This is a genomic window from Vibrio sp. 10N.222.55.C6, assembly GCF_041473395.1.
GTDB classification, from domain to species: domain Bacteria; phylum Pseudomonadota; class Gammaproteobacteria; order Enterobacterales; family Vibrionaceae; genus Vibrio; species Vibrio crassostreae_C.
Window position 1 is genome coordinate 57672 of sequence record NZ_JBFRSD010000003.1, and the last position, 57241, is coordinate 114912.

Genomic DNA, 57241 nt, shown 5'->3' on the forward strand with positions numbered 1-57241 from the left:
GGGTGACCCAAACGCTTCAATCCCAACACCTCAGCCAGTCCATTACCGTTCAATGTTTGGTAGCTACGGCAAGGCGTGTCAGAACACATCAATGCTGTTTGTCTCTAAAGAAGCCAAGGCGCAGAACATCGACAAGCAATTGGGTCTACAGAGCTTGATTGGTGTTGTGAGCAACTGCCGAAACATCAGCAAAGCCGACATGAAGCTCAATGATTGGATGCCGAAGATTGAAGTCGACTCTCAGACGTACCAAGTGCGCGCCGATGGTGAACTACTCACGTGTGAGCCTGCTGAAGAGCTGCCAATGGCTCAGCGGTACTTTCTATTCTAAGCCTTTGACTAAAGAATCTTATTTTAGTGACCCTATTTTGAACGTTATAAATCTCACAAGGAGATTGAGGTAATAGCATGATTGAACTGACTCAACTGAATACTCAAATACAAAATGCACCGGACGGCTATTTGAGCCTGCCGATCGATAGCCGCATTAAGAGCCGTCTTAAGGTGATGCTCGATGACGGGCGCAATGCCGGACTGTTTCTACCACGAGGTCATATCTTGCGTGGTGGCGAACAACTCTCAAGTAAATGCGGTTTAGTCGTAGAAGTGAAAGCGGCACCAGAAACCGTTTCGACTGTTTACTGTGAAGACTTGCTCCTGTTAACGCGAGTGGCGTATCACCTTGGTAACCGTCATGTTCCGCTGCAAGTGGAAGCGGGTTGGGTTCGTTATCAACACGACCATGTTTTAGATGAAATGGTTGAAGGCTTAGGCGCGAAAGTGACCACTGAGAAACAACCGTTTGAACCAGAAGGCGGTGCTTATGGCGGTCGCTCTGGTGGACATCATCACCATCATTAATCGAGTCATTGATGACTCACTAAACGATTTATATAACAACGATATTAATAACAATAATACCAATCACAGTAAGTAAGTGATCAACAATAGCGCAGAAAAAAGGCTTGAGAACAAGGCATAATTTTTCGATAAGTAGTTATTCTACAATCAAAAATTATAACGCAGTTATCGAGCATTTTAGCAAGCTAGGGTGAGCAATTATTTACTACGATTGGTATAAAGCAAGGAACTCGCGATGAACTTTAAAACAGCTGCAGGCTTATGTACTTTCACAATAGCTTCTCTAACAACATCGACATTGGCATTGGCTCACCCGGGGCACGGTTCGCATTCGGTTCATGAGTCTCACTCGTTTATGTCTGGCTTAACTCACCCTGTGACTGGCATGGATCATCTGATCATGCTGATCGCTTTCGGTTTATTAATTGGCGCACTGTCATTTTCCACCAAGACAAAAGCAGCTCTGATTGGCGGTGGATTGGTGTCTTTAGTGGTAGGGCTTATCGCAGGCCAAGCCCTAGGTTTCTCTGTGATTGTTGAGCCTGCCATTATCGCTTCTCTGTTTGTCGTCAGCTTATGTTTATGGCATGTATTCTCACCATCAACCAAGCGTGTAAACAGCGTATTAGTTGCTTCGATTGCTATGTTGTTTTTCCATGGTTACGCACACGGCGTTGAAGCCGCGAGCAACCTGACTCAGTTCGCAACAGGCATGAGTATCAGTGCTTTGGCTCTGATGGTTATCGGTACTTTTGTTGGTCGCGCGGTTTACTCTAAATGGTTGTCAGTCGGCGTGGCTTCAGCAAGCGCACTATTGCTGTTAGGCGCGTAGGCTCTCGAACTTATTTGATTCTGGAAGACTGAGGGCACGATTATGACCACAACAGAAAATGTAGCCGTCTATCGTCTGTTTCAATTGATCAGTCCATCGTTGCCGATTGGTGGGTTCACTTATTCGCAAGGCTTAGAGTTAGCGGTTGAAGCGGGGTGGGTGACCGATCGCAACAGCATGGAACAGTGGCTTAATACCATCGTCAGTTCCAGTGTCGCAACTTTGGAATTACCTATCTTAGAGCGTCTTTATCACGCGCTAGAAAAGGGTGAAATCGATGAGATTGAGCATTGGTGTAACTACTTATACTCAAGCCGTGAAACCAGTGAATTGCGAGCGGAAGAAAAGCAGCGTGGGCATGCATTGAACACCTTGTTGAAGCGCTTGGATATCGATATTTCGCTGGTGGATTCTGTTGATAGTCATCCAAACCAATTGTTGGGCATGTGTATGGCGGCTCAGCATTGGGGTATTGATTTAGAGAGCCTCAAGCAGGGTTATTTATGGAGTTGGCTTGAAAACATCGTTACCGCAGGGGTCAAGTTAGTGCCTTTAGGTCAAACCGATGGTCAGTTGGCATTGATTAATATCACCAACACCTTTCCTGAGGTGATCGAAAAGGCCCGCACGATAGAAGATTGGATGATAGGCAGCTTTTCGCCTTCGATGGCATTAGCGAGTTCATTGCACGAAACACAATACACACGACTATTTCGTTCGTAGCGGTTAGCGCGAACGATGTAGCAAAAAGAATATAAGGAAGTAGACAATGGAAAGTTATAAGCAACCACTTCGAATTGGTATTGGCGGCCCGGTAGGGTCTGGTAAAACAGCGCTATTAGAAGTGCTTTGTAAAGCGATTCGCGACAAGCTCAATATCGCAGTGGTAACCAACGACATCTACACTCAAGAAGATGCCAAGATACTTACGCGAGCAGAGGCTCTAGAACCAGATCGTATTATTGGTGTTGAAACGGGTGGCTGTCCGCACACGGCGATCCGTGAAGATGCGTCGATGAACTTAGCTGCGGTAGAAGAGCTTGCCAAGCTGCATAAGAACCTCGATGTGGTATTCGTCGAAAGTGGCGGTGATAACTTGAGTGCGACGTTCAGCCCTGAATTAGCCGACCTTACTATCTACGTGATTGATGTAGCGGAGGGGGAGAAGATCCCACGTAAAGGTGGCCCGGGTATTACACGATCCGATCTGTTAGTCATCAACAAGATCGATTTAGCACCGTATGTTGGTGCGTCACTTGAGGTGATGGAGCAAGACACTCAACGCATGCGACCAACTAAGCCATACGTGTTCACCAACCTAAAAGAGAGCCAAGGTTTAGATTTCATCATCAACTTTATTGTGACGGAAGGGATGCTGACCATGAAGGAGCCTTCTGCTACTGAGTAGAGTTTGAATTTCAAAACCAGTAGATACGAAAAAAGCCCTGTCGATTATCGAAAGGGCTTTCTGGTTTTAAATGATTTTCAACGTTCTAGTCGAAGCTAAAGCTCGCTCTTAGCGACTCTTGTGGTCACTTGTGATTCAATCACACCGTCTTCAACTTGGGTGGTGATCACTTCACCGACTTCGACATCGTTAATTGATGATACTGTCTTGCTCGATGCGGAATGAGTAATGCTGTAGCCACGCTTTAGGGTTGCCAGTGGACTAACGGTTTCTAGCTTCTCTGCAGCCATGGCTAGCTGATGGCGAGTGGTTAGCAGTGTTTTATCCATCGCATCTAATAGCTTTTGCTCTGAACGTTGCAGATGCAGTTTTTGTTCACCAAGGCGCTTCACTGGTGAGTTCAACTGAAGTTGGTGCTGTTTACGTTCAACACGCTGTGCATGTTGTTTTAGGTATTGAGTCATACCACGACGCAAACGCATGTCTAGGTCATCAAGCTGCTGACTCTGCTTTTGCAGTTGGTAGCTCGGGTGCTGTTTCTCCAAGCGGTATTTTAACGTTTGAGTGGATTGTGCTTGTTTGATTAACACATGACGAATCGCACTCACCAAGCGAGCACGTTTAGAGGCATAAGCTTGCTCTTTATGACTGTTGTCACGGCTAACCAATTCTGCAGCAGCTGACGGCGTTGGAGCACGCATATCTGCCACGAAATCGGCGATAGTGACGTCAACTTCGTGGCCAACTGCGCTGATAATCGGGATCTGGCTTGCTGCAATTGTGCGAGCAACGATCTCGTTATTGAAGCACCATAAGTCTTCTAATGAACCGCCGCCACGACCCACGATCAACACATCACACTCATTGCGTTCGTTAGCTCGTCCAATCGCTTGAGCAATCTGAATTGCCGCCTCTTCGCCTTGAACCATGGTCGGGTAAACCACAACAGGCAATGAAGGATCGCGTCTTTTCAGTACATCAAGAATATCAAACAGCGCAGCGCCCGTTTTTGAGGTGATAACGCCAACGCGCTTTGGGTGTTCAGGAAGTGGTTGCTTACTCGATTGAGCAAACAGGCCTTCTGCGGCAAGGTTCATCTTCAGTTTTTCAAACTCTTGCTGAAGTTTACCGTCACCCTCTGGCTGCATGCTTTCGATGATCAGTTGGTAGTCACCGCGTGGCTCGTAAAGAGATAGGCGAGCTTTGACTAAAACTTGATTGCCGTTCTGAGGCTTAAAGGTCACACGGCGGTTATTGCCACGAAACATGGCGCATTTAACTTGAGCGCGAGAGTCTTTTAGCGTGAGGTACCAGTGACCAGAGACAGGTGCAGAGAAGTTTGAGATTTCACCAACGAGCCAGACTATTCCCATTTCGTTTTCTAATAGGAGACGAACCTCTGAGTTGAGGCGAGAAACAGTAAAGATGTTTGGATTAGTCATAGAAGCACTATCTTTCCTTGAAGGAAGGTCTTTCTTGGAATCTCACAGGGCGTGAGTATGGAAGATAGCGGCAATATAATACATAGCAAGGGGGTAAATGCAAATTAAAAATACAAAAATGTGTAGCCAAGCGATTTCGCCGTGCGTATAATCCGTCTGCAATATCAAATCCAAATCACTTTATTATGCGAAACGATAAAGTTGGGTTTACTCCTTTTAACACCTTTGTTGTGAGATATTGCAAATGCTACGAATCGCAAAAGAAGCTTTAACTTTTGATGACGTTTTACTCGTCCCAGCACACTCAACCGTTCTTCCGAACACAGCTGATCTTCGCACTCAGTTAACGAAAAACATTTCTTTAAACATCCCAATGATCTCTGCATCGATGGATACTGTTACGGAAGCACGCCTAGCAATTGCCCTTGCGCAAGAAGGTGGTATTGGCTTTATTCATAAGAATATGTCAATCGAGCAGCAAGCTGAAATGGTTCGCCAGGTTAAAATTTACGAAGCTGGTGTGGTTTCTCACCCAGTAACTGTAAGCCCTGACGCGACAATCGCTGATGTTGTAGCCCTTACTCAAAAACACGGCTTCGCCGGTTTCCCTGTTGTTACTGAAACAAACGAATTGGTTGGTATCATTACTGGCCGTGACGTTCGCTTTGTTACTGACCTTTCTAAGAAAGTTGATGTAGTAATGACGCCTAAAGCTCGCCTTGCTTCTGTTAAAGAAGGTGCAACTCGTGAAGAAGTTCAAGAGAAAATGCACGAAGCGCGTGTTGAAAAAGTTCTTGTTGTAAATGATGACTTCCAACTTACTGGAATGATCACTGCAAAAGATTTCCACAAAGCAGAACGTAAACCAAACGCATGTAAAGATGAGCGCGGCAGCCTACGTGTAGGTGCAGCTGTTGGTGCTGGCGCTGGTAACGAAGAGCGCGTTGCTGCTCTAGTTGAAGCTGGCGTAGACGTTCTACTTATCGACTCTTCACACGGTCACTCTGAAGGCGTACTTAACCGTATCCGCGAAACTCGCGCTGCATACCCTGATCTACAAATCATCGGTGGTAACGTAGCAACTGGCGCTGGCGCTCGTGCTCTTATCGAAGCGGGTGTTAGTGCGGTTAAAGTAGGTATCGGCCCGGGTTCAATCTGTACGACTCGTATCGTTACTGGTGTTGGTGTTCCTCAAGTAACAGCCATCGCAGACGCAGCGGAAGTTGCAAACGAATACGGTATTCCAGTAATCGCAGATGGCGGTATCCGCTTCTCTGGCGATATCTGTAAAGCTATCGTTGCTGGCGCATCTTGTGTGATGGTTGGTTCAATGTTCGCTGGTACTGAAGAAGCACCGGGTGAAGTTATCCTTTACAACGGTCGTTCTTACAAGTCTTACCGTGGTATGGGTTCTCTTGGCGCTATGTCTCAAGGCTCTTCTGACCGTTACTTCCAATCTGACAACGCTGCAGACAAGCTTGTTCCAGAAGGTATTGAAGGTCGTATCGCATACAAAGGTCGTCTAAAAGAGATCGTTCACCAACAGATGGGCGGTCTACGCTCAAGCATGGGCCTAACGGGTTCTGCAACTGTTGAAGACATGCGTACTAAAGCTGAGTTTGTTCGTATCTCTGGTGCGGGCATGAAAGAATCTCACGTACACGATGTTCAAATCACGAAAGAAGCACCTAACTACCGTTTAGGTTAATAATACGTCCAAACGTTTGAATAATGTGCTGATTTAGTCGGCACATTAATATACCAATCGTAGTAAATAACTGGTCATCCTAGCTTGTTAAAAACCTCGATAACTTCGTTAGAATTTTTGATTGTAGAATAACTACTTATCAGAAAATCCTGCCTCGTTCTCAGGCTTTTTTCCTACGCTATTCCTGAACACTTACTTACTGTGATTGGTATTATATCTACCGCCTGTTTTGTTAAAAGTCCGATTGTCTCAAAACACGTGGTTAAAGATATCTAACGAAAACGTTTGCTTTATTTCTTGAAGAGTTAATCAGAGGTGAGTAAACTCGCCTCCGTTTTATCACATAGCCAATAAGACTGCTTACAATGACTAAAAATATTCATGACCAACGTATTCTAATTCTTGACTTCGGTTCTCAATACACACAGCTAGTAGCTCGTCGTATTCGTGAGATCGGTGTTTACTGTGAACTTTGGAGCTGGGACGTAGAAGAAGCGGATATTCGTGAATTCAATCCAGACGGCATCATCCTATCTGGTGGTCCTGAAAGTGTAACGGAGGAGAACTCTCCACGTGCACCTCAGTACGTATTTGATTCAGGTGTTCCTGTATTCGGTATCTGCTACGGCATGCAAACTATGGCTGAGCAACTTGGCGGTAAAGTAGCAACGTCTACTGAGCGCGAGTTCGGCTACGCAGCGGTACAAGTGACTGGCGAATCTGCACTTTTCGCTGACCTTGAGTCTACTCAAGATGTTTGGATGAGCCACGGCGACAAAGTAGTTGAGATTCCAGCTGATTTCACAAAGATCGCTGAAACAGACACTTGCCCATACGCTGCAATGGCAAACGAAGAGAAGAAGTACTTCGGTGTTCAATTCCACCCAGAAGTAACACACACTAAAAACGGCCTGAAAATGCTTGAGAACTTCGTTCTTAACGTATGTGGTTGTGAAGGTCTGTGGACTTCAGCTTCAATCATTGAAGATGCAGTTGCACGTATTAAAGAACAAGTAGGTGACGACGAAGTTATCCTTGGTCTTTCTGGTGGTGTTGATTCATCTGTAGTTGCGATGCTTGCTCACCGCGCTATCGGCGACAAACTAACATGTGTATTTGTTGATAACGGCCTTCTTCGTTTAAACGAAGGTGAGCAGGTTATGGAGATGTTCGGCAACAAGTTTGGCCTAAACATCATCAAAGTAGATGCTGAGCAACGTTTCCTTGATGCTCTTGAAGGCGAAGCTGAACCAGAAGCTAAGCGTAAGATCATTGGTCACGTATTCGTAGATATCTTCGATGAAGAGTCTAAGAAACTGAAGAATGCTAAATGGCTTGCTCAGGGTACTATCTACCCAGACGTAATCGAGTCTGCTGCATCTAAGACAGGTAAAGCACACGTAATCAAATCTCACCACAACGTTGGTGGTCTTCCTGATGATATGGAAATGGGCCTTGTTGAGCCTCTACGTGAGCTGTTTAAAGATGAAGTACGTAAGATCGGTCTAGAGCTTGGTCTTCCATACAACATGCTTTACCGCCACCCATTCCCGGGTCCAGGTCTAGGTGTTCGTGTACTTGGCGAAGTGAAGAAAGAGTACTGTGATCTACTGCGTCGCGCAGATGCGATCTTCATTGAAGAGCTTCACGCTGCTGACCTTTACCACAAAGTATCTCAAGCATTCACGGTATTCCTACCAGTACGTTCAGTTGGCGTAATGGGCGATGGCCGTAAGTACGATTGGGTTGTATCTCTACGTGCCGTAGAAACTATCGACTTCATGACTGCTCACTGGGCACACCTACCATACGACTTCCTAGGTAAGGTTTCTAACCGTATTATCAACGAAGTTAACGGCATTTCACGTGTTGTTTACGATATTTCTGGTAAGCCACCAGCAACTATCGAGTGGGAATAATCTCTTAGAGATTTAACCAGCTTTGATTAAGATCTTAAGCCTCGAACTCAGTTCGGGGCTTTTTTCTTTTCGATTGATTATATTGATTCATTACATTAAAGGCTTATGAGCAATACCTCGAAATCAAATGAACAATAACTAGAAACCAAATGAGTTGGAAACTAGATATCAGCTCAAGAAACCATGAGACGCTTTGTTGTGCTGAGCCATGTATCAAAAAGATCACTCGCACTTTTTATAAATTCACACAGCTACAGCTAGGCCATTCCACATGTGAAGCATACTCTTTGATGGACTTATTAAGGACAGATAAGAGAATCCATCATGTTAAAAATCAAATATTTGGCGACAGTACTGGGCTGCACATTAGCAGCGCAAAGTCATGCGTCTTTGAACATTCAACCTGATCCGCAAAACCCGAATGGTTACCTTGTTGAAAAGTCGGCTCTACAAGCTGCTGAACAAGCGAAAACATCCGATCCTATGTATGCGATCTGGTCACAGGCCCTTCAAACTCGCCCGAATACAATCGTTGAAGCGATTGAACCCGGTTCCCCCTCGAATCCTGAAAACATAAAGCGTGTAGAGCGCGTGTTCCCTCAATCTGAATGGGACTTCCTCACTCAGATGGCAGCGCCAGAATACACCTACACTCGCTTCTTACGTGCGATCGGTAAATTCCCAGCGTTCTGTGGAGAGTACACCGATGGCCGTGACTCCGATGCCATCTGTAAGAAATCCATCATCACGGCCTTTGCTCACTTTTCACAAGAGACGGGTGGGCACATCGCGATAGGCAACACCTCTGATAATCCATTAGCTCTAGAAGAGTGGCAGCAAGCGCTGGTGCATGTTCGCGAAATGGGTTGGTCTGAAGGCCAAGAAGGTTACACCACAGGTTGTGGTCAGAATGATTGGCAGAATGCCCGTTGGCCATGTGCTGCGGGGCAGGGTTACTTCGGACGTGGTGCTAAACAGCTTTCTTACCATTTTAATTACGGCGCGTTCTCTGAAGTGATGTTCGATGGCGATGCGACGGTGCTTCTCAACAATCCGGGCTTAGTGGCGGATTCTTGGTTGAACTTAGCGTCTGCTATCTGGTTCTTTTTAACACCACAAGCGCCTAAACCGGCAATGCTGCATGTAATTGACCGAACATGGACACCATCTCAACGTGAATTGGATGCGGGTATTGGCTATGGCTTTGGTACCACAATCAACGTGATCAATGGTGGTATTGAATGTGGCGAGCAGAACAAAGACAAAGGCCAACCCGTTAACCGTATTCGTTACTGGGAAGGGTTAGCCGCGCACTATGAAATTCCTGTAGAAGCCGATGAAGCCAATACATGTTGGCAGCAAACGCCTTACGGAAGCTTGAATCTCAACGGAGCAACGGATGTGTTGTACACCAACTGGGATGGTAACTGGAAATACTACGCAGACCGCCCAGAAGGGTATTCATTTGAGTGTGAGCTAGTGGGCTTTCAAACTGCTTATTCCGCACTGGTGGCTGGCGATTACGAGAAGTGTGTGACCAACTTTTATGGTTCTCATGCGAGTTGGCCTGAAGTGAAAGTGGTCGATAAGCTGGATCCGGTAGATCCTGGTACTGATCCGGGTGGTAATGGTTGGAGTGCGACCAAGGTTTACAACGCGGGTGACCAAGTGACTCACAACGGTGCAACCTATGAAGCGAAATGGTGGACACAAGGGGATGACCCTACCAATGGCGGCCCTTGGAAATTGATTGCTGGAGAGCCAACACCACCGGTAGTGACAGATCCATCGCCTGTTGATCCTACACCTGTTGATCCTGCTCCGGTAGACCCAACACCAGTTGAACCGCCAGTTACTGAGCCGCCGGTCGTCGTTGACCCATCGGTATTTATCACATGGCAAGCGGGTGTTAGCCAAGTGAGTAATGGCGACAAGGTGACGCATAACGGTAAGTGCTTCGTGGCTAAAAACGGCCCAGGTGTTTGGGAAAGCCCAGTTCAATCGAATTGGTTCTGGGATGAAATTAGCTGTAAATAATTAATTATATAATTCAGTGTTTTAACTGATAAATCAAAGCCGAAAGTGATTGCTTTCGGCTTTTGCGTTTTTGCTCTGCATTCCTCGATGATCTAACGCGAAACTTCTTAGCTGAATGCTAATTTTCCATTTAGAGAATAAAGTCCTGTACAAATGCTTTTTGTGAATTTATATTCACTTTTAAATTATACTTATTCTTTATTTTAGGGTTAAGGTGTACCTATGGAACAGACAGATATCACGTCACTCATCCCCATTGTGATTACTTTGGTGTTGTCATTGGCGACAAGGAATGTGGTGATAGGCCTTTTTGCTGGTGTGCTGAGTGGTGTTGCAATGCTGACTGGCATGTTTAGCGAACTTAACCCACTTGATACGTTTGGTACCATGGTGAAAGGTTACCTAGTCCCTCAACTTACCGACAGCTATAACGCTGGTGTGATCATGCTGTTGGTATTCATCGGTGGCTTTGTCGCATTGATGGAAAAGTCCGGTGGTGGCGTCGCGTTTGCAAAGCGAGTGACTCAGTGGGTAAGCAATAAATGCCAAGCTCAATTGTCAGCATGGTTGGGTGGAATCGTTATATTTTTCTCAGACTTAGGCACCCCTTTAATTGTTGGCCCTGTTTTTCGTCCCCTTTTCGATAAACTGAAACTTTCTAGACAGAAACTAGCATTCATCATTGATTCAACCTCGTCGCCCGTTGCTATTCTTATCCCTTTCATTGGATGGGGTGTTTACATCATGAGCCTTATTCAGAAAGAGTTCACGGCGTTGAATGTCAACATGTCCGATTGGGATGCCTTCATCGGTGCGATTCCTTTTCAGTTCTACGCATTTCTTGCGATTTTCATCGTTCCGCTTGTGTCCGTTAAAGGTTTAGACTTTGGGCCAATGGCAAAAGCCGAGCGTGATTGCCAGGCGGGAATTAACTCTGGCGTGAATAACGAATCACTAAATCCGTTCTCGCATAAAAATGCAAAGGCATCTTTTGTCTGGGCACCATTGTTAGTGATGCTGGTGGTGTTGTGTGCCATGTTGGTTCCACAAGGCTTCCCGTTCCAAAAGGTCGCAGGTTCATCATTTAGAGCGGCGTTATCATCGGCTTATTTCTTTGCGGCGATTACCTTAATCTCGCTAATGGCTTACTACGGTGTAAGAAAGCTTTCAGATGGTGTTTCTGTGTACTTAAAAGGTATGGGAAACATGATGCCAGTCGCGATCATCTTGGTACTGGCTTGGGCATTAAGCACCGTTGGTAAAGAGTTGGGTGCAGCGGCTTATATTGCTGAGCAAGCACAGAGCGGTTTCCCTTACTGGTTAGTACCTGCGGTCGCGTTCTTGCTGTCTGCCATTATCTCATTCGCAACGGGCTCATCGTGGGGAACCTTCGCGATAATGATGCCTTTAGTTATTCCAACCGCGATTGCGATAGATGCTCCGCTTCTCGTCGCGATTGGTGCCGTGTTATCGGGTGGCTTGTTTGGTGATCACTGCTCACCGATCTCTGAAACCACGATTCTTTCTTCAACCGGGGCTGGGTGTGATCAGTTTGAACACTTTAAGACGCAGCTACCTTACGCATTGATGAACGGCTCTATTGCTCTGATTAGTTTTGTAGTCGCAGGCTTTACGGGAAGTGCATTGGTTGTATTAGGTGCTCTTGTTGCTCAGTTGATTGTCGTGACGTTGTTAGCCAAGCGCGATGCGAGTAAAAACGCTTCTTCAGACGTTCAATCTCAAGTGTCTGAATCTAAACCACAACAAGCGTAATTTAATCTGTCCAAGTAGATACGAGATTTAATGGAGTAAACAAGTAACGAAAAGCTCGCCACCTGTTGCCTACGTTTGCTATTAAGGGGGCGCTTACTCAAATCTAAAGACTCTTTTCGCATCCCCATCTCTTTTATCGTACCTAAAAAAACCTCGTCATTCCCCACAGTAAGTAACGAACGTGACAGAGGGCTCTTGTGTGCCGCAAGTGCTCATATCGAAGAGTAGATTCCAGATATCCCGTCCCTCGATTCTAGAGTGACGTAGCACCAGGCTTTGTCTCATTGCCTCAACACTTACCTCACTCGTCATTCCTTACAGTGAGGAACGAACGTGATAGGGAATCTGTTTATTGATAGTTTCGGTGAATTGAATAGGTTCATTATGAAACCTATTTTCCATAAGATCATTTGTACAATCTTAGTTTTCGATAACTGGATTACCTAGTTGTACGGTTTATAGATTAAAATTTTCTGATAGTTTTTATCGCTTTTTTTTAATCAACCACTTTAATAAGGTAAATTCGTAATGTCGACCAAACTAGCTAACCCAGCGCCACTAGGCTTAATGGGTTTCGGTATGACCACCATTCTTCTTAATATCCACAACGCAGGTTTCTTCCCAATCGATTCTATGATTCTTGCAATGGGTATTTTTTACGGTGGTTTGAGCCAAGTTATCGTGGGCACTATGTGTTTCAAACGTGGTGACACGTTCGGTACAACTGCGTTTACTTCTTACGGCCTATTCTGGTTGTCTTTGGTTGGTTTGATTGTAATGCCTTACATGGGCCTTCCAGCAAGCCCTGCTGCATTCATGGGTTGGTACCTATTACTATGGGGTATCTTCACAGGCTTCATGTTCATCGGTTCTCTATGTTACCCAGTTGCGAAGCAAGTAGTATTCGGTTCACTAACTATTTTGTTCTTCTTGCTAGCCGCTCGTGATTTCACTGGCAGCGAACTAATCGGCACTATCGCTGGTTTTGAAGGTATCTTCTGTGGCGCTTCAGCTATCTACTTTGCAATGGCACAAGTAATCAACAACGAATACGGCCGCACAGTACTGCCTATCGGTGAGAAGAAAGCGCCTCAAATGGCAACACAAGAAATCGCTGCTTAATACTCTAACTCGGGAACAGTTAGTTTGTTATAAGCCATTTATTGGTTATGAATAAAACAAAAGGGGTTAGCCGAAATAGCTAACCCCTTTTTTATGCGTTATTAATAGCACTATTTGTTAAAGCGATCTATTTGCTAAGGAAAGCTTAAGCTGAAGGTTGCTCTACAGGTTTAGTGTCTGCAGCTTCTGCTTCTGGAGACTTGCCTGTTTTACGCTTGTACTTCTCTTCCCAGTAAGTTGCACCTTTAATGCCTAGTTTTACAGGGTTGAATGTGTACTCAGTTACGCCTTGTTTCTGCTGTTCTTCGTAGTCAGCTAGAGCTTTAAGCGCAGGCTTAGACATGAAGAAGATGATCAGAATACCAACGATGTTTAACCATGCCATCAAGCCAACACCAACATCACCCATTGCCCATGCAAGGTTCGCTGTTTTAACTGTGCCATAGAAAACGGCAGTGATAAGAACAAGCTTAAGTACGAACATCATGCCAGGGATCTTGATGGTACGACGTAGGTAAGCAATATTCGTTTCTGCGATGTAGTAGTAAGCAAGAATCGTTGTAAATGCGAAGAAGAACAGAGCAAATGCGATGAATGGCTTACCAATGCCTGGTAGTGCACTTTCAATAGCAAGCTGTGTAAATACAGGACCATTCGCACCGATGTTTGCTGCTAGGTTCTGAACAAGGAACACACCCTCAGCGCCGCCGTGAACGTTGTAAGCACCAGTGATGATGATCATGAACGCTGTAGCAGAACATACTAGAAGAGTATCGATGTAGATAGAGAAAGCTTGTACCAAACCTTGCTGAGCTGGGTGATCAACACTTGCAGCCGCAGCCGCGTGAGGACCTGTACCTTGACCCGCTTCGTTTGAGTAAACACCACGCTTAACACCCCAACCAATTGCAGCACCGAAGCCTGCCATAGGTGTGAATGCATCGCCAATGATCATTGCGAAAACCGTTGGCACTTGGCCGATGTTTAGCAGAATGATAACGAACGCGATGATGATGTAAGCCAGTGCCATGAATGGAACAACGATTTGTGTGAAGTTCGCAATACGTTTAACACCACCAAAGATGATGAACGCTAGGATAATAGCAACTACAGTACCAGTGAAAATTTTAGCGAAACTGAATGTACCGATAGCTGTTTCAATCATGTCACCTGAGCCAAATGCAGCTTCTACAGCATTACCAATACTGTTTGACTGAACACCTGGAAGCAAAATACCACATGCAAAAATAGTCGCGATAGCAAAGATCCAAGCGTACCATTTTTGACCCATCGCTTTTTCGATGTAGTAAGCCGGACCACCACGGAACTGGCCTTCATCTTCTTCTTTGTAGATTTGCGCTAGCGTTGATTCTGCGTAAGCTGTTGCAGCGCCAAAGAAAGCCACTACCCACATCCAGAATACTGCACCTGGGCCGCCGAAACCGATAGCGGCAGCAACACCAGCAATGTTACCTGTACCGACACGGCCAGATAGAGAAACGGCCAGAGCTTGGAAAGACGAGATGCCTTTTGATGAGCTTTTACCCGATAGTAGCAAGCGCCACATTTCAAAGAAGTGACGGATTTGAACAAATCGAGTCATGATGGAGTAGAACAAACCTGCACCTAAACATAGGTAGATAAGTACTGGACTCCAGATTATTCCATTCAAAAAATCAACGAATGACTGCATGAGTATTTTCCCTGTTAGTTTTGCTTATGATTGTTTTTCGAACAACACAATACTTCACTTGTAACCCGAGTGTTAAATTATTTAACTGCCTATTAGGATTACTGTGACATAAAGCATGTTACAGGGGGTATTTGTTAACGCTTAGTGCTAATTTGATAATCGTCCCATTAAAATTGATATGCAATTAGTTGTTTTTAGTGTCGGTTTGTAAAGTGAATAAATAGTGATTAATACAAATTTTCGAAACTCACAATATGTGTCAGAAGGGAAAATAGAAGAAAAATGAGAGGAAACGTTGTTCAGTACTAATGACTGTTAACACATTACGACGGTAAAGACGCAAGAATATATCACCGATATAGTGAAATTAGGCAGGTTTAAGGGGAGGTATTATTTAAAATATCAGTAGTAATTTTTAGAACTTTCCGTAAGGATTACCGCAATCAGAAATCGTGAATCAATCGCCTGTTTTAAACGACTTTAAATCCTTTCCCAACCAAAGCTTGAGCGAACTCAGACTGAGTGTTTGGATCTCCGTGAATCAAATGTACCTCTTTGGGTGGCACGGTTATTTCTTCTATAAATCGATTGAGATCATCTTTATCAGCATGAGCAGAGTAGCCAGACATACTATGGATCTGAGCCTTCACCTCAACGTGTTGGTTATCGATGGAAACCTGTTTTTCTCCTTGTTGTAGCTCTCGCCCGAGCGTTCCGTGAGCTTGATAGCCTGCTAAAATTACATCGGTTCGTTTATCGGGAAGCAAGGCGGATAAGTAGTTCATTATCCTGCCACCCTGACACATCCCAGAAGCTGCGACCACAATCGCAGGTTCACCTGTCGACTTGAGGCGATTCACGATTTTCTTGTGCATTCTATGTCCATCAACGGTAATGCACTGCTCAAAAGCGAGTGGGTGGCGTTTCAGTTCAAGACGCTGCTTTGCTTCTTGTCCCCACAACTCTTTAAAACGTCGGTATGAACGCGTCACTTTTTGAGCCATCGGAGAATCGAGAATAATAGGAATATCGCTACTGAGTTGATGCTCAAAGATCAGGTGTTCGATATCAAAAAGCAATTCCTGCGTTCTGCCGATACTAAATGCCGGAATTAGAATAACGCCACCGTCGAGCAGTGAACGATCAATGATCGCTTTGAGACGCTCAGCTCGCGTAGCAATATCATCATGTGTACTGGTGCCATAAGTGGATTCGATAAACAGATAGTCGGCTTGTCGTGGTGGCTTAGGATCGGGCAGTAGTGGTGTGTTACTTGGGCCTAAATCGCCAGAGAAGACTACCACCTCTTGGTTGGGTAACTTAATCTCGATATAGGCAGAACCTAAGATGTGCCCCGCAGGTTGAAAGCGAGCATACAGAGTATTTGGCCTATCATGATCCTTTCCGTTGTTTTGCTGTTTAGACGTGATTGGAAACCATTCCCCGTAAGGCTTGGGAGCAATTAACGAATGAATCTTTTTGAGTATCAGCTTCGACTGTTTATTGCTGAGTCCTTGCAGCTTTAAGCCATCCTCAATCATTAAAGGGGCAAGTTCAGCGGTGGCTTGCGTGCAATAAATCGGTTGGTTAAACCCACTGGCGAGTAACCAAGGTAATCGGCCAATATGATCAATGTGAGTATGGGTCAGCAGCAGAGCGTTGAGGTGGGATGTTTCAAATTCAATATCAAGAGGGCGAGTGTCCGCACCTTGAAGCTTTTTACCTTGAAGATCTAAACCTTGAAAAAGGCCACAATCGATGAGCACCGCTTGGCCTGAATCTCTTAGCTCGTGACAAGATCCTGTGACAGTATGTTTGCCACCATGGTGAATCACTTCCATCGTTTGCTCCCATTGCTCTATAAAGCCGTTAACGCCTGTTTTTATTTTGCGGATAAGCGCCAGCAAGTAAAACAAGAACAATGAGAGTTGCGATCGTTGAGTGTCTTTTTAAGTAACTGAGCGATGACTCAGTGGTTTCGTTGCGAGTTAGTTCGTAGAAGAACGGTCTGAATCCAACTCTGGTTTTTGCTGCGCCTCTAAACGAGCCACTTCGGCATCAAGCTCTGCTATTTTCTCTGCCATGAGTGCGTGACAGCGATTGGCCAACTCTCTCGCATCGCTAAGCTTGTATCCGGATACATCGATAGGTTCCAACATCTCGGTGATCAAAATGCCATTATTGGCACGATTAAAGTCGATCTTATTGTGCGTGGTGCTAGTACACATCGGGGTGATAGGCACACCAGCTTCAATTGCCATTCGGAAAGCGCCTGTTTTGAATGGCAGTAGTCCACGCCCTTTACTACGGGTTCCTTCCGGGTAAACCCAAACAGACAGATCTCTCTGATGAATCGCTTCCGCCACTTGTTTGATGGTATCGCGTGCTTTGGACTTATCTTCGCGGTTAATCATGATGTTACCGGTGATCCAATACAGCAGGCCAAAGAAAGGCACGTACAACAAATCGCGCTTGCCCAATGAAACGGTGCGCGGTCTTAGCATTCCTGGATCGGTCACAAAGTCCAATATGCTTTGGTGGTTAGAGATGTAGACGCTGTTTTCTGGTGTTGGGGCATTGTCTAGGCCGCGCTGCACCAGTTTTACACCGATGATCTTTTGGAGTTGGTTGAACCAACGACAGAAAACGTACACATGCTTGGGGTTCTTGGGGCTAAACAAGCAGTAAACAAAAGCACATAGAGTGGTGAAAATAATAAACACCGTAGCCAAAATAATACGAAGAACAGCAAGCACAATTCACTCCTTACTCACCGCAAGATGGCAGTGATTAAATAGTTTTAGATGCTTGAAGTCTTCACTCTATTTAACCGAATTGCAACAATTAACTGTGATAGGGGGCTATTTTTAGATCTTTATATAAAACAAGGACTAACAATGGATGTTTGACACAGTTATCGAGTTTACACGTGTTCACCAGTAATGGCTCATGATCACCAATACTGTTTATTTGGATCCGATTTTTCTACCCATTCCGGATCTTGACGCGATTCTAAGTAGAGTTGTAGGCCGTTATAAGACATGAAAGCGGCAGGGCCGCCGAGGTGCTCGAAATAGTCAAAATACTCATCTTCGAGAGCACAAAGGTGGGCTAAATCTTTAACCTTGTTAGCCAGGGCCCACTGAATAGCAAACACAGGCGCTATTGAGCCTGAAATATTCACCTCTTCGACGTTTGGGTTAAACATTGAATTAGCTTGCTCAAGCAGTATCTCTTCTTGTTCAGACTCCTGTTGCAGCACCTCTTCGACGATCTCCGAGCGCTTGGTATTAGAGACATTCTTGTTCAGCTTGGCGATTCGCAGTGCGTAGCTAAACCTTTCTGATGAAACGATGTCGACAAGCTGCGACAACAGCTCTTTGTCTACGCCTGCTGCCTTGGTGAAATAGTCGATACATGAATTGATTGAGGCATAACGAGTACCGTCAAACTCAAAGCCACTGGTTTCGTCGTATACCTCAAGTGGGATGTCATCAACCGACAAAGGCCAGCCTTTATAATCGACGCGTTGCTTGGCGATTTGATACATCTTCCAAGCGCTGCGCCCAAACCCACCGAGCGTCGAACCCGAGAAATCAGAATCAATAAGCTCTTGCTCCGTCCAGTTCTCACCGATGCCAAGGTGCTTAGCGTACTTGTCTATCAGAGTGTGTTTTATCTGATCGCGCACAGACCAAATTGAGGTCAGATTCTTTGAATAGTTAATTCTCGCACACTCATTACAAGCCGGCAGTGCTATCGGTGAATGGCCAATCTTGGCAACTGCCTGCGCTGTCTTAGGAAATTCAACAAGGTTACTGGAAGGCTCACCACAAAACCAACAGGTGTGGCGCAGGTTGAACGGGGTGTCTATGTGTGAGTATGTGTTCATTAGTCTTTATCGGCTAGGTGCTTGAGGCGAGTTAATCATCTTCAAACAATTATCTCTGTTCGCACGTCAGCTTGCACCTTGTTTGTTTTTGTTTTTCTGACGAGATCAATTCGAGGTGTGACTCGCCTGATGAACTCATTAGGTGGATATTGATATAAAACAGTCACTAACGATAAATGCTGATTGGTGTGGCTGAACTTACATGAGCTGCTAGCAATCGCCTAAGCTCCCCATTACTATTGAGATAGACTCCTTACTCCAATAGCGCATATGTCCTCATCGATTCCTTTTTACGATAAAAATGCTCACACACTTTGCCAGCAGTACAACTCAGTGACCTTCGAGACGGTGCATAAAAGCTGGCAAGCTTATTGGCCTTTAGTGGGCGATAAAGTACTCGATGTCGGTGCTGGATGCGGTCGTGATGCGCTATGGATGCACAAGGCCGGATCTGATGTTATTGCGATAGAACCAAGTGCTTCATTACGCGAACAAGGCTCGAAATATACAGGTCCAAGTGTTACCTGGATTGATGATTCACTTCCCTCGCTTAGCCGCACTGAAAACCTCGGAATGCGTTTTGACTTGATATTGGTCAGTGCGGTTTGGATGCATCTCGCTCCGTCTCATCGAGAGCGCGCATTTAGAAAGTTGTCTAACTTGCTAGCTCCAAATGGCAAGTTGGTGATCACTCTGCGTCATGGGGAGTTTCAAGACAGTCGACAAGGCTATGAAGTCTCGGTTGAAGAGCTCGAGCGTTTATCAAAAAACAGCGCCTTGTTGGTTCGTCATGTTGATGATAGCCAAGATACATTGAACCGCAGTGAGGTGTGGTGGCAAACCGTGGTGATGACACTACCAGACGATGGCTCCGGTGACTTGAACAAGGTGCGCCACATTATTGTGAATGACAACAAGTCGGCCACATACAAGTTGGCTTTGTTGAGAACTCTACTGAGAATTGCTGATGCGCATTCAGGCGCTGTGATTGATCGAACTGATGGGAAAATTTCTCTACCAGTGGGCTTGGTTGCTCTGTATTGGGTTAGGCAGTTTAAGCGACTGATTGATATCGACATAGAAGGCGCTGGGATTCAGCAAAATAGCAACACAACGAAGGGACTTGGGTTTGTAAAAGAGGATGGTTGGAATAAACTCAAACACTTAAGAGCTGATGATCTAGCGATAGGCGCTATGTTTCTCGGCGATGAAGCCAAGGCTCTACAAAAGCTATTTTCACAAACGATCAGTACCATTAAATCAGGACCTGTGACTTTCATTTATCAAGGCTCGAAAGACAACCGACTATTCGATATATACCCACCTCACAAACGACGGAAGAGCCGAGAATCACTGGTCATTGATAGTGAGTTCTTAGAAAGTTTTGGTTATTTTACTCTCGATGAAAGCCTGTGGGAGTGCTTTAGAATCTACCACTCGTGGATTGAACCGCTGGTGGTGAATCAATGGGTCATGGAGATGCAGCGTTTCGAGTTGAACCGACAGCGAAGCATTTCACTACAGACTTATCACGACTGCTTGGTATGGATCGATCAAAACCATGATACTCGCGATGTGCGTAAACGTGTCGAGCAACTTAGATCTGATCGTGCCGACATTGTCAGCGTGTGGAGTGGAAAATCATTAAAAAATGAGTATCACGTTGATCACTGTTTGCCTTTCGCTTACTGGCCAAACAACGATAAGTGGAACCTCTTTCCTACTACAAGCAAAGAGAACTTAAGTAAAAGTGATAAAGTTCCTACGGCTGAAAAGCTGCGCTCGTCTAAGTCGAGGATTCTAGAGTGGTGGCAACTCGCTTGGAACGATTCGGCTCATTTTGAACAACAATTCTTTTCAGAAGCCGCGCTTTCGTTACCTAACATCCCTGCGCAGTGTCGAGACTTTGAAGAGGTGTTCGATGCAATGGGCTTGCAGGTACGTGGTGTAAAAAGCAGACTGCTGATTAGTGAGTGGCACTGATCATTAAGTGGGCTAGTTATCCCAAATAACCCTCAACAAACTAATCATCGAGAACATAATGAAATACATCGGAATTGATGGCTGCAAGTCGGGTTGGATCGCTTGGATTGTCTCTGACAATGAGATACCTGCGTTTAAAGTGGTAAACACCCTCGATGAGCTAGCGAGTGATCTTATCGGTTCAACGGCGCTTATCGATATGCCTATTGGTTTTAGTGATGCACAAACTCCAGATCGCTTGTGTGACAAAGCAGCAAGGCGTTTTCTAACCAGCAAACGTGGTTCTTCGGTGTTTCCGGTTCCGTGTCGTGAGGCGGTTTACCAAACCGATTACATTGCGGCGTGCAGTGCCAATGTGGAGCAGCTTGATAAGAAGTTTTCTAAACAGACTTGGGGAATTGTGCCCAAGATTCGCGAGCTTGATGAGCTCATTGAAACTCATCCCAATCTTTCTATCAGGGAATCACATCCTGAAGTGGTGTTTGCAGCATTGAAAGACGAACCGCTGACGTTTTCAAAACGAACGCAAGAAGGCAAAGAGGAACGGCTTTCTATTATTCAGCAGCTATCCCCTCAATGGTGTGACCGCTTGTCGTTGGCCATTTCAAATACCAAACGTAAAGACGCCGCGATAGACGATATTTACGATGCGTTCGTACTTATGTTGGTTGCCTATTACGCTCCGCAATTATCGACCTTACCTGAGCCTTCTGATGTTGGTGGAGAAGCGGATGTCGACCAGAATGGACGAATTCGAGAGATTGTCTATTGGGATAAAACGCGCTAACAAAGCGGGCGCTCAACTTGGCTTAATATGTTATTTTCCAACTCTGCTACTTTTCACTCTTACTATTTTTGAGTCTTTGATATGAAACGTTTTATTGTCGGCTTGCTGGCCACTGTGCTCAGTGCAGTGAGTTATGCCCAAGTCGCTCCTATATCTCAATGGCAATGCGACATGATGAAAAAGAACAATGTCTTGAGTAGTGGTGCGCCCGTTGGTTGTGAGCGACTATCCAAAGTGGATTTCGATTTCATTAGTTTCAAAGGGGAAACGCAACAGGGCAATATGATCGTGCTTGATGTTATTGCGCCTGCTGTTGAACAAATCTTTTCAGAGCTCAAACAGCGCAATTTTCCTCTTCATTCCGCTCGCCTAATGCGTGAATTCAGAGGTGATGATAGCGCCTCAATGGATGCGAACAACAGCAGCGCCTTTAACGCTCGTCCTATTACAGGCGGAGGAGGTTGGTCGAAACATGCCTATGGTGTGGCAATCGACATCAACCCAGTTCAAAACCCTTTCTTAGAGTTTGATAGCAACGGAAGAATCACGGTAAAGCCTTCACAATCTGCGACTCGTTATGTGAACCGTACTCGTTTTCGTGCTCGTGATGAAATTGAACGCCGCGGCATGGCTGAAGATGTGGTGGAGCTGTTTGCCCATCACGGATTTATGATCTGGGGAGGGGATTGGAATAGCCCAATCGATACTCAGCATTTTGAGGTTGGATCAAGAAAGTTCGTTAACCAACTGCTCTCTAAACCACAACCTGAAGCCGAGGTGTTATTTGAGCGCTACGTCAAATCTTATCGACAGTGCTATCTCAAAAATAAAGGTGAGGACGCAGAAAAAGCTCGAGCTATCTGTGCAAAGAAAACAGTCGGGACTTTTTAGTGCTATGTTTATCTAGAACCGTTTGTGTTTTAGCAAGTTAAACTCGCTTCAGGTGTGTTTTGAATAGCTAAGGTCAGCGCTCGTCGTTGGCCTTTTTTGTATTCATTTCTTCAATAGAACACCACGTATTGAAAAGGTTATTGGGTATCCATTAGTCAATAATCGATAAGCGAATGCAGCGCAAAGTCATCGGTTTGTCATTGAAAAACTCATAGCGTTAACGTTTTGTGAGAACCATTGCTGGTGGGGGAACTCTTTGCCGAATCGCCAGTATTATTAGTGAACTGATCACAACGGACCAACTAATGAAAAAGATACCTTTGGCTCTAACTCTTTTAAGCACTCTACTTTTTTCACAATATACTTTGGCTACTGATACTTCACCTACCACTCAAAACCCGACTTACGAACTCGATGGTAAGGCGGTATTAGGCCGTACTGAGAACGTGTACCTCTCTAGTGTTCAAGGGCTTAAAGACGTTCCTTTCATTGGTAAAATTGATACCGGTGCAGAAACCACTTCTATGCATGCGGAAGACATTCATGTGAAGAGCACGAATGCCGACTACAAAAACCTCAAAGACAAAGAGTTGATGGCAGCAATAACCGAAGACCTGTTGAATAATTCCGATGTTGATTACGATGATTGGGATGGCAGTACCTTTGCGAAATATGAGGCTGTGGTCTCTTTTAAGGTTCAAAACCCGCGTACGGGAGACATGGTATTAATCGAAGCGCCTTTAGAGCGTGTCAGCATGATACGCAGCCGCACCAGCAGCACGCCTTTACTTCGTCCTACCGTAAAAATGTCGCTCACCATTGCAGACCAAGAGCTAAAAACAGACGTTAACCTGACCGACAGAAGTTATTTCTCTGCGCCAGTATTGATCGGCAAAACCTTCCTTGCAGATAACGCATTGGTGTTTGCAGGTTATGACTACTTGCAAGAGCAAGAGAATGCAACAGTGGTTGGCCGTAAAGAGGTGGTTTCTATCTCGGGAATGGCGATGAATGCGACCTTCTCTTTAAAGAACCGCTACAGCATTTTGCATGCAAAAGACATCGACATAGACAAAAAGAACAAAGAAGTGACGTTTGATATGTTCGACAACGACGGCAAGCAAAAAGAGATGACATTGCCGTTGGTTCGTATGTTAAGCGTGAGCGGTAAGAAGAGACCTTTGGTGTATGTGCCTGTTCAACTCGATGAAAACACGACTAAAGACGTTCTGGTGTACCTACGTGAGCGCTCGAGTAGTGAGTCGCAGTTGAGATTTGGAACCAACACCGCCAGCGAACTCTTCATGATTGACACCAGTGCTGAGAATATTTTATTAGAAGGTTCAGAGAACTTTAGTGATGTGGCTGAGTCTGGTGAGCCTATGATTATCTCTCCGGAAGAGGACATCACCCTAGATGATTTCCCGCTTAAGGCTGTGGCTTCTTTCACTGTCAATACGCCTTTGCTGAAGGTCGACAGTTTTGAAATGACAGGTAAAGGCAAAGATGCTTCCGTTGAATTTTATCTTACGGATGTAAATGGTGAGAAGCAGAAGGTGACCAAGCCAATTATTAAGAAGCTTAAAGTCGGGGATGATACTCGTCCGGTTGTAAGTGGTGAGTTTGCGGTGTCTGGAAAAGTGCGTACGCAAGAGTTCGCCATCGACGTGCTCAATACAAATGAGAAAGAAGCGTACTTTATTTTAGGCAAGAAGATGGCAAAAGAGGGCGTTTACGTTAATACGCGTTCTGATTACCTTCTGAAAGCCGAACCACTGTTTAAAGTTGGGCATATTGAAGTAGTAGAAGTGAACGGCATGAAGTTCCCGGCCAAGCTCGACACTGGTGCGGATGTAAGCTCAATGAACGCAGTCAACATCAAACGATTTAAGAAAGATGGCCAAGACATGGTGAGCTTTACCTATCAAAACAACCAAGGCGATAAGCAAGATTTCACCAAGCCAGTGATTGATGTAATGCGTATCAAAGCCAAGAAAGGCGAGAAGGTGAACATTCGCCCTGTGGTAGAAATGAAGGTTAAGCTCGGAGACCTAGAGAAAGAAGTAAGGGTAAACCTTCAAGACCGCTCTCGCTTCGAATACAGCATGATCCTAGGTAAGAACTTCTTGAAGCACGGCGCAGTAGTGAGCAGCGATGAAGATTACTTGTTAGGTGATATGGAGTAACCCCTAAACTTATCTAAGTTCGTAGCAGAACAGATCTAAACAGCCACATATTTCAGCAATGGGATGTGTGGTTTTTTATTGAGTGTCTGGTTTTACTATTGATGTGCTAATGGTAACTCATTGTTAATAATGTGATTTTTCATATTATGGCAAGTAAAATAAAGATAAAAAAAGGGCCAACTCTTTCGAGTTGGCCCTTTCCAAACGTTTGGTGGAGCTGGCGGGAGTTGAACCCGCGTCCAAAAATCATTCATCATTGGTACTACATGCTTAGTCGATCTTTAATTTCACCAGCAACCTGCGAACCGACACGCTAGTTAAAGGCTAACCTGAATTATAATTCGCGCTTTTCCTCTCAGGTGGGAGAATCCGCGCTAGCTAGTTTGGGTTTGATCTCTTATTGGTCCCCGTCTTACGAGCGGAAGCTAGGGTAAGAGAGCTCTGAGCAGGTTATTAAGCTGCTAGTGCGTAGTTTTCGTCGTTTGCGACTATTTTTTTGCGGCTTTTAACGTGGCCAACCGCCCCACGGCATGCACCTCAGACTTCAAAATTCCTGTCGAATCCTAAATCAGCCCCAAGTGTTATTTGCATAGTACCAGAAAAGCTTACCCTGTCTAGCACTGTGCGTTTAAGTGCTTAAAATTAACGCAAATTACTCTTCATAATTCGTGCTTTATCTCTCGCCCAATCTTTTTCTTTCATATCAGTACGTTTATCGTGCAGCTTTTTACCTTTCGCTACGCCAACTTTAATCTTCGCCCAAGAGCGAGACCAGTAAAGTGCGGTTGCGACAAGCGTCATGCCTTCACGGTTAATACGACCGATAAGGTTGTCGAGTTCTTTTCTCGACATTAATAGTTTACGGATACGTGTTGGGTTCGCCACGATATGAGTACTCGCTTGAGTTAGCGGAGTAATCGTCATACCACTGATGAATGCTTCGCCATCTCGGATGTATACGTAGCTTTCTGCGATATTGGTTTTGCCTTCACGTAGGGATTTTACTTCCCAGCCTTGTAGCTCAAGCCCCGCTTCTATCTCATCATCGATGAAATATTCGTGGCGAGCTTTCTTATTAAGCGCAATGGTATTACTACCGGCTTTTGATTTTGATTTATTCTTTGCCATAATGGCCTCATTATACGGAATGCGCCCTAGATGGGGAATCCTTTTTATTTGCGCTCTGGCCCAATACAATTAAAATTGCAGTTTGTGTTAATGTAACGCTGTCTTTAACAGGAGTCTATATGCCAAAGGTTACTCGTTCAGCATTAGTGTCTTTTAGTGCCGACCAGATGTTCAGCTTGGTCAATGATGTTGCTCGTTATCCTGAGTTTTTGCCAGGATGTTCTGGTTCTCGTGTGATCGAATCTTCAGATTCCGCGATGGTGGCTTCGGTTGATGTCTCTAAAGCTGGTATCAGTAAAACATTCACTACGTCGAATCGAATGGCGGATGGTGCTGAAATTTTAATGGAGCTGGTAGATGGCCCGTTTAAGAAGCTGGAGGGGGGCTGGTATTTCACTCCTCTAGACGACCAAGCATGTAAGGTTGAACTTAAACTAGAGTTTGAATTTTCTAGTCGAATGATTGAAATGGCATTTGGCAAGATTTTCAATGAACTGACAAGCAATATGGTCAGTGCTTTTACTCAACGAGCGAAACAGGTTTACTAAGCCATGACTATTGAATCAGATATGATCCACGTAGAGGTTGTGTTTGCGCTTCCGCACGAACAGCGTGTGTTTACCTTGGTGGTGAACAAAAACGCGACTGTGGAAGAGATTATTGCGCAGTCTGGTGTTTTGGAACTGTATCCAGAAATCGACTTAGCGAAAAATAAGGTTGGCGTGTTCAGCCGTAACGTTAAGCTAGATGCGACGGTTCGTGATAAAGACCGTATCGAAATCTACCGTGCACTGTTAGCCGATCCAAAAGAGATTCGCCGTAAGCGTGCCGAGCAAGCGAAAGCAGCAGCGGCTAAATCGTAATGCTAAACCAGTTTGACTAAGAAGAGAGCTCGCTATATTGGCGAGCTTTTTTGTACCTGTTGGTTAGACAACGCAGCTAATTTGTTAGCAGATATTAAAAAGCCTGCTCATGTGAGCAGGCTTTTGCGATTCTTGCTTTGTCGACGGATAGTTTTGTCGACTGATAGCTTTATCGGCCGAGAGCTTTGTTGACTGGAAAGCTAGCGAAGGCTTTCGAAGAATTCATCACTGGCTTCAAAATCACCATTGATCGTCACTAAGGTGCCCGTTGCATCAAAGTTAACAACAAGATTTTTTTGAATCGAGTCTTCATGGCCTTTTGTGTGGTGGTAAATGTAGTACCACGTATCTGGGTAGCCATTTTCGATAAGCATAGGTGAGCCCATAACGTAACGAACTTGTGTTTTTGTCATGCCAAACTTGAGCTGATCGACAGCTTCTTGTTCAACATAGTTACCCTGATTGATGTCAATTCGATAAACCAACTTCTCTAGTAGAGAGCAACCGGTCAACATTGTTAGTGCAAGTGGAACTGCAACTAACCACTTTTTAATTCGCATAGTTTGAGATCTTTCTTCGCTAAAATACTGCCTGATAATAAACAAGCTCCAGCAAGAAGTAAAAAGCTCCTTGCGCTTTGAGCTTGTTATGACTGGCAATTTTGAATTAAGTTGCAAAATTGCCAAGATTTTTCGGTAAATTATCAGAAAGTTGCTGAATATGTAACCTAAGCTGCGATTAATAACTCTTTTGCGTTGGCAAGCGTCGATTCGGTAATCTGGCTACCACCAAGCAGTCGAGCAAGCTCTGAAACGCGTTGTTGTTCATCAAGCGTGTGCATTTGGGTCTCTGTTTTTCCCGATTTCGTGTTCTTCGCAACAAATAGCTGTTGGTGACCGCAACCGGCAACTTGAGGTAAGTGAGTCACACACATCACCTGCGTAGATTCGCCCAGCTTACGTAGCATTTTTCCGACAACCGCAGCCGTTGGTCCACTGATACCCACATCGACTTCATCGAAAATAAGGCTTGGTGTATCCACTTTTTGAGCTGTTATCACCTGAATCGCTAGTGAGATTCGTGATAACTCACCACCAGAAGCTACTTTGGCAATTGGCTGCATTGGTTGGCCAGGGTTGGTCGAAACAATGAAGGTCACGTTATCCATACCCAATGGGGAAGGGTGCGTGTTGGTGTTGTTCACTTCAATGGCAAATTGCGCTTTTTCCATGCTCAGTTCGTGCATGCTTTGCGTGATTAGTTTGTTGAGCTCTTTTGCATAACGAGTTCGAGATTTATGAAGCTTCTCTGATTTAGCAACGAACGATTGGTATTGGTTTTCTACTTCGTTTGCTAATTCTTCCAACTTTTCATCAGAGCAATCAAGCGCTTCAACTTGTTGTAATAAGTCTTGATGGTGCTTATAAAGCTCTTCTGGTAACACGTGGTGCTTACGAGACATAGACATCACTTTAGAGAAACGCTCTTCAACGTAAGCCATACGACCCGGATCGACATCAATGCTGTCTAGGTAGGTTCTTAATTCGTTATTGGTCTCTTCAATCTGGATAATGGCTTCAGACAGTAAGCTCGGCAATTCAGCCAATCTTTCATCAAGCTCAGCTAACTGAATCAGGGAGTGATTGGCCGATTGCAGAATACCAAGCGCATTAACTTCTTCGCCTTCATAAATAAGCTCGATAGCTTGCTGACAGGTTGTGGCCAATTCTCCGCTATTGGAGAGGCGCTTATGCTCTTGTTCGAGGTCTTCATATTCTTCCTCCCCAATAGACAGCTCATTTAACTCTTTGATTTGGTATTCAAGAAGTTGTTTTTGAGCTTGGTTTTGCTGGCTATTTTCACGTAACTCTTTTAAGTGGTTATCGGCTTGTCGCCAGGCTTGGTAAGCGTTACGTGTCGATTTCAACAGGTTCAAGTGGCCTGCGTATTGATCAAGCATGGCCATTTGGTAATCGCTTTTCATCAACTGATGGTGCGCATGTTGACCATGAATGTTGATCAACAGCTGCCCAAGCGATTTCAATTGTGAAAGAGGGACAGGACTGCCGTTAATGAATGCGCGAGAGCGACCTTCTTTTGAGATGGTTCTGCGCAAGATGCATTCACTGCCATCAAGCAATTCGTTGTCTTCTAACCAGCGGGTAGCATGCAGATTGTTCTCAAGTAAAAAAGCGGCACTGACTTCGGTTTTCTCTTCACCTTGTCGAACCATTCCTGCATCTGATCTTCCTCCAAGACATAAGCCTAAAGCATCGATAGCGATAGATTTACCCGCACCTGTTTCACCGGTGATTGTTGTCATGCCTTTAGAGAGTTCTAGCTGTAAAGACTTAACAATAGCGAAATTATTAACACTTAGATGAGCCAGCATTTTTATTTACCTGTATAACTGAACAATACTGTATATAAGATCAGTATATACTGTTTCTTTATACAGTAAAGTCGACAGGTGAAAATTTTTTGTGACCGATCTCAGAATTGAGGTTGTCTGTAGATTACTGAAAGCAATATAGATTCCCAATTCAGTCGTTCCTCCCTCTTGGGAATGACGGTGTGAATCATTGAGACGAAGAGAGAGTTGGCGGGCTTTTTACTGGTAATAAAAAAGGCTGACGAATGTCGTCAGCCTTTCAAATTTTCGGTTACCACTGGAGCGTTTATTCTTTTAGAACAGCTTACTCGACCAGCCTAGTTTGTTACGTAGAACATGGTAGTAGTTGTAGTCTTTAGGGTGGATCAGCTTGAGTACATTCGGGCTTTGGTAAATATGGATCTCATCGCCAGGAGAAACCGGTAGCGAGATTTGGCCATCGCAGCTAACTTCCTGTGTACCGCGGTTATCAGGCGATACGATAAGCTTGATACGACGCTTTCCATCCACCACAAGTGGGCGGCTTGAAAGGGTGTGCGGGAACATTGGCACTAGTGAGATCGCATTTAGGCTTGATGACAGGATAGGGCCGCCGCCAGAAAGCGAATAAGCGGTAGAACCTGTCGGTGTTGAGACGATCAAGCCATCAGAGCGCTGTGAGAAGGCGAAGCTGTCATCGATATACACTTCGAACTCGATCATGTGCGCGACTTGGCCGGGGTGCAGTACAGCCTCATTAAGGGCTGCATTGTGGCTTTTTATCTGGCCGTGACGATGAATTTCAGTTTCAAGTAAGAAGCGTTCTTCTTCCATGAACTCTCCCTTAAGCACATCAGTCAGCGCGCTCTGGAAGTTTTCAGGGTTGAGATCGGTTAGGAAACCAAGATTACCTCGGTTAACACCTATCACTGAAATGTCGAAACGTGACAAAATTCTAGCCGCACCGAGCATATTTCCATCACCACCCACAACAATTGCGAGATCGGCACGTTTACCCAATTCAATCAGGCTAGAAAAATGTTCTTGTGGGATATCGTCCAAAATGCTGGAGAGCCTATCATCAACAAACACTTGATAACCCTCAGTACTTAACCACTGATAGAGCTCTCTATGAGTCTGAATTGCTTGCTGATCTCGAGGTTTACCAATAATTGCGATGACTTCAAATGGCTTTTTCATAACGTTTCCAAACGAATTAGGCTTGAATCAAAATTCTTCATCCCCATAATAAAGGCAAGTTGAACGTCTATGCGAGTGTTTTATATCAATTTGAGGCGCAAACACGCCTGTCACTGGCATTGAAAACGAATTCTGGAGATATCATGAGCAACGAAGAAAACAAAGTAACCGAAGAAGAACTAGATCAGATCATTGCTGAAGCTGAGAAAGTTGAAGAAGCTGAACTGAATGAAGACGCTGCTGATGAGCAGGAAGCAAAAATCGCTCAACTGGAAGCTGCACTGCTTTCTAGTGAATCTAAAGTGAAAGAGCAGCAAGATTCTGTTCTTCGCGCGAAAGCTGAAGTTGAAAACATGCGTCGCCGTAGCGAACAAGAAATTGATAAAGCGCGTAAATTCGCTTTGAACAAGTTTGCTGAAGGTCTGCTTCCTGTAATCGACAACCTAGAGCGTGCAATGCAAGCAGCAGACGCTGAAAACGAAGTGGTTAAGCCACTGTATGAAGGTGTTGAGCTAACGCACAAAACGTTCGTAGACACAGTTGCTAAGTTTGGTCTTAAAGAGATCAACCCTGAAGGTGAAGCGTTCAACCCTGAATTCCACCAAGCGATGTCTATTCAAGAAAGCCCAGATCACGAATCAAACACGGTTATGTTTGTGATGCAAAAAGGCTACGAACTAAACGGTCGTGTGGTTCGCCCAGCGATGGTTATGGTTGCTAAGTAATGACGTATTACGTTACCAAGTGGTTGACTGGCGCATTGACTGAATTAGTAGCAGCGACAAAATAAATCACTGGTTTACGTAAAATAAAAAGAGAGGCATAGGCCTCTCTTTTTTTGTGCCTATAACTTGAGAGTCCACGTAAATAAGCATCAAAACCGCATTAAGAATGTCGTTCTTTTTATTTCATTCAGATCAGCGATTTAGAGTTTTGTGTTATGAAACTTGTTGTGATTGAGTAAATGTTTTGATGTCACATTTGTGATGTTTTTGTAAATAAATACTTTTAATTGTTATCTTTATATGTAAAATCCACTGCCATATAGCGATTTTGGTCGCATATATAACTATAAAAGTACAAATTTTAAACACAACAAACTGGAGAAGAACGATGGATAAATCGCTCTCAAGTAAAATTTTTGTAGGCTTGTTCGCCGGTCTACTTATTGGTACTGCTATTCAGTACCTATTCAGCGGTATTGCTATTTTTGATACGTATCTACTTGGCGCTGCCGAAGGTGCTGGTGGTATGTTTGTATCACTTATCAAATTGCTTGTAGTTCCTCTTGTATACGTATCTATTGTTTGCGGTATTGTTGAGCTAAAAGATATTCGTTCATTTGGCCGTCTTGGTGGTAAAACCTTTGGTCTTTACATTATTAACACCATCATCGCGATTTCAGCAGCGCTAACGATTGGTCTTATTTTCCAACCAGGTGCAGGTGCGAACCTTGCGGGTACGGTTTCTGAGACAATTGCGCTTACAACAACTGAAACACCAGATATCTTCTCTCTTGTTGTTAACATCGTTCCTAGCAACCCTGTAGAAGCGTTCGCAAGCGGCGACATGCTACAAATTATCTTCATGGCAATTTTGACAGGTCTTGCTATTCAAGCGCTTGATTCTCGTGGTGGCCCAGCTATCAAGACATTCAAGATGGCTAACGAAATCATGATGAAGCTTATCGGCCTAGTAATGAGCTTGGCGCCATACGGTGTATTTGCTCTGATGATTCAACTGGGCGCAACACTGGATGCAGACACGCTAATGTCAGTTGCTGGCTATGTGGCGCTTGTGGTTGCAATGCTTGTGTTCTGGATTTTCTTCTTCTACCCAATGATGGTTGGTTCGTTCACTGGTATTTCTCCAAAGCAGTTCCTACGTGCAACTCGTGAGCAAGTTCTATTCTCACTATCTACAGCAAGTTCGAATGCAACAATCCCAGTAACAATGCGTACTCTTACTGACAAACTAAACGTATCTAAGTCAGTAGCAGGTTTCGGTGTACCACTAGGTGCAACCATGAACATGTCTGGTGTATCTATCTACATCGCACTAGCAACTATGTTCGTAGCAAACGCATTTGGTCAGCCAATCAACACTGCTGATATCTTCACTCTTGGTCTAACTATCCTGCTACTGTCTATCGGTGCTGGTGGTGTTCCTGGTGGCGGTGTTGTGATGGTCGGTGTTCTATTGCACCAACTAGGTTTACCACCAGAAGGTCTAGCGATTGTTGCTGCTGTTGACCGTATCTGTGACATGTTCTGTACTTCTTCAAACGTAGTGGGTGACACAGCGGTGAACACTATCGTTGCTAAATCTGAAAACGAAATTGGCGTTGAAGCTAACGAAGAAGCTGAGCTGCAAAAAGCAGAAGCTTAATTCTTAATTAAGACTCAATAACTGCGAAGCCCCGCTCAACCAGAGCGGGGCTTTTTTATTTCTGCTGTTGGGTACTTTGGGCTGTCTGCTGCTGAGTTAAAAGAGGGGGCTATGTTGGTGCGAAGTCTCATTTTTTCTTTTTACTCGCGCTGAATGGGTCATCAGTTTTCAATCTTTAATATAGATCACATATAATAATACAATATTATTATATTGTTCTGACAACCTACATTATGACGACATAAAGGAAACCCAATAATGAAGCTGTCTTACCTTAGCCTACTGACTGCCAGCCTTTTAGCCGCTCCCGCTCTTGCTTCTAATCACGATATTGGTCAACAGTTCAATCTTGACCCTGCAAAAGCACCAGCACAAAACTTCGATTTATCTAAATGGAAAATTAACTTACCGGAGCTGACGACTGAAGGGTCTAGAAAAGGTAAAACGCTGGAGATTGGTAAAAAGGAACTGTCGAATGTAGACACGCCTTACGTTCACCCTAAATGGTTCTACACGGATGCCGAATCTGGTGCGATGGTGTTTGTGGCTCCGAATACAGCTCCAACGACGCCAAACAGTAAAAACACGCGTAGTGAGCTAAGAGCGATGCTAGCGGATAGCTACTCTGCGCCGAGCAACAACTTCGCGATTTCAAGCCATAAGAACGCGGAAGAGTTTGGCTCTATCGGTGGCCAGATGACGGCAACACTTTCTGTTGATCAGGTGAGCACCAGCGGTAATTATAAGAAAACCGGTGCATTCTCTGTGGTTATTGGTCAAATCCATGGGTCGGATAATGAACCTCTGAAAATTGTTTACCGCAAGTTGCCAGAACATGAGCATGGTTCGTTAACGTGGAACTATGAGTTAAACCCGCCGACAGAGATGAAAAACGCGAAGGATGAAAACGGAAAGAAACTTCGTAAAGACATTCGCCATGATGTATTTGGTCAATACAATCTGAAAAAAGGCAGCTCGGACCCTGCTGATGGCATCAAGCTAGGTGAAGTGTTCTCATACGATGTGAATATCAAAGATAACATCATGCACTTAACCTTTACTAAGAATCCAAACTCAGCCGATCCTATTGTGAAGACGTATGATGTTGATTTGGCTAAGGGTAAGTATCAGGGGCATGATATCGACCTTGGTTATGGACAGGACTGGATGTACTTCAAGGCGGGCGCATACAATCAATGCAACACTAAGAAGTCGAGCTCAGCCTGTGAATGGCGTGGTATGGAAGCGGGTGATTACACTCAAGCGAGCTTCTACCAGTTAGTGCTCAACCAATAATATGGCTGAATCAGTCACCATTTGAACAATATTTAACTGATTAATATCTATTTGAAAAAGACCTTCCACATGAAGGTCTTTTTTTATGGCATCTGGAATAGGGTTGAGGTTTCAATGTGGCGACAAATGCGAGAGTTTCTCAACATTGGAGCCTTAATTGGCAAGGGATCGGTCACTTTTTACCTTTATGTAAAAAGATACGGGAAAAAATAGATTTTTTTTACTTATTCCCTTGAAAACCAGTTTGCAGCCCTTATCTATGGTGCATACGAAAGCAAATTACATTTGCACTTAAATTTTGTGTATTAGGGTTGAATCCCTGATTACCGCCCCCCACATATGTGGGTATAGCAAAAAACTAATATAGATTATATTTCGGAGATAGCCTGATGGGTCGAATCATTGGTATTGATTTAGGTACTACTAACTCTTGTGTTGCTGTTTTAGACGGCGACAAACCACGCGTACTAGAAAATGCTGAAGGCGAACGCACAACAGCATCGGTAATCGCATACACTGACGGCGAGACGCTAGTTGGTCAACCTGCGAAACGTCAAGCAGTTACTAACCCTCAAAACACGCTATACGCAATTAAGCGTCTAATCGGTCGTCGTTTTGAAGATGAAGAAGTTCAACGCGATATCGAAATCATGCCTTTCAACATTGTTAAGGCTGACAACGGTGATGCATGGGTTGAAGCGCAAGGCCAAAAAATGGCTGCTCCTCAAGTATCTGCTGAAGTTCTTAAGAAAATGAAGAAAACAGCTGAAGACTTCCTAGGCGAAGAAGTAACTGGCGCAGTAGTAACTGTTCCTGCTTACTTCAACGATGCTCAACGTCAAGCAACGAAAGATGCTGGCCGTATCGCTGGTCTAGATGTTAAACGTATCATCAACGAACCAACTGCTGCTGCTCTAGCTTACGGCCTAGACAAGCAAGGTGGTGATCGCACTATCGCTGTATACGACCTTGGTGGTGGTACATTCGATATCTCTATCATCGAAATCGATGAAGTAGAAGGCGAGAAGACTTTCGAAGTTCTTTCAACTAACGGTGACACTCACCTTGGTGGTGAAGATTTCGATAACCGCATGATCAACTACCTAGTAGATGAGTTCAAGAAAGAGCAAGGTATCGACCTTAAAGCTGATCCACTAGCAATGCAGCGTGTTAAAGAAGCAGCAGAAAAAGCGAAAATCGAGCTTTCTTCTACTACTCAAACTGACGTAAACCTACCTTACGTTACTGCTGATGCGACTGGTCCTAAGCACATGAACATCAAAGTGACTCGTGCGAAGCTTGAGTCTCTAGTTGAAGACCTAGTTCAACGTTCTCTTGAGCCACTAAAAGTTGCTCTAGCGGATGCTGACCTATCTGTAGGCGAAATCACTGACGTTATCCTAGTTGGTGGTCAAACTCGTATGCCTATGGTTCAAGCTAAAGTAACTGAATTCTTCGGTAAAGAGCCACGTAAAGACGTGAACCCTGACGAAGCTGTTGCAATGGGTGCTGCTGTTCAAGGTGGTGTACTAGCGGGTGACGTTAAAGACGTTCTACTACTAGACGTTACTCCTCTATCTTTCGGTATCGAAACGATGGGTGGCGTGATGACTAAGCTTATCGAGAAAAACACAACTATCCCTACTAAAGCGGATCAAGTGTTCTCTACAGCTGAAGACAACCAAAACGCAGTAACTATCCACGTTCTTCAAGGTGAGCGTAAGCAAGCGACTTACAACAAGTCTCTTGGTCAGTTCAACCTAGAAGGTATCCAACCAGCACCACGTGGCATGCCACAAATCGAAGTAACATTCGACCTAGATGCTGATGGTATCCTGAACGTATCTGCTAAAGATAAAGCAACAGGTAAAGAGCAGAAGATCACTATCCAAGCATCAGGCGGCCTGTCTGAGGAAGAGATCGAAGCAATGGTACAAGAAGCAGAAGCTAACAAAGAAGCGGACAAAAAGTTCGAAGAGCTAGTAACTGCACGTAACCAAGCTGACCAAATGATTCACGGCACTAAGAAGCAAGTAGAAGAAGCTGGTGAAGCTCTACCTGCAGACGAGAAAGCTAAAATCGAAGCGGCTATCACTGCACTAGAAGAAGTTAAGTCTGGTAACGATAAAGAAGCTATCGACGCTAAAGTTCAAGAACTGATGCAAGCAGCTCAAAAGCTAATGGAAATTGCTCAACAGAAAGCTCAAGCTGAACAAGCTGGTGCTGACGCTGGTGAACAACCTAAGCAAGACGACGATGTTGTAGACGCTGAGTTTGAAGAAGTTAAAGAAGACAAAAAATAATTTCGTCGCAGAGTAGCCTGATTTCGTTATCGGAAGTGTCCACCTACTAACGTAGGCTCCGCGCTTCCACTTAGGACTCAAGCTATCTGCTTAGAAATTTGTCTCAAAGACTTATTATTGCGGGCGTCAGAGGTAACTCTCACGCCCGTAAATTTGTATTTAGACTTGTCGATCTAGATAATAGCTTTATTCGGCATTTCAGCCGGCAGAACTTTTATCTAGATTGATACACAGACTACTGAAGTGATCATTCGGTAGTAGCAATTATTTTGGTGACCTAGAACATGTCAAAACGTGATTTTTACGAAGTATTAGGCGTAAGCCGCGATGCATCAGAGCGCGATATTAAAAAAGCGTACAAACGCTTAGCGATGAAATTCCACCCGGACCGTAACCAGGGTGATGAGACCGCAGCAGATAAGTTTAAAGAAGTAAAAGTAGCGTACGAGATCCTAACCGATTCTCAAAAGAAAGCAGCTTACGACCAATACGGTCATGCAGCCTTTGAACAAGGTGGCATGGGCGGCGGCGGCGGTTTCGGCGGCGGTGGCCAAGGTGACTTCGGCGATATCTTCGGTGACGTATTTGGCGACATCTTCGGCGGCGGTCGTCGTGGTGGCGGTCAACAGCGTGCACAACGTGGTTCAGATCTACGTTACAACATGGAACTTTCTCTAGAAGAAGCGGTTCGTGGTGTTTCTAAAGAAATCGAAGTACCAACACTTGTAGAGTGTGATACTTGTGACGGCAGCGGCGCGAAAGCGGGTTCTTCTGCACAAACGTGTGGCACTTGTCATGGCCACGGCCAAGTACAAATGCGCCAAGGTTTCTTTGCGGTTCAACAGACTTGTCCTACTTGTAACGGTAAAGGCAAGATCATCAAAGACCCATGTAACTCATGTCATGGTCAAGGTCGCAAACAGAAGACGAAAACACTTAACGTTAAGATCCCTGCTGGTGTTGATACTGGCGATCGTATTCGTCTATCAGGCGAAGGCGAAGCGGGAGAGCAAGGCGCTCCAGCTGGCGATCTGTACGTACAAGTACACGTAAAAGAGCACAACATCTTCGAACGTGACGGCAACAACCTTTACTGCGAAGTACCAGTAAGCTTCTCTATGGCTGCTCTAGGCGGTGAAGTTGAAGTTCCAACACTGGATGGTCGTGTAAACCTTAAGGTACCAGAAGAGACACAAACGGGCCGTATGTTCCGTATGCGTGGCAAGGGCGTGAAAGGCGTTCGTGGTGGCGGTGTGGGTGATCTAATCGTTAAGCTAGTGGTTGAGACTCCAGTTAAGCTAAGCGCTCGCCAGAAAGAATTACTGCGCGAATTCGAAGAAACATGTTGTGGTGAAGCGGCAAGCAAGCATAAGCCAAAGTCTGAAGGTTTCTTTAGCGGCGTTAAAAACTTCTTCGATGACCTAACTAAGTAATCAATTTATTGATGTCTTAGGTTATTGATGCCTTGAGTTTTTAATGATTTAAGTTATTGATAAAGTTGGAAAAGCCTGCTCGTTTAGCAGGCTTTTTTGTATCTGTAGATCAGGGGAAAAGAAGCTCGAGAAGAAAGAGTCGAGATTTATCAGATAAATTCTAGAGCCCTTTGGTGGTTGCTCTTGTTACTTCCAACACGTTTCTGGCTCCGAAATGCCCGAGTGGTGCAATTCCAACTTATCGGTATTCGAGTCAAAACATTCATCATTTACTTGCTGCGAAAGCGGTTCCGCTTGAATTGAATAGGTGGTGCTACTCGCAGAGATCGCTAGCGTGTATCGGCTAGTATCGGTATCGCAAAACAAGCATGTCCCTCCTGAAATAATATTCTCCGCTGCCGACGCATAGTTCCCTGTGTATAGAGTTTCTATCTCCAGTTGCATCTTGGTTAAGTCGGCCATCGCTGTAACTCGATGTGCCTTGATAACATGGTTGGTATAACTTGGATACGCAATGGCGCCGAGTATCCCCACGATGGCGACAGCGATCAATAATTCGATCAATGTCATTCCTCTAATGCTTAAGTTGTTGTTGTTGCATATATTTCTTCGAATCATCGCGAGTAGTTTCCTTTCATATCTCTGCCCATTTTTCTCTGGTGGTAGCATCGGTGCAAGATTAAATGCAGTTGCGCATTGAGTTACATAGGAATTTGGGAAATGACTCGCGGGTTTACTTTATTAGAGCTGTTAGTAACGGTATCGGTACTGTCGATACTGATAGCGACGGCTGCCCCGAGTTTTAGTTCGGTTACTGAAACCGTCAAGATGCAGCGACTCGCCGGAGAGTTGAATGGTTTTCTCATTCAGGCCAAGTCTGAATCGGTCAAAAGGAATCAAGATCTGTGGGTACATTTCTCTATGGATAAAAATGAGGTGCAATCAACCGGAGAGTGGACTGTAAGGTTAAAGCCTACTGAAGACCTTTCTGGTGAAACGTTACTGATGTTGTCAGGCGAACCGTTTCGAGATGTCTCGTTTTCCCATAACTACACCGGCGCAAGAATCAGCTTTGAGAGTGTTAGAGGAAGGCCTTCCAGGGGGACAATTTATCTATTCCCTAATGGTACTTCCACTGATCGACTTTTGATCAAGCTATCTAGCCCGCCAGGACGAATTAAGGTATGCGGCGAATCGAGCGCTCAGTATGGCTATTATGCGTGTTAAGCCGATAGTGGCAGCGCCTAACAAGCAACGAGGAACATCACTGATTGAATTGATGGTGGCCTCTGTGATTGGTGTGTTCGCGATTTCTATTATTGGCAGTGTCTTTATAACAGGGCAGAGAATTGCCAAAGACAAAGGCATTGAATTATTGCTGCTACAAAATCTAACCAGCACCATGCAGGTCATGAAAGAGGATATCCAACGAGCGGGTTACGATGGTTCAAACGGTTACTCAATCAAGTTGTCTGGCGCGAGTAACACCATCCAAGTGAGTGGCGGTGTGGCGGTGGGTTTTGTTTACTTCCGAGAGGGCTCAAGCGCAAGTAAAGAACATCGAAATATCGTTTACAGAAAAAATGGAACCAAACTGCAAATATGTGAGAAGGGCACCACTGTATCGGAGGCAATTCCTACATTTCATGAGGTTACTGGATGTTACTCACTGTTCGATGACAACCTCATTGATGTTGATGAGTTCAGCATTAATTCCCAAGTATTGGAGCAGAATTCTATCAAGAGCACGCTCACTGATATCAGTATTACAGCGTCAATCCCAACCGCAGGTGTTTCCAAATCTGTTTCGGTTTCCGTTAAGCAGAGGAACTGGCAATGATGATATTTAAAAAGCAGCGTGGTGTGGTGACGTTATTGATTACGTCAGTGCTTTTAATTGGTGCTTTAGTGGTGACATTAGGCACGTATCGCAGTGTATTCCATCAAATTAAAGTCGCACAGAATGAAGTGCAGGGCAGACAAGAACACTGGCGATCGGAAGGAGGCTTGGAGTGTGGCTTCACTTACATCGCTGAAAATGATCTGACAGCTATTCCCAATGATTTAATGGATTATTGTCAGCAGTCGAAAGTCGTTACGTTGGGATCAGAAGCACTCACGCCAAATATATTGGTGTCGAGTTCTGAGTCTTTATCGCTGAACAAAGAGATTAGTTTTGTAGACGCTTCGGGATTAGGAGTAATGCAAACCAATTCGAGTTTAGAATTTATTTCTGATCACAATATCGATATTAATCCTGATATTGCTCTTACTGCTGTTGATGGTATTAACGAGTGTGTATCGGTTCGATTTTTAGATAGTGTTATCTATAAGCAAAAGGGAGGAGGACGTTTGAAGACCATTACTCCAGAGTCACCTCCTTTTTCTACGTTTGAGTCTTGCCAACAAACCACCAATATTAGCAATGATGCAACCATCGACTCCGTTGGGGCGCTGCCTTCAAACTCTTTTCAATCAGATTTCAAATTCGATCCGGATATCGATACGTTCTCTAATTATTTTGGCGTGCCAAAGACGTCAGAGAACATTGACCAAATTAAGCTTGATTATCATGTTATAGACCTTATTGATCGGACAGTTGTCCCCCCTAAGCATATTGACTTGGTTGATGGTGAATATGAAGGAAATAAGTGTAGCAAAGCCATTAATGATGCCTTTTCAAGTGGGGAGAATAAGGTATGGGTTATAGGTGATTGCGTCGTTTATTCACCTGCGATTAATGTAGTTGAACCTATCCCAGGGGTTATTACGCCTCGCTCTTTAGTGATTCAGGACGGCATCGTTGCGAATGGTAACGCGAGCGTATTTGACGGGGCTTTTTATCATCTAAATGATATGACCGTATTCGATAACACTAACTCTCCCGATACTGATACCGACCTACTGAGTGGTTTGTGGGCTAAAGTTCCAGATACAATTCCTATTACTGATTTAGTACAGAGTAATTCGGTTTATATTGGATTTGCTTCTTTTTTCCCTAAAGGAGGGATGTTCTTTGATTCCGTTGGTGGGTTATCGACAATTCAGGGTTCAATCAATTTGGATTATACCGGTGAATACAACCCTCATAGCACTCCTTTAAAAGCGAAGTGGAAGCGAGGATCATGGAATGATTTCTAAGAACTCAGGTTTTAGCTTGATAGAGGTTCTTATCTCTTTTCTGTTGATTGGCGTTGCCTCACTAGGGCTGGTTAAATTACAGGTCTACGCTGAACAAAAATCGGATTTTGCGCTCCACAGCGTAGAGGCGCTGCATTTTGCTGAAAGGCAGATGGAGTATTATCGAACTCGGGCGTCTAATGCGAGTGGGGCGGTAGGTTTAATTCCTTTTTCAGAACTAAATCAGGCGAGTCATTGTCTCAACACAGCAAGTTCAGATCCTTTATCCGGTTTGTCGGGGTCTGCCTATGCCATGACTTGTGAAGTGACTAATGCAAACGGTGCTCTGTCTAGCGCATTAAAAAGCATTACTGTCACAATTGCATGGCAAGATCGTATGAACCACGCACAAAGTATTTACCTCGAAACTATGCTCTCCAAATACAGTGAGTTTGATTGACCCTCAAGCAAACGTTTACTGCATGCCAAGGCTCATGCTACCCCTTTTACTGATAATTTTCACTCCTCGGACATTGTTTACGTGCTAGTTAAAACTCTGTATATGGAATGGTGTTTTTTATGTTTTTATGTTGTTGTGGTTGTATGGTATTTTTGCAAAATATGTCTCCATTTATGGAAAATTAGGTGGAATCTTGTGCTTTTTAACAACGACTTTAATAGAATATGTGCTGTACCAATAGGCCGTGGTCAAAACTTATATTAGGCCTAAACAAAACAACATCACATATGGAGTTACAATGAGTAACCAAGCCGTAAAAAAAGCACCATCGACTGAGAAGATCAGTGGTATGGACCGCTTTCTAAACTTCATTGAACGCGCCGGCAACAAAATTCCAGATCCAGCAATCCTGTTCTTCTGGGCTCTAGTTATTGTATGGGTAGCATCTGCACTTTTATCGAATCTTTCATTCGACTTAATCAACCCTCAAACGGGTGCTGCTCTTGAAGTAAACAACCTACTAACTGGTGAAGCGCTTGCTAGCTTCCTAGCGAATATGGTTACCACGTTCACAGGCTTCGCACCTCTAGGCATCGTACTTGTTGCTATGCTAGGTGTTGGCGTTGCAGACTCTTCAGGCTTCATTACGACTGGCCTTAAGAAGATGCTTAACTTCACGCCAGCTAAGCTACTAACGCCGATGCTAATCTTGGTTGCTATCGTGTCTCACACAGCAGCTGATGCAGGTTACGTTCTAGTAATCCCTCTTGGCGGTATCATCTTCCACGCTGCGGGTCGTCACCCTCTAGCGGGTATTGCAGCAGCGTTTGCTGGTGTATCAGGTGGTTTCTCAGCGAACTTTATCCCTTCAGGTATTGATCCGCTACTAGCTGGTTTCACTCAAACAGCGGCAAACGTTCTTGACCCTGCATATGTGATCAACCCTCTAGCGAACATCTTCTTTACTGGTTTGTCTTCAATTCTAATTGTGGCAATTGGTTGGTACGTTACAGAGAAAATTATCGAGCCTCGTCTTGCTAATACGCCTGTAGATGAAGATGCAGAACAAGCACCTGATCTAGGTACGTTCACAGCCATTGAATCTAAAGCATTCAAATTCGCTGGTTGGGCAATGGTTGCCGGTATTGGTCTGCTTATCGCGGCTCTAATGCCTGAAAACTCAGCACTTCGTTCACCTGAAGGCGAATTAACGGCGTTCTCAGCACCAGTAATGAAGTCTATCGTTCCTCTGATCTTCATCCTGTTTATTATTCCGGGTATCGTCTACGGCCGTGTAGCGGGTACATTCAAGAATAGTAATGATGTTATCAAAGCAATGTCTGAGACGATGGCAACGATGGGCGCATACATTGTAATGTCGTTCTTCTGTGCTCAGTTCCTATCTGCATTCGCTCAATCAAACATCGGTACTATGCTGGCACTTTACGGTGCTGAAGGCTTGAAAGCGATGGACCTTCCAGGTGAAGCAACGGTTGTTGGTATGATTCTACTAACGGCTGCAGTTAACCTTCTTGTTGGTTCTGCTTCAGCTAAGTGGGCACTGATTGGTCCTATCCTAGTTCCAATGCTAATGGTTGTGGGTATCTCTCCTGAGCTATCTCAAGCGGCTTACCGTGTAGGTGACTCAGTGTCTAACATCATCTCTCCACTAATGGTGTTCTTCCCACTGGTTGTTGTTTACTGTCAGCGCTACGTTAAGTCGACAGGTATCGGTACTCTAGCTTCTCTAATGATGCCATTCTCGATTGCGATGTTAATCGGTTGGTCTATCTTCTTGCTAGCTTACTGGGCTCTTGGTATCCCACTAGGTATCCAAGCACCTTACACTTACACAATGTAAGATTGAACTAAGCAAAACTAAGCTTTATTCATTGCTAAGCCCGCACCGAAATGTGCGGGCTTTTTTTCGCTATTTTTTCCGTTTTTTATATCCAAGGTTTTTATATCCAAAACTTTCTATATCCAAAGCTTTTTATATTCAAAATAAAGGCACTCAGCTTATACTCCGGATTACGGCTAATTGTTGGCCGGTAAATTTAGGAAATCCAAGCCACATGAAAATTCTGCTTTTAGTAGGGTTAATTGTTTTAAATGGTCTGTTTGCCATGTCTGAGATTGCATTGGTAGCAGCAAAAAATAGTCGGCTGAAACGCTTAGCCGAAAAACACCGCTCCGCTCAGGTTGCTCTTGATCTCAAAGAAAACCCAACCCGCTTCCTCTCTACAATCCAAATCGGTATCACGGTAATCGGCCTACTCAGCGGGATTGTGGGTGAGGCGACGCTATCGGCTCCACTAGCCGTTCAACTTGAACTGTGGGGACTAGACCCAACACAAGCGAACATCTTGTCTACTGCGGTTGTGGTGGTAGGTATTACTTATTTCGCTATCGTTGTCGGTGAGTTGGTACCAAAGCGTTTTGCTCAGTCTCAAGCTGAAAACATTGCTGTGTTAGTCGCGCTGCCAATCTTCTGGTTATCTAAAATCGCGACGCCGTTTGTGTTTGCGTTGTCGGCTTCAACGGAAGGTATTCTTAAGTTGATGGGCCGAGGCGGTGAAGAAGATAGCGTTACCGAAGATGATATCCATGCACTTGTGAAAGAGGGCTCAGAATCGGGTGTGATTGAACGCGGCGAACAAGAGATGATTCGTAATATCTTGCAGCTTGATGATCGTCTTGTGAGCTCATTGATGACTCCGCGTCGAGACATCGACTTTCTGGATGTCGACCAACCCGTTGAGCAGATATTAAAGAAACTGCGTTCATCAAAACACAGTGTGTTTCCATTGTGCCAAGATCACCTCAATAAAGTGGTGGGTACAGTGTCAGCCAAAGCCTTGCTGAATCAGGCGGGCAATCTAAGCATTCAGGTGATCATGGGGCTGTCTCGCTCGCCGATCTATGTTCCAGAATCGATGAAAGCTCTGCGTCTACTTGGCTACTTTAAAGAGTCGGTCACCGAGATGGCATTCATTGTCGACGAGTATGGCGATGTTCAAGGTCTTGTGACTCATTACGATATTCTTGAGGCGATTGCTGGCGAGCTATCGAATAATCCGAACGATCTTTGGACCGAGCAAGTGGAAGACGGTTTGTTGGTGGATGGATTGATTCCTATCAGTGAACTGAAAAACCGTTTAGAGCTATCGGATTTTGAGGGCGAAAGCGAGAGCTTCCAAACGCTGAATGGCCTTGTGACATGGTTAATAGGGCGCTTACCGGATGCAGGCGAAGTTGTTCAATACCAGCAGTGGCAGTTTGAAATTATCTCTGTTGAGAACAATCGCATTGTGAGTATCAAAGCGACGCCAATAGCCGATCACATAGAAGACGCTAATAGCTAACAGTTCGACCAACCAGCAAGCGGCAATGGTTCATTGTCTGTTGTTGTCTATTACCTCTTTATTGTTCATTATCTCTAAGATTAGGTATGCTTCACCGCATACCTATTTTCGTTTTTATCCTTTGTTTCTGGAGTTCCCTTTGTCAGACCATCAATTTACCCCTCAAGATGAAATCTTCATGCGACGCGCCATCGAGGTGGCTACGCAAGCAGAGAGCGAGGGAGAGGTTCCTGTTGGTGCAGTATTAGTAAAAGATGGGGAGATTATCTCTGAAGGATGGAACCGTTCGATTGGCAGCCACGATGCTACGGCACACGCAGAAATTGAAACCTTGCGTAAAGCCGGTCAAGCCTTAGAAAACTATCGGCTACTCGATACCACTTTATACGTTACGCTAGAGCCTTGCCCAATGTGCGCAGGTGCCTTGCTACACAGCCGAGTAAAGCGCATTGTGTTTGGTGCTCCAGACTTAAAAGCAGGCGCTGCAGGTACAGTGTTGAATTTGTTTGAAAGCCAGGCCTCATACCACTATGCCGACGTTGAACATGGTTTGTTAGAGGAAGAGTGCCGTGAGCAATTACAAGCGTTTTTCAAGCGTCGTAGAAAAGAGATAAAAGAGAAGCGAAAGCAAGAACGTCTGTTGGAAGAGCAGCGTTTAGAAGCAGAGATGAAGGCTGGCAATAAGAAATAGCAGCGTACTTTCGGCACTCTCTATCGCAAGAGTGCCAAGCAAACTGACTGAGTAACTACATTTACTCAGCAATCATCTGCATGAAAGCGCGATTGCGCCAAATGATCTTCTTCTTATTATTTGAAAGCATACGCTTACGACGGTTTGCAGCAACGGTCTTATCAAGGCGTTTCGATTTCAGTTTCTTCATCATTTCAATGATTTCCTATTTGTCGTCTGACTTTTTAGTTTGGACTAACGATTTAATTATAGTGTTATTCGTTTGTTTGGCCTGTCGCACGCTTGGCTTAAATAGAAGAGCAGTTCTAGTCTAAAGCCAGCATTGCAGTGCAACAGAGCATAATCTTGATTGTGGTGTGCCGTTATAAGGTTCGATTGTTACTGCAATATGACACTCTAGATCTCATCATCATTTTCTTGCCTGCTTCCCTTATCCCTTAGTGACGAAAGAAGAGTCGAAAAAAGACAATAAAAAAGAGCAATGCTAGATGGCATTGCTCTTTTGGGTTTTACTGTGAAGGCTCAGAACTGCTTACTGTCGATTCAGCAGCGCTAATGCTTGATTCAGCACTAGAAGTCTCTAAAGGTGGGATGACAATCAAACCCTCAAGACTCTCTTCTTGTTCTTTATTACGCTTATTTACATGGCCGATGATGCTTTGGTAATAACGGCGAATGTTCTCAACGTAATTTCTAGCTTCATCACCACGCGCATAGCCGTAGCGAGTTTGGCTGTAGTACTTCTTCTGTCTTAACAGAGGCAGTCTGTCTTTCACATCGCCCCAAGCATCGGGATCGCCACCTTGTGCCTTCGTGAGGCGACGCGCGTCCATCATGTGCCCGTAACCGACATTGTATGAAGCAAGTGCAAACCAGATCTTTTCGTGTTGAGTGATTGAATCTGGTACTCGGTTCACGATACGACGCAGGTACTCAACACCGCCTTGTACCGACTGGTTCGGGTCGAGACGGTTGGTTACCCCAACACTCTTCGCGGTGGGCAGTGTCAACATCATCATGCCACGAACACCCGTTGGTGAGCGCGCAACAGGGTTCCAGTGTGATTCTTGGTAGGCCAAAGCGGCAATCAAGCGCCAATCAAATTCTTGAGAGTACCTTTGAAATAGCGGCGACCATTTTGGCAACTTGCTGTCCAGTGCGCGGATAAAGGCACGAGTATCAACGTAGTCAAAAGTGCCGATGTGGCCGATGTATTTCTCTTCTAGTGAAGCCAGTTCACCAGACTGTTTTAGGTTACCGAAGAACTCAATCAGCAAAGCATACAGGCTTTCATCTTCCGATCTATTTAGGTACCAAGAGATAGGTTGGTCTTCTGTCAGCTCAAATGCCAAGGCAACATCTGGGTACAAACGTTGCGCCAGTGATAGCTCGATAGAGTCGGCCACTGTGAATAAACGTTCGCCTGTTGATACTTCTTTTAGCAGGTCATTGATGTCTGCATTGCCAACCGCGTCATAGATGAAGTCATCGTGCGTTTTCTGCAGCAGTTTGAGTGTTGGTTCAAAGTGTGAGTCTTTCACCACAACCAAAGATGGCGTTAATGTGTCAGTAGACGCCGCCTCTTCTGATTCAGTTTGTGCTTTAACAAAGTCAACCTGACGCTCATTCTCGAAATTGATCAGTTGTTCAAGGTTTCTCGGTCGCCACTGGCCTTTTTTGTATACGACCTGTTGGCTTACGTAGTAATAAGCAGGTGCGGCGCGATAAGCTCGTGTCAGTTTGTTGTTTTGCGTTAAGCCGGTCGCGATAAGATCGATTTCGCCTTTCTGCAGTGCAGGGAACAAGCCAGACAAACGGTAAGCGGGTTTAACCTCAAGCTTTACACCAAGCTCCTGCGCAAATTCACGAGCTAATTCGTAATCCAAGCCAGCAGGACCATCAGGACCGATGTAATAAGAGAGTTGGTTATTTAGGGTGCCGACACGAAGAACGCCACGATCTCGTATCTGCTCAAGGACACTTTTAGGTTCAGATTCAATCTGGCATCCAGCCAACCCAAATAGGGCGATGGCGAGCAGAAGGAACTTAGACGAAAAGATGAGCGTAAATTTAGGCATCAAAATGAAATCTCGAAAAGTGGAAGCTCCTTTATACCAAACCCCGCAAGGCTGGCAAAGCAGGTTTAATTAAACAGTTGTAAAAGTGGTGATAAATGCAGCAAAAGTACCATTTACGCAGAAAGATAAAAAAAATCACGCAAACGGTTGCTTTTGGTGTTACGTCACAAAAAGAAATGCTTTATAATGCGCTCGCATTGAAGAGGTGGGATCGGCATAGGTTTTTAAACCTTCGGGAATAGCTTCGAAGAAAACAGTTAGGTTTTTCCTTTAACCCACTGAATTTATTCCAATACTACCTTAATCAACTGCATAAGAGACGTAAGCACATGAGAATTTTGCGTGGCTCCCCAGCTCTATCTGAGTTTCGTGTTAACAAGCTTTTAGAGCTTTGTCGTGAATTAAGCTTACCTGTAACAGGTATTTACGCTGAGTTTGCCCACTTTGCTGATCTAACGGCAGACCTAGATGAGTCTGAAGTTGAGAAGCTAGAAAAGCTACTGACTTACGGTCCAACGATTGAAGAGCATGAACCTGAAGGTTTACTGCTGCTTGCAACGCCACGCCCAGGCACTATCTCGCCTTGGTCTTCAAAATCAACAGATATCGCACACAACTGCGGACTGGCTAAAGTGTCACGTCTAGAGCGCGGTACTGCTTTCTACATTGAAACCTCTGCTGAACTTTCTGAACTTCAACTTGTTGAGCTGAAAGCAATCCTGCACGACCGTATGATGGAAGTGGTTTTCACTGACTTCGAATCAGCGGCGGCACTATTTACCGTTGCTGAGCCTGCTCCTTATGCGGAAGTTGACCTACTAACTGGTGGACGTAAAGCGCTTGAAAAAGCAAACGTTACCCTAGGTCTTGCACTTGCAGAAGATGAGATTGATTACCTTCTTGAAAGCTTCACTGAGAAGCTAGGTCGTAACCCGACGGACATCGAGCTAATGATGTTTGCACAAGCGAACTCAGAGCACTGTCGTCATAAGATCTTTAACGCTGATTGGACTATCGATGGCGTTAAGCAAGAAAAATCATTGTTCAAGATGATTAAGAACACCTTTGAAACGACACCAGAACATGTTCTGTCTGCTTATAAAGATAACGCAGCGGTAATGACAGGTTCTGAAGTTGGTCGTTTCTTCCCAGATCCAGAAACTCGCCAGTACAGCTACCACCAAGAAAAAACACACATCTTGATGAAAGTTGAAACGCACAACCACCCAACGGCAATCTCACCGTGGCCAGGCGCATCGACAGGTTCAGGCGGTGAAATCCGTGATGAAGGCGCAACCGGTATTGGTGGTAAGCCAAAAGCGGGTCTTGTTGCTTTCTCTGTATCTAACCTTAAGATCCCGAACTTCGTTCAACCTTGGGAAACTGACTTTGGTAAGCCAGGCCGTATCGTTACTGCTCTGGATATCATGCTTGAAGGTCCTCTTGGTGGCGCGGCATTCAACAACGAATTTGGTCGTCCAAACCTACTTGGCTACTTCCGTACTTACGAAGAGAAAGTAAACTCTCACGCAGGTGAAGAAGTGCGTGGTTACCACAAACCAATCATGCTAGCTGGTGGTCTTGGCAACATCCGTGATGAGCACGTTCAGAAGAAAGAGATCCCGGTAGGTGCAAGCCTAATCGTTCTAGGTGGTCCTGCGATGAACATCGGCCTTGGCGGCGGTGCGGCATCTTCAATGGATTCTGGTTCTTCTTCTGAAGATCTTGATTTCGCTTCTGTACAACGTGAAAACCCAGAGATGGAGCGTCGTTGTCAGGAAGTTATCGACCGTTGTTGGCAGCTTGGTGATGCGAACCCAATCGCATTTATCCACGATGTGGGCGCGGGCGGTATCTCGAATGCTCTTCCTGAGCTAGTCGACGATGGCGAGCGTGGCGGTATCTTTAATCTACGTGACGTGCCAAACGATGAGCCGGGCATGAGCCCACTTGAGATCTGGTGTAACGAATCTCAAGAGCGTTATGTAATGGCGGTTGCTGATAAAGACATGGCAACGTTCGACGCGATTTGTAAGCGTGAACGTGCACCGTACGCAGTGGTTGGTAAAGCAACTGAAGAACGTGATCTGAAATTAGAAGATTCACACTTCGACAACACGCCAATCGACATGCCAATGGACATCCTATTAGGTAAAACACCTAAGATGCACCGTGACGCGAAAACGCTAAAAGCTAACAACCCTGCGATTGACCGTTCTGGCATCGAGATGAACGAAGCGGTTGACCGTGTTCTTCGCTTGCCAACAGTCGCTGAGAAAACATTCCTTATCACCATCGGTGACCGCTCGGTAACAGGCCTTGTAGCTCGTGACCAAATGGTTGGTCCATGGCAGGTTCCTGTTGCTAACTGCGCAGTAACAGCGGCAAGCTACGACTCTTACCACGGTGAGGCTATGTCTCTTGGTGAGCGTACGCCAGTGGCACTTCTAGACTTCGGCGCATCGGCTCGTCTAGCGGTTGGTGAAGCAATTACTAACATCGCAGCGACCAACATCGGCGATATCAAACACATTAAACTGTCGGCTAACTGGATGTCTCCAGCAGGTCACCCAGGTGAAGATGCAGGTCTTTACGAAGCGGTTAAAGCGGTTGGTGAAGAACTATGTCCAGCTCTGGGTCTAACTATCCCAGTGGGTAAAGACTCAATGTCGATGAAGACTAAGTGGGAAGAGAATGGCGAGCAGAAAGAAGTAACGTCTCCGCTATCTCTTGTTATCACTGCGTTTGCACGTGTTGAAGATGTTCGTAAGACGATTACTCCTCAGCTTCGCACTGACAAAGGTAATACAAGCCTAGTTCTTATCGACCTAGGTAACGGCAAAAACCGTATGGGTGCAACAGCACTTGCACAGGTTTACAAGCAGCTTGGTGACAAGCCAGCAGACGTAGACAACGCAGCGCAACTAAAAGGTTTCTACGAAGGCGTTCAAGCACTTGTAGCGAACGACCAAGTTGTCGCTTACCACGATAAAGGCGATGGTGGTCTATTCGTAACGCTAGCAGAAATGGCATTCGCAGGTCACTGTGGTGTTAATGCAAACATTGAAGCGTTAGGTGAAGACACGCTAGCAGCACTGTTCAACGAAGAGCTAGGTGCAGTAATCCAAGTCCGTAACGACGACCTAGACGCAGTACTTTCTACTCTTGCAGCTAACGGTCTAGAAGCATGTTCTCATGTGATTGGCAGCGTTGTTGGTGAAGGGGAAGCATCAGATGAACTAGTGATTAAGTCTGGCGAGTCTGTAGTGATTGAACGTAACCGTACTGAACTACGTACTATCTGGGCTGAGACAACGCACAAGATGCAAGGTCTGCGTGATAACCCAGTATGTGCTGACCAAGAACACGAAGCGAAGAAAGACAACTCGGACCCAGGTCTGAACGTGAAACTGAGCTTTGACGTAAACGAAGACATTGCTGCACCGTTCATCAACACTGGCGCTAAGCCTAAGATGGCGATTCTACGTGAGCAGGGTGTTAACTCTCACGTTGAAATGGCAGCAGCATTCGACCGTGCAGGCTTCGAAGCAACTGATATTCACATGAGCGACATCCTTACGGGTCAAGCAGTTCTAGAAGAGTACAACGGCCTTGTGGCTTGTGGTGGCTTCTCTTACGGTGACGTACTAGGCGCTGGTGAAGGTTGGGCTAAGTCGGTTTTGTTTAATGACTCTACTCGTGAGCAATTTGAAAACTTCTTCAAGCGTGAAGATACCTTCTCTCTAGGTGTGTGTAACGGTTGTCAGATGTTGTCTAACCTACGTGAACTTATCCCTGGTGCAGAGTACTGGCCACGTTTCGTTCGCAACGAATCTGAGCGCTTTGAAGCACGTTTCAGCCTAGTAGAAGTTCAGAAGTCAGATTCTGTATTCTTCAACGGCATGGAAGGTTCTCGTATGCCAATCGCTGTTTCTCACGGTGAAGGCCGCGTAGAAGTACGTGATAACGACCACCTAAACGCGATTGAAAACTCAGGTACGGTTGCTCTACGTTACGTTGATAACAACGGTAACCAAACGCAGCAATACCCGAATAACCCGAATGGTTCGCCAAACGCTATCACAGGTTTAACAACGACTGACGGCCGCGTGACAATTATGATGCCTCACCCAGAGCGTGTATTCCGTACGGTTGCAAACTCTTGGTCTCCGGAAGGTTGGGGCGAGAATGGCGCTTGGATGCGTATGTTCCAAAACGCACGTAAGAACGTGGGTTAATTGAAAACGATTTAAACAGTGTTATCGGGACAATAACCACAAGCGCAGATCGAAAGGTCTGCGCTTTTTTTGGTGGTGAGTGTGGTGTAGGGATCACCGTATAGTGGATGTGTGTATAACAAACTTTTGGACAGAAATGAGTTTTGGAAAATCAAACATTAGCAAATGACTAATAACTTCAGGTATGACAAATAACTAAACCTGATAGAAAAACTGCCACCAAAGAGCAAAAGACAAGACCTGACCCTATTGTTTTTTGTACGCAAAAAAACAGCAGTCAGTGATAGGGTTTAATCGCCAAATAAATTCTACGCAAACTACCATTTTCATGCCGGGCTAAATGACATGGTTCAGCATGCACTCCCAAGGGCCTCAAAGGGAAGATTGAGCACCTTCTGCCCATTTGGTCAGCTTTAAATCGTCCAAAATAAGCAGCACGCAAGGCACAACAATTGACGCTAGTAACGTAGCCGAGACTAAGCCAAACGCAATACTGGCAATTAACGGGATCAGAAATTGCGCTTGCGTACTGGTTTCGGTTAACAGTGGAAGCAATCCTGCAAATGTGGTTAACGAGGTGATAAATATCGCTCTAAATCGGTCACGTACCGCCTCTCGACAAGCGTCTATCAAGCGCTCGCCTTGGGCGATATTCTTCTTAATAAAATTGACCAACAGAATGTTATCGTTAACGACGATACCCGCTAAGGTAGCAAAGCCAACCAAGCTTGGAATAGTCAAATCGAACCCCATGCCCAAGTGCCCCCATACCACACCAATCCAGCCCATAGGGATTGCCAGCAGCACAGCAATCGGTTGAGTGTAGCTTTGTAACAGGAACACTAAAATAAGATAAATCCCCACCACGCCAAGAGCAAAGAAGGTCGCCAGCGAGGAGCCCGTATCTGAGCTTTCTTTATCCTGACCTTGCGAGGTGAAGGTGATGTCTGGGAATTTGTGTTGAGTTTGCGAGACAAATTCGCTATTGAACTGCAGCATGATTTCACGCGCATTGGCAACCCGCGTATCGATATTGCCTTGCACAACCACAGTGTTCATCCCATTAATGCGGTGAATTCGCGAGAAGGCTTGTTTTCTGTCAAACGTCGCAACACTTGATAATGGAACTAGGGTTCCATTGCCTGCCGTCACCATCAAGTTATTCAACTCATACAGGCTAGCTTGGTGCGTAAACTCATCCAGTCTCACACTAATATCCACCAGCTCGCCTTGTTGGAAAACCGTCAGATCAGTACTGCCTTTTACCGCGCTGCGCAGCGTTTGAGCAATGTTGGAAGCATTAACTCCCATCACGCCAGCTTCATCTTTAAGGTTAACGTGAAATTCGGTTCTGCCCTCACGCAGATCGGTGGAGAGGTTATAGACACCGTCAAATCCCTTCAACCATTTCACCAGCGAGCGGCTGACTTGATTGAGCTCTTGTAACGACTCACCCTGAACCCGAATATCAATGCCATTGCCAGCAATGCCCCGTTCTTTATCGGTAAACTTGAGTGAAACCACATCTGCCGTAGGGCCTACTTTTTGTTTCCAATCTTGGATCAGATCTTTAATGCTCTGCTGCCTAAATTGCGCTGGCAATAGATCGGCACTGACGGTTGCCATATGCGGCCCCGACTCATTAGCATCAGCATTTGAGTTGAACATGATCGTGGTGCTCGCGACCAAAGGTTTTGAGCTTGGGTATTTCTCTGCGTATTCTTGGTTGAGTTCATCAAGCGCGTTTGAAACCTTCTCCACCACCGCCTCTGTCTGGCTCAGTAAACTGCCTTGAGGGAGCAAGATACGCGCCTGCAGCACATCACTTTCCAAGGCAGGCATGGCTTTGAATTTCAGCCAACCTGACGAAATGGAAGCGGTTGAAATCATCACCACCATCACCAATATCCCTACTGAAAGATAAGGTGCATTCATCGCCTTGACACTCACTGGCACAAAGAATCTGTCTCTGATGTTTTCAAAACCGGCAATGAACTTGTCCCGTATAGGATTAGAGCGAGATTCAGTATGGCTATGTGCCAAATGAGACGGCAAGATCAAGAAAGCTTCTATCAGACTAACAAGCAAGGTAATCAATAACACGATGGGAATATAGCGTAGTACTTCGCCCATCTTGCCTGTGAGAAACATCAGCGGCCCTATCACCATGATGGTGGTAGCAAACGATGCAATCACACCTGGGAAGACTTGTTTGGTACCTTCAACTGCAGCGTCAAACGCGGGTAGCCCTTGTTGCCTCTTGGCAGCGATGTTTTCTGCAATGATCAACGAGTCGTCCATTAGCAGACCAATCGCGACAATCAGCCCGACCAGCGTCATCATATTCAGGGTATAACCGAGAAGTTGTATCGCAAAAATGGCGCCAAGGAATGAAACCGGCAGCCCCATGGTGACCCAAAAGCTAAAGCGAATATTAAAAAACGCCCACAACATCAAAAATGCCAGTGCTAATCCCTGTGCGCCATTGCTGGTGAGGATTCTCAGACGCTCAATAATATTGGTGCTGGAATCTTGGGTGATGGTTAAAGCGACGCCTTCAGGGGCTCTCGCCTGTTCTTTTTCAACGATGCTGACGATCGCATCTTTGACCGTTAAGGTATCTTGAAATTGCGTTTTGGACACCTGAAGCAAAGCGGCACGCTGACCATTGAACAGGATTTGATTTTCATCGCTAGTGAACTTCTGCTGAATAACGGCAACATCACCGAGGCGAACCTGAGTCCCCGTCTCACTGGATTTAATCACGATATTTTCGAAGTCTCTGACGTTGCTGCCTAAGTGGTCGAAGCGGACGCTGATCTCTTCCAAGTCATTACTAAATACGCCAGCAGGAGTGCTGATACTTTGCTGTTGTACTAGATTGGACAAGTCGGACACACTCAGGCCGTACTGCTGCAACTTCCACTGCGATACGCGAATTTCTATTTCTTGATCCGCAAAACCGCTCACGGTCACCTGAGCGATCAATGGGCTCTCTTTTAACTTGTGCTTAATTTGTTGGGCATAGAGATATAAGTCCCTATCTGACATATTGCCGGTAATCGCGACACTGGCCATCGTTGCCACTCGGTCCAGTTTCGACACCGTGATCTGCTCAACTCGATCCGGAAAATCACTGATGGCGTTAACCTGCTGTTGAATATCGCTGGTTAAAGTGTCAATGTCTTCATCATCGCCGATTTCCACATTGGCGATGACCAAACTCTCTCGGGCATCACAGCTTAACTCTTTAATTCCACTCAGCTTATCGAGAGAATCTTCCAACGGGTAACACACTTCTTCCATCATCTCAAAAGGTGACGCGCCCGGATAAACGATCCGAACCTCAATATTTTTGGTCGGCGTCAACGGAAAAGTGTCTTTCTGCAGTTTGGGCAAGGCAAAAGCCCCTAACAGCAGTACCGCCATCATCAGGACATTGGCGCCAGTGGTGTGCCGAGCAAAAAAAGCGATCATAATTTGCCCTCTTTCTGAATCGCGTTTAGGGCTTTAAATCCGCTCTGCGTATCCAACCAAAGGCCGATTTTCTCATCCGGTTGCGGTTGTAAAGCCATCCCCTCAACGGCGGGTGAAAGTTTACTTAGCACAACCACATCACCGAATTCCACGCCAGATTTGATCACCGCAACCTGCCCTTGGACGAAATCTATCCTGACAGGTTTGCTTTTCAGTTTACCTTCAGAGACAGTGTAAACTTTACCATCATGGATGGCGTTTATCGGTAGCAAGACTTGTTGCTCCATCATTGGTGCTTTAATCGTGACTTTAACGAAAGTCCCACGAATAAGTGGTGGCTTCTCCCCGGGAATGGCTTGCTGATAGGGCTGATTTACTTGTGCAACCAGGCTTTGGCTTTGAGTCTGAGCATCGATTTCACCGCCGGAGCGGCTGATCTCGGCAGGCCAAGTAATTACTTTATCGCCTGCTTGGAGCTCGACTGTCGCGCTCAAGTTGCTATGAACATCTTCGTCAAGCGAGTCAAAGCGATTGGAATTTCTTAGCGGACGCATTTTACCAAGCGGAAACTGCGCGCGAACCTCAACGGCATCGATGTCATCCGCTTTGAGCAGCAATTCCCCCTTGTTGACATACTCGGCGAGTCCAACCAAGGTTTCGACAATGCGAATATCAAATGGGGCTTTAATTACGGTTTGTTCGAGATCTCGGTTTGCAAGTGCTAGTTCCGTTTGCAAAACCTTTTGCTGCGCTTGATTAATTGCCAGTTGGTTTTTCTGTGTCTGGAGCTGTTGCTGGCTGCTGAGCAAGTCTTTGGTCGCGCGGTCTTTCTCTGTTTTGGAGATATGCCCGGTTTCACTCAATTTGATTGAGCGGGCATATTCTGACTGTTGTACCTCAAACTCTTTCTCTGCAATCTTGAGCGAATCGATAATGGTCTGATTCGTTAGCATTAGCACTTCAAGCTCAGCTTGCAAACGGGCAATAGTAAGTTGATAAGCGGTGGGGTCAATTCTAAGGAGTTCGCTGTCTTTGCGGATAATAGCGCCCGTTTTGTATTGCTCAGAAACCCACACAACCGCGCCGTCAAGTTCAGACTGTGCCTGCCAGTCTTGAACAGACTCGGTATGTCCATATCCGATGGCAGAAGGTTGGATATTTCGCGGCTCGACTTTCAACACCCGAACCACCTTTTTAGCAGCCGTATTACTCGCATTAGGCGGTTCAGCCTTCATCCCTGGTGCGATCACCAATAACGCGATGCCCAACAAAACAGGAGGAACAAACAGAGCCCTTTGTAACCAGCTATACCTAGTCATAGCGATTCCCTTACTATATATTAGCTTTTCCTTAAGCAAAAGGTAGCACACCAACATAAGCGGATTTGCTTCCTTGATCTCAAAATAAGTCAGGCCTCACAAATGGAGGCCTGATTGAATTGAGCTACTGATTGTTTTTGCCTTTGCCCATGGTATTTTTGGGGTTCACCATGCCTTGATGAGCATTAAACTCTTGTTGAGAGATAGCGCGATCCGCGTTGCTATCTAACGAAGCAAAACTGTGGCTTTGATTGATATTTTTCAACGTACGTCCCTCTTCTGCTCGCTGGGCAATACGTTCTGAGCGTGCTTGATTGAACTCGGCTTCGGTTATCTTGCCATCACCATCGAGATCAAACTGTGAAAATACTGGGCGTGACATATTGTTATTCATGCCTTTATTCATTCCACCAGCCATTGCTCCGAAGGCAATAACGATACCGAGTAACGCGATTATCGTGCTTTTGATTTTCATGACGTTTTCCTTCTCTTTGTTTCACTACTTAAGAATATACTAATGTAAGTAAGATAACGTCATGTGATGTAAAGGTATGTAAAGATGGCTAAGTAGATATCGATTTATGTTCTTATCGGTTTGTAAGCGCAGCGCAACAGAAATTATGAAACTTCTGCCGCTAGTACTCTGGTAAGAGTACAGGCATAGCTATGTCCAAATGGTTTTCAAATTATCCCAAACTTTCAGCCACCGAAACCGAAACCGAAAAGCCAATGATATAAAATCCCTAGTTTCGAAAAATATGGCGATTTTTAGACATTCAGAGTGTTTTCGAACTTTTGCCCAGCAGTTTGCCTTGCAAATATCCAACAGACAAGGGATTACTTTTAGTAGGGCAAATACATGTTAACATTCTGTTAACTCTGACTGGTAATGGGGCAATAATGATTCCCAGAACATACAAAAAAGCCGCTGGATTGAACCCCAGCGGCTTATTATTTTCTAGCATCTAGCATCTAGC

43 protein-coding genes, 1 other RNA gene and 1 pseudogene (1 of these 45 running past the window's edge) are annotated in these 57241 nt (G+C 45.0%); 29 read left to right on the forward strand and 16 right to left on the reverse strand.

The genetic code is table 11. The features are described 5' to 3' along the window. The 5 genes from ureC to ureG all read left to right on the forward strand — a co-directional run. A protein-coding gene (gene ureC, locus AB4486_RS03990) for an urease subunit alpha (protein WP_372116536.1) crosses the window boundary here: on the forward strand, positions 1 to 331 show its 3' end. The gene continues 1373 nt to the left of window position 1, outside the view; the window shows 331 of its 1704 coding nt (coding positions 1374-1704); its start codon lies off the left edge, out of view; it ends in the stop codon at positions 329 to 331. A 77-nt stretch (positions 332 to 408) separates the two neighbouring features. Then, positions 409 to 861: an urease accessory protein UreE gene (gene ureE, locus AB4486_RS03995; protein WP_017062501.1), complete on the forward strand. Its 453-nt coding sequence runs from the start codon at positions 409 to 411 to the stop codon at positions 859 to 861. Between the two features lie 235 nt (positions 862 to 1096). Further along, positions 1097 to 1693: a HupE/UreJ family protein gene (locus AB4486_RS04000; protein ID WP_076677825.1), complete on the forward strand. Its 597-nt coding sequence runs from the start codon at positions 1097 to 1099 to the stop codon at positions 1691 to 1693. 42 nt (positions 1694 to 1735) lie between these two features. Beyond that, entirely contained in the window at positions 1736 to 2416 is a 681-nt protein-coding gene (locus tag AB4486_RS04005; RefSeq protein ID WP_065584651.1) for an urease accessory protein UreF, read from the forward strand. Positions 2417 to 2462: 46 nt separating this feature from the next. Further along, positions 2463 to 3101 carry an urease accessory protein UreG gene (gene ureG / locus AB4486_RS04010; RefSeq protein ID WP_048614361.1) on the forward strand — a complete coding sequence of 213 codons (639 nt, stop codon included), beginning with the start codon at positions 2463 to 2465 and terminating at the stop codon, positions 3099 to 3101. A 95-nt stretch (positions 3102 to 3196) separates the two neighbouring features. Here the strand turns inward: ureG and xseA are convergent, their stop codons facing one another. Continuing rightward, complete coding sequence (xseA, locus tag AB4486_RS04015; protein WP_017066420.1) at positions 3197 to 4543, reverse strand: exodeoxyribonuclease VII large subunit; 1347 nt, start codon at positions 4541 to 4543, stop codon at positions 3197 to 3199. Between the two features lie 244 nt (positions 4544 to 4787). On the opposite strand from xseA, the gene guaB reads away from it, so the two are divergent. From guaB to AB4486_RS04040, 5 genes are all read left to right on the forward strand, one after another. After that, entirely contained in the window at positions 4788 to 6251 is a 1464-nt protein-coding gene (gene guaB, locus AB4486_RS04020) for an IMP dehydrogenase (protein ID WP_017062496.1), read from the forward strand. Positions 6252 to 6616: 365 nt separating this feature from the next. Beyond that, positions 6617 to 8170, forward strand: a complete 1554-nt coding sequence (gene guaA, locus AB4486_RS04025) for a glutamine-hydrolyzing GMP synthase (RefSeq protein ID WP_017066418.1) — start codon at positions 6617 to 6619, stop codon at positions 8168 to 8170. A gap of 324 nt (positions 8171 to 8494) precedes the next feature. Further along, positions 8495 to 10207 (forward strand): chitinase, encoded by a 1713-nt coding sequence (locus tag AB4486_RS04030; protein WP_372116539.1) that lies wholly within the window; start codon positions 8495 to 8497, stop codon positions 10205 to 10207. 222 nt (positions 10208 to 10429) lie between these two features. Further along, positions 10430 to 11980, forward strand: coding sequence for a Na+/H+ antiporter NhaC family protein (locus tag AB4486_RS04035; protein ID WP_137001226.1), 1551 nt, complete (start codon positions 10430 to 10432; stop codon positions 11978 to 11980). Between the two features lie 528 nt (positions 11981 to 12508). Next, the gene (locus tag AB4486_RS04040; protein WP_010440610.1) at positions 12509 to 13102 is read left to right on the forward strand and encodes an acetate uptake transporter; all 594 of its coding nucleotides are present in this window, start codon (positions 12509 to 12511) and stop codon (positions 13100 to 13102) included. A gap of 145 nt (positions 13103 to 13247) precedes the next feature. Here AB4486_RS04040 and AB4486_RS04045 read toward each other — a convergent pair whose 3' ends face one another. The 4 genes from AB4486_RS04045 to AB4486_RS04060 all read right to left on the reverse strand — a co-directional run bounded on the left by AB4486_RS04045 (position 13248) and on the right by AB4486_RS04060 (position 18687). Beyond that, a complete protein-coding gene (locus tag AB4486_RS04045; RefSeq protein WP_102428291.1) occupies positions 13248 to 14795 on the reverse strand; it encodes a sodium:alanine symporter family protein in 1548 nt (515 codons plus the stop codon). A gap of 470 nt (positions 14796 to 15265) precedes the next feature. After that, on the reverse strand, positions 15266 to 16636 hold the full coding sequence (locus AB4486_RS04050) for an MBL fold metallo-hydrolase (protein ID WP_017069530.1): 1371 nt from the start codon (positions 16634 to 16636) through the stop codon (positions 15266 to 15268). A gap of 147 nt (positions 16637 to 16783) precedes the next feature. Continuing rightward, entirely contained in the window at positions 16784 to 17551 is a 768-nt protein-coding gene (locus AB4486_RS04055; RefSeq protein ID WP_372116541.1) for a 1-acylglycerol-3-phosphate O-acyltransferase, read from the reverse strand. Positions 17552 to 17748: 197 nt separating this feature from the next. After that, positions 17749 to 18687 carry a hypothetical protein gene (locus tag AB4486_RS04060; RefSeq protein WP_102333730.1) on the reverse strand — a complete coding sequence of 313 codons (939 nt, stop codon included), beginning with the start codon at positions 18685 to 18687 and terminating at the stop codon, positions 17749 to 17751. 270 nt (positions 18688 to 18957) lie between these two features. Between AB4486_RS04060 and AB4486_RS04065 the strand changes: the two genes are divergently transcribed. From AB4486_RS04065 to AB4486_RS04080, 4 genes are all read left to right on the forward strand, one after another. Next, positions 18958 to 20670, forward strand: a complete 1713-nt coding sequence (locus AB4486_RS04065; RefSeq protein WP_102333731.1) for a bifunctional 2-polyprenyl-6-hydroxyphenol methylase/3-demethylubiquinol 3-O-methyltransferase UbiG — start codon at positions 18958 to 18960, stop codon at positions 20668 to 20670. 58 nt (positions 20671 to 20728) lie between these two features. Continuing rightward, on the forward strand, positions 20729 to 21457 hold the full coding sequence (locus AB4486_RS04070) for a DUF429 domain-containing protein (protein ID WP_102333732.1): 729 nt from the start codon (positions 20729 to 20731) through the stop codon (positions 21455 to 21457). An 81-nt stretch (positions 21458 to 21538) separates the two neighbouring features. Beyond that, complete coding sequence (locus AB4486_RS04075) at positions 21539 to 22348, forward strand: M15 family metallopeptidase (protein WP_136979526.1); 810 nt, start codon at positions 21539 to 21541, stop codon at positions 22346 to 22348. Between the two features lie 305 nt (positions 22349 to 22653). Then, positions 22654 to 24534, forward strand: a complete 1881-nt coding sequence (locus AB4486_RS04080; RefSeq protein WP_372116544.1) for an ATP-dependent zinc protease — start codon at positions 22654 to 22656, stop codon at positions 24532 to 24534. A gap of 209 nt (positions 24535 to 24743) precedes the next feature. Here the strand turns inward: AB4486_RS04080 and ssrA are convergent. Both ssrA and smpB read right to left on the reverse strand, forming a co-directional pair. Further along, positions 24744 to 25110, reverse strand: a transfer-messenger RNA (tmRNA) gene (gene ssrA, locus AB4486_RS04085). A 66-nt stretch (positions 25111 to 25176) separates the two neighbouring features. Continuing rightward, positions 25177 to 25662: an SsrA-binding protein SmpB gene (smpB, locus tag AB4486_RS04090; protein ID WP_004735156.1), complete on the reverse strand. Its 486-nt coding sequence runs from the start codon at positions 25660 to 25662 to the stop codon at positions 25177 to 25179. A 119-nt stretch (positions 25663 to 25781) separates the two neighbouring features. On the opposite strand from smpB, the gene AB4486_RS04095 reads away from it, so the two are divergent. Then, complete coding sequence (locus tag AB4486_RS04095) at positions 25782 to 26210, forward strand: SRPBCC family protein (protein WP_010438915.1); 429 nt, start codon at positions 25782 to 25784, stop codon at positions 26208 to 26210. 3 nt (positions 26211 to 26213) lie between these two features. After that, on the forward strand, positions 26214 to 26525 hold the full coding sequence (locus tag AB4486_RS04100; protein ID WP_004735158.1) for an RnfH family protein: 312 nt from the start codon (positions 26214 to 26216) through the stop codon (positions 26523 to 26525). Between the two features lie 200 nt (positions 26526 to 26725). Here the strand turns inward: AB4486_RS04100 and bamE are convergent, their stop codons facing one another. From bamE to nadK, 3 genes are all read right to left on the reverse strand, one after another. Continuing rightward, positions 26726 to 27085: an outer membrane protein assembly factor BamE gene (bamE, locus tag AB4486_RS04105; protein WP_010438918.1), complete on the reverse strand. Its 360-nt coding sequence runs from the start codon at positions 27083 to 27085 to the stop codon at positions 26726 to 26728. Positions 27086 to 27252: 167 nt separating this feature from the next. After that, positions 27253 to 28917, reverse strand: coding sequence for a DNA repair protein RecN (recN, locus tag AB4486_RS04110; protein WP_017110247.1), 1665 nt, complete (start codon positions 28915 to 28917; stop codon positions 27253 to 27255). A 294-nt stretch (positions 28918 to 29211) separates the two neighbouring features. Beyond that, positions 29212 to 30096 (reverse strand): NAD(+) kinase, encoded by an 885-nt coding sequence (nadK, locus tag AB4486_RS04115; protein ID WP_004735161.1) that lies wholly within the window; start codon positions 30094 to 30096, stop codon positions 29212 to 29214. A gap of 143 nt (positions 30097 to 30239) precedes the next feature. Between nadK and grpE the strand changes: the two genes are divergently transcribed. From grpE to dnaJ, 5 genes are all read left to right on the forward strand, one after another. Next, positions 30240 to 30821: a nucleotide exchange factor GrpE gene (gene grpE, locus AB4486_RS04120; RefSeq protein ID WP_102393637.1), complete on the forward strand. Its 582-nt coding sequence runs from the start codon at positions 30240 to 30242 to the stop codon at positions 30819 to 30821. A 388-nt stretch (positions 30822 to 31209) separates the two neighbouring features. Beyond that, on the forward strand, positions 31210 to 32484 hold the full coding sequence (locus tag AB4486_RS04125) for a dicarboxylate/amino acid:cation symporter (protein ID WP_019823920.1): 1275 nt from the start codon (positions 31210 to 31212) through the stop codon (positions 32482 to 32484). 258 nt (positions 32485 to 32742) lie between these two features. Beyond that, positions 32743 to 33780, forward strand: a complete 1038-nt coding sequence (locus AB4486_RS04130) for a polysaccharide lyase family 7 protein (RefSeq protein ID WP_017059866.1) — start codon at positions 32743 to 32745, stop codon at positions 33778 to 33780. 389 nt (positions 33781 to 34169) lie between these two features. Beyond that, the gene (dnaK, locus tag AB4486_RS04135) at positions 34170 to 36083 is read left to right on the forward strand and encodes a molecular chaperone DnaK (protein ID WP_017059868.1); all 1914 of its coding nucleotides are present in this window, start codon (positions 34170 to 34172) and stop codon (positions 36081 to 36083) included. Between the two features lie 284 nt (positions 36084 to 36367). Further along, a complete protein-coding gene (gene dnaJ, locus AB4486_RS04140) occupies positions 36368 to 37516 on the forward strand; it encodes a molecular chaperone DnaJ (RefSeq protein WP_081231169.1) in 1149 nt (382 codons plus the stop codon). A gap of 186 nt (positions 37517 to 37702) precedes the next feature. Here dnaJ and AB4486_RS04145 read toward each other — a convergent pair whose 3' ends face one another. After that, a complete protein-coding gene (locus tag AB4486_RS04145) occupies positions 37703 to 38134 on the reverse strand; it encodes a type IV pilin protein (RefSeq protein WP_102320238.1) in 432 nt (143 codons plus the stop codon). Between the two features lie 102 nt (positions 38135 to 38236). On the opposite strand from AB4486_RS04145, the gene AB4486_RS04150 reads away from it, so the two are divergent. The 7 genes and pseudogenes from AB4486_RS04150 (at position 38237) to tadA (ending at position 45152) form a co-directional block, all read left to right on the forward strand. Further along, complete coding sequence (locus AB4486_RS04150; RefSeq protein WP_372116547.1) at positions 38237 to 38743, forward strand: GspH/FimT family pseudopilin; 507 nt, start codon at positions 38237 to 38239, stop codon at positions 38741 to 38743. Further along, entirely contained in the window at positions 38724 to 39356 is a 633-nt protein-coding gene (locus AB4486_RS04155; RefSeq protein ID WP_372116549.1) for a PilW family protein, read from the forward strand. Before AB4486_RS04150 ends, AB4486_RS04155 begins: the two co-directional genes overlap by 20 nt. Next, positions 39353 to 40657 carry a hypothetical protein gene (locus tag AB4486_RS04160; protein WP_017062784.1) on the forward strand — a complete coding sequence of 435 codons (1305 nt, stop codon included), beginning with the start codon at positions 39353 to 39355 and terminating at the stop codon, positions 40655 to 40657. Before AB4486_RS04155 ends, AB4486_RS04160 begins: the two co-directional genes overlap by 4 nt. Beyond that, positions 40647 to 41096 (forward strand): prepilin-type N-terminal cleavage/methylation domain-containing protein, encoded by a 450-nt coding sequence (locus tag AB4486_RS04165; RefSeq protein ID WP_017062783.1) that lies wholly within the window; start codon positions 40647 to 40649, stop codon positions 41094 to 41096. The genes AB4486_RS04160 and AB4486_RS04165 overlap by 11 nt, the downstream gene beginning before the upstream one ends. 298 nt (positions 41097 to 41394) lie before the next feature. Continuing rightward, entirely contained in the window at positions 41395 to 42957 is a 1563-nt protein-coding gene (locus AB4486_RS04170; RefSeq protein ID WP_017059875.1) for an AbgT family transporter, read from the forward strand. A 214-nt stretch (positions 42958 to 43171) separates the two neighbouring features. Then, the gene (locus AB4486_RS04175) at positions 43172 to 44461 is read left to right on the forward strand and encodes a hemolysin family protein (protein WP_372116551.1); all 1290 of its coding nucleotides are present in this window, start codon (positions 43172 to 43174) and stop codon (positions 44459 to 44461) included. 86 nt (positions 44462 to 44547) lie between these two features. Continuing rightward, positions 44548 to 45152: pseudogene (gene tadA, locus AB4486_RS04180) on the forward strand (tRNA adenosine(34) deaminase TadA). A 61-nt stretch (positions 45153 to 45213) separates the two neighbouring features. Here the strand turns inward: tadA and AB4486_RS04185 are convergent. Both AB4486_RS04185 and mltF read right to left on the reverse strand, forming a co-directional pair. Then, a complete protein-coding gene (locus AB4486_RS04185; RefSeq protein WP_017059878.1) occupies positions 45214 to 45345 on the reverse strand; it encodes a hypothetical protein in 132 nt (43 codons plus the stop codon). A gap of 316 nt (positions 45346 to 45661) precedes the next feature. Continuing rightward, a complete protein-coding gene (mltF, locus tag AB4486_RS04190; RefSeq protein WP_372116553.1) occupies positions 45662 to 47230 on the reverse strand; it encodes a membrane-bound lytic murein transglycosylase MltF in 1569 nt (522 codons plus the stop codon). A gap of 329 nt (positions 47231 to 47559) precedes the next feature. Here mltF and purL point away from each other — a divergent pair, with 329 nt between their 5' ends. Continuing rightward, positions 47560 to 51468 (forward strand): phosphoribosylformylglycinamidine synthase, encoded by a 3909-nt coding sequence (gene purL / locus AB4486_RS04195; RefSeq protein WP_372116555.1) that lies wholly within the window; start codon positions 47560 to 47562, stop codon positions 51466 to 51468. A 372-nt stretch (positions 51469 to 51840) separates the two neighbouring features. On the opposite strand, the gene AB4486_RS04200 is transcribed toward purL, so the two are convergent. From AB4486_RS04200 to AB4486_RS04210, 3 genes are all read right to left on the reverse strand, one after another. Then, a complete protein-coding gene (locus AB4486_RS04200) occupies positions 51841 to 54945 on the reverse strand; it encodes an efflux RND transporter permease subunit (RefSeq protein ID WP_372116557.1) in 3105 nt (1034 codons plus the stop codon). Continuing rightward, entirely contained in the window at positions 54942 to 56264 is a 1323-nt protein-coding gene (locus AB4486_RS04205) for an efflux RND transporter periplasmic adaptor subunit (protein WP_032545691.1), read from the reverse strand. The genes AB4486_RS04200 and AB4486_RS04205 overlap by 4 nt, the downstream gene beginning before the upstream one ends. A 124-nt stretch (positions 56265 to 56388) precedes the next feature. After that, positions 56389 to 56739: an EF-hand domain-containing protein gene (locus AB4486_RS04210; protein WP_017059884.1), complete on the reverse strand. Its 351-nt coding sequence runs from the start codon at positions 56737 to 56739 to the stop codon at positions 56389 to 56391. Positions 56740 to 57241 lie beyond the last annotated feature (502 nt).

Excerpts from the sequence above, each read along its gene's own strand:
- ureE (WP_017062501.1), top strand. The coding sequence starts at position 409 with ATGATTGAACTGACTCAACTGAATACTCAAATACAAAATGCACCGGAC.
- AB4486_RS04000 (WP_076677825.1), top strand. The coding sequence starts at position 1,097 with ATGAACTTTAAAACAGCTGCAGGCTTATGTACTTTCACAATAGCTTCT.
- AB4486_RS04005 (WP_065584651.1), top strand. The coding sequence starts at position 1,736 with ATGACCACAACAGAAAATGTAGCCGTCTATCGTCTGTTTCAATTGATC.
- ureG (WP_048614361.1), top strand. The coding sequence starts at position 2,463 with ATGGAAAGTTATAAGCAACCACTTCGAATTGGTATTGGCGGCCCGGTA.
- xseA (WP_017066420.1), bottom strand. The coding sequence starts at position 4,543 with ATGACTAATCCAAACATCTTTACTGTTTCTCGCCTCAACTCAGAGGTT.
- guaB (WP_017062496.1), top strand. The coding sequence starts at position 4,788 with ATGCTACGAATCGCAAAAGAAGCTTTAACTTTTGATGACGTTTTACTC.
- guaA (WP_017066418.1), top strand. The coding sequence starts at position 6,617 with ATGACTAAAAATATTCATGACCAACGTATTCTAATTCTTGACTTCGGT.
- AB4486_RS04030 (WP_372116539.1), top strand. The coding sequence starts at position 8,495 with ATGTTAAAAATCAAATATTTGGCGACAGTACTGGGCTGCACATTAGCA.
- AB4486_RS04035 (WP_137001226.1), top strand. The coding sequence starts at position 10,430 with ATGGAACAGACAGATATCACGTCACTCATCCCCATTGTGATTACTTTG.
- AB4486_RS04040 (WP_010440610.1), top strand. The coding sequence starts at position 12,509 with ATGTCGACCAAACTAGCTAACCCAGCGCCACTAGGCTTAATGGGTTTC.
- AB4486_RS04045 (WP_102428291.1), bottom strand. The coding sequence starts at position 14,795 with ATGCAGTCATTCGTTGATTTTTTGAATGGAATAATCTGGAGTCCAGTA.
- AB4486_RS04050 (WP_017069530.1), bottom strand. The coding sequence starts at position 16,636 with ATGGAAGTGATTCACCATGGTGGCAAACATACTGTCACAGGATCTTGT.
- AB4486_RS04060 (WP_102333730.1), bottom strand. The coding sequence starts at position 18,687 with ATGAACACATACTCACACATAGACACCCCGTTCAACCTGCGCCACACC.
- AB4486_RS04065 (WP_102333731.1), top strand. The coding sequence starts at position 18,958 with ATGTCCTCATCGATTCCTTTTTACGATAAAAATGCTCACACACTTTGC.
- AB4486_RS04070 (WP_102333732.1), top strand. The coding sequence starts at position 20,729 with ATGAAATACATCGGAATTGATGGCTGCAAGTCGGGTTGGATCGCTTGG.
- AB4486_RS04075 (WP_136979526.1), top strand. The coding sequence starts at position 21,539 with ATGAAACGTTTTATTGTCGGCTTGCTGGCCACTGTGCTCAGTGCAGTG.
- AB4486_RS04080 (WP_372116544.1), top strand. The coding sequence starts at position 22,654 with ATGAAAAAGATACCTTTGGCTCTAACTCTTTTAAGCACTCTACTTTTT.
- smpB (WP_004735156.1), bottom strand. The coding sequence starts at position 25,662 with ATGGCAAAGAATAAATCAAAATCAAAAGCCGGTAGTAATACCATTGCG.
- AB4486_RS04095 (WP_010438915.1), top strand. The coding sequence starts at position 25,782 with ATGCCAAAGGTTACTCGTTCAGCATTAGTGTCTTTTAGTGCCGACCAG.
- AB4486_RS04100 (WP_004735158.1), top strand. The coding sequence starts at position 26,214 with ATGACTATTGAATCAGATATGATCCACGTAGAGGTTGTGTTTGCGCTT.
- bamE (WP_010438918.1), bottom strand. The coding sequence starts at position 27,085 with ATGCGAATTAAAAAGTGGTTAGTTGCAGTTCCACTTGCACTAACAATG.
- recN (WP_017110247.1), bottom strand. The coding sequence starts at position 28,917 with ATGCTGGCTCATCTAAGTGTTAATAATTTCGCTATTGTTAAGTCTTTA.
- nadK (WP_004735161.1), bottom strand. The coding sequence starts at position 30,096 with ATGAAAAAGCCATTTGAAGTCATCGCAATTATTGGTAAACCTCGAGAT.
- grpE (WP_102393637.1), top strand. The coding sequence starts at position 30,240 with ATGAGCAACGAAGAAAACAAAGTAACCGAAGAAGAACTAGATCAGATC.
- AB4486_RS04125 (WP_019823920.1), top strand. The coding sequence starts at position 31,210 with ATGGATAAATCGCTCTCAAGTAAAATTTTTGTAGGCTTGTTCGCCGGT.
- AB4486_RS04130 (WP_017059866.1), top strand. The coding sequence starts at position 32,743 with ATGAAGCTGTCTTACCTTAGCCTACTGACTGCCAGCCTTTTAGCCGCT.
- dnaK (WP_017059868.1), top strand. The coding sequence starts at position 34,170 with ATGGGTCGAATCATTGGTATTGATTTAGGTACTACTAACTCTTGTGTT.
- dnaJ (WP_081231169.1), top strand. The coding sequence starts at position 36,368 with ATGTCAAAACGTGATTTTTACGAAGTATTAGGCGTAAGCCGCGATGCA.
- AB4486_RS04145 (WP_102320238.1), bottom strand. The coding sequence starts at position 38,134 with ATGATTCGAAGAAATATATGCAACAACAACAACTTAAGCATTAGAGGA.
- AB4486_RS04150 (WP_372116547.1), top strand. The coding sequence starts at position 38,237 with ATGACTCGCGGGTTTACTTTATTAGAGCTGTTAGTAACGGTATCGGTA.
- AB4486_RS04155 (WP_372116549.1), top strand. The coding sequence starts at position 38,724 with ATGGCTATTATGCGTGTTAAGCCGATAGTGGCAGCGCCTAACAAGCAA.
- AB4486_RS04160 (WP_017062784.1), top strand. The coding sequence starts at position 39,353 with ATGATGATATTTAAAAAGCAGCGTGGTGTGGTGACGTTATTGATTACG.
- AB4486_RS04165 (WP_017062783.1), top strand. The coding sequence starts at position 40,647 with ATGATTTCTAAGAACTCAGGTTTTAGCTTGATAGAGGTTCTTATCTCT.
- AB4486_RS04170 (WP_017059875.1), top strand. The coding sequence starts at position 41,395 with ATGAGTAACCAAGCCGTAAAAAAAGCACCATCGACTGAGAAGATCAGT.
- AB4486_RS04175 (WP_372116551.1), top strand. The coding sequence starts at position 43,172 with ATGAAAATTCTGCTTTTAGTAGGGTTAATTGTTTTAAATGGTCTGTTT.
- AB4486_RS04185 (WP_017059878.1), bottom strand. The coding sequence starts at position 45,345 with ATGATGAAGAAACTGAAATCGAAACGCCTTGATAAGACCGTTGCTGCA.
- mltF (WP_372116553.1), bottom strand. The coding sequence starts at position 47,230 with ATGCCTAAATTTACGCTCATCTTTTCGTCTAAGTTCCTTCTGCTCGCC.
- purL (WP_372116555.1), top strand. The coding sequence starts at position 47,560 with ATGAGAATTTTGCGTGGCTCCCCAGCTCTATCTGAGTTTCGTGTTAAC.
- AB4486_RS04200 (WP_372116557.1), bottom strand. The coding sequence starts at position 54,945 with ATGATCGCTTTTTTTGCTCGGCACACCACTGGCGCCAATGTCCTGATG.
- AB4486_RS04205 (WP_032545691.1), bottom strand. The coding sequence starts at position 56,264 with ATGACTAGGTATAGCTGGTTACAAAGGGCTCTGTTTGTTCCTCCTGTT.
- AB4486_RS04210 (WP_017059884.1), bottom strand. The coding sequence starts at position 56,739 with ATGAAAATCAAAAGCACGATAATCGCGTTACTCGGTATCGTTATTGCC.